Genomic DNA, 56,036 nt, shown 5'->3' on the forward strand with positions numbered 1-56,036 from the left:
ATCAGGAACACCATCCCCGCCTCCGCCAGCACGCGCGGCAGCGCCTCCAGCGGCGTCTCCATCACCGGAATGCCGAGCGCGGACAGCGCATCCGCGGCGCCGGAGCGGGAGGACAGCGCCCGGTTGCCGTGCTTGGCCACCTTCACCCCGCAACCGGCCACCACCAGCGCGGTGGCGGTCGAGATGTTCAGCGTTCCGGCGGCATCGCCCCCGGTGCCGACGATATCCATCGCCCCCGGCGGCACATCCACCGCGATCATCCGCGCCCGCATGGCCCGGACGGCGCCGGTCATTTCCGCCACCGTCTCCCCACGCACCCGCATGGCCATCAGCAGCCCTGCGATCTGCGCCGGCGTCGCCTCGCCGGCCATGATCATGCCGAAGGCGACCTCCGCCTCGCTCTCCGCCAGTTTTTCGCCAGCGGCGAGCCTTGCGAGGATCTTCTTCATGCGGGGACGCTGTTCCGGCGGGTGGCCAGCGCGAGAAAATTGCGCAGCAGGTCGTGGCCGTGTTCGCTGGCGATGCTCTCCGGGTGGAACTGCACGCCCCAGATCGGCAGGTCGCGATGCGCCAGGCCCATCACCAGCCCGTCCGCCGTATGGGCGGTGGGGATCAGCGTTTCCGGCAGATCCTCCACGACCAGGGAATGGTAGCGCGTGGCGCGGAACGGGGAGGGGATTCCGGCGAAGATATCGGTGCCGCCATGGGTCACCTCCCACACCTTGCCATGCACCGGCTCCGGCGCCCGCACGACACGGCCGCCGAAGGCCTGGCCGATCGCCTGGTGGCCGAGGCAGACCCCCAGCAGCGGTAGCCGCGCTTCCGCCGCCGCGCCGATCAGGTCGAGGCAGATGCCCGCCTCATGCGGTGTGCAGGGGCCGGGCGAAAGCACGATTGCCTCCGGCTGCAGGTCCATGGCGGCCTGCACCGAGAGGGAATCATTGCGCCGAACCTCAACCACTGCCCCAAGATCGCCGAGGAAGTGATAGAGATTGAACGTAAAACTGTCGTAGTTGTCGATCAGGAGGATCATGATGCGGTGACTTTTGTCCCGGAACGCCAGGGAATCAAGTCGCACCCACCTCGCCGGGGTCCGCCGGGGTTCCAATGGCCTCTGGGCTGCGCCTAACCTGCCGCAACGCAACGACAAGCTTTGCGGGGGAAACATGCTGATCCAGGACATCACGCGCAGGGTGTTGCCGATGCTGGCGGCCCTGCTTCTGGGCGGAACCGCCCTGGCCGCGGACCTGCCGGACCGACCCATTCGCATTCTGGTGCCCTATGCGCCGGGCGGCACCAGCGACATCGTCGCCCGCGTGCTGGCGGAGGCGGCCTCCGCCCATCTGCCGCGCGGTGCGGTGGTGGAGAACAAGGCAGGCGCGGGCGGCAATATCGGCGCGGCGGAGGTGGCGCGCGGCCCGGCCGATGGCACGCTGCTGCTGCAATGCGCCTTCGGGCCCTGCGGCGCGAACCCGGCGCTGTATCCCAATGCCGGCTATGACCTGCTGAACGATCTCGCCCCGGTCATCCTGACCGGCGCGGTCCGCAACGTCATGGCGGTGCGCCGCGATCTGCCGGCGCAGAATGTCGCGGAATTCCTGGCGCTCGCCCGCAGCCTGCGCGGAGGTGTCAGCTTCGGCTCCTCCGGCGTCGGCGCGTCCAACCATCTCGGGCCGGAATTGCTGCGGGCGGTGACGGGGATCGAGATGGTGCATGTGCCCTATCGTGGCTCGGGCCCCGCCATCACCGACCTGATCGCCGGGCGGATCGACGTGTTCTTCGACAATCTGCCCTCCATCCTGCCGCATATCCGCGCCGGGTCCGTTCGCGCCCTGGCCGCGGTCAGCGAGCAGCGGCTGACGGAGCTGCCGGATGTGCCGACCTTCGCGGAACAGGGCGTGCAGGGCATGGCGATCGATAGCTGGTTCGGCTTCATGGTGCCGGCGCGCACGCCGCCGGCGGCCATCGCCGCGCTGAACGCCGCCTTCAACCAGGCTTTGTCCGACCCGCGCGTGCGGTCCCGCATGGCGGATCTGGCCGTGGCGCCACTCGGCGGGACGCCGGAGGCGATGGGCACGCATGTGCGGGCGGAAGTCGCTCGCTGGGCCGATGTGGTTCGCCGTCAGGGAATCCGCGCCGAATGACCCCCTCCACCATCACCTGCGTCCGCACCCTGCGCGTGCCGGAACGCGCCAACATCCTGTGGGTCGAGATCGAGACGGCCGAGGGCCTCACCGGCCTCGGCGAGAGTTTTCGCGGCGCCGCGGCGGTGGAGGGCCAGATCCACGAACTGGTCGCCCCTTACCTGCTGGGCCAGGATTCGCGGAACATCGAGCGCATCCACCGGCACCTGATGACGCCCTATGTCGGCTTCGGCGCGTCCTCCGCCGAGATGCGCGCGGCCTCCGCGGTTGATATCGCGCTGTGGGACCTGATGGGCCAGCGGCTTGGGGTGCCGGTGCATGAAGCGCTGGGCGGGCTGAGCCGGGACCGCATCCGCGCCTACAACACCTGCGCCGGCTACGACTACAACTCGGCCCGGGACCGCCGCGACGTCCGGGACGGGGAGGCCGCGATCGGCCCCTATGACGATCAGGTCGCCTTCATGCAGCGCGCCGATGAACTGGCGCATTCGCTGCTGGAGGAAGGCTTCACGGCGATGAAGATCTGGCCCTTCGACGTCTATGCGCCGGCCTCCGGCGGCCAGGTGATGAACCTGGATGATCTGAAGAAGGGCATGGAGCCGTTCGAGAAGATCAGGCGCGCGGTGGGCGACCGGATGGAGGTGATGGCGGAGCTGCACTCCATCTTCTCCCTGCCCGCGGCCACCCGCATCTGCCAGGCGCTGGCCCCGATCCGGCCCTTCTGGGTGGAGGACCCGATCTGCAAGATGGACGACACCGCCGCCCTGGTGGAGCTGCGCCGCAGCGTGCCGGGCGTGCCGATCTGCGCCAGTGAGACGCTGGGGGGCAAGGTCGCCTTCCGGGACCTGCTGGTGGCCGGCGCGACCGATGTGGTGATGGTGGACCTGACCTGGTGCGGCGGGCTGACGGAGGCGCGCAAGATCGCGGCGCTGGCGGAGTCCTGGGCGCGGCCGGTCGCACCACATGACTGCACCGGGCCGGTGACGCTGGTGGCCAGCCTGCACTTTGCGCTGCACGCCGCGACGGCGATTTTCCAGGAGGTGGTGCGCGCGACGCTCGCCACCTGGTACCGCGACCTGGTGACGGAACTGCCGCGCGTAGAGAAGGGCTTCTGCTACCCCATGCAGGGGCCGGGGCTGGGCACGAAGCTTCAGCAGGATACCCGCAAGCGCGCGGCGGTGCGGGAAAGCCGCGCCTGAACCTCGATGCCAAGCTCGGCGATGCGGCGCCGGACCGGCTGCTGGTTGCCTGCACCGCCTATCTGCTGGTCCCGGCGCTGATCTTCGCGGCCGGGTTCTTCGCCTGGCCCTGGGCCATCGCCTCCGTCCTCACCGGCGCAGTCGGCCTGGCGATGGTGCCAGGCTGGCGTGGCGCCTGGCCGCTGGCGCGTGGTACCACAATGGCCTGCCTCATCGGCGGGCTTGCCTGGTGCGTCGGCAGCAGCGGCACCCACCATCTTCTTTATGCGCCGATGGATTGGCAGATCCGCGATGCGGTGATGCGCGACCTGGCGCTCGGCCCCTGGCCGGTGGGCTATGTGGTGGGCGATGCCGTCTGGTTGCTGCGCGCGCCGCTCGGCTACTACATGCCCGCCGCACTGGCCGGGCGGATCGGTGGGCTGGGCGTGGCGCAGGCGGCGCTGTTCGTCTGGACGGCGCTTGGCCTGGCGCTGGTGCTCGCGCTGCTGGCGGCGCTGGCGCGGCAGGCGGGGGTGCGGGCGCGCTGGCTGGTGCTGGTCTTCCTGACCTTCGGCGGGCTGGACCTGCTGCCCAACATCTGGCTCGACCTGACGGATGGCACGGGCCTCGCCAGCTATTGGGGCCGTGGCGGGGAATGGTGGGCGCGTATCTTCCAGTATTCGGGGCATGTGACGCTGCTGCTCTGGGTGCCGAACCATGCGCTGGCAGCCTGGATTCCGGCGCTGCTGTTGCTGCGCCATGCGAGGCGGCCGGAATTCCTGCGCGTCGTCGCGGTACCCCTGGCTGCGGCGGCGGCCTGGTCGCCGCTGGGGGCGCTGGGAGCGGGGCTGATGGCCGGGGTAGTGGCGCTGTCCGGCGGGTTCTGGCGCGCAGCGCTCATCGGGCCAGCGAATTGGCTGGGCGTGGCGTTGGCGGTGCCGCTGGCCTGGTTCCTCACCGCCGGGTCCAGCGAAATTCCACATGCCGCGCTGGTTGCGCAGCACGGGCTGGGGGTACTGCCGCGCCTGGCGCTGTTTCTCGCTATCGAATTCGGCGTCATCGCCGCCGCGACGCTGCTGGTGTTGCGGTCCCGCCTTCTGGAGTCGGGGCTGGTGATGCTGGCGCTCCTGCCGCTGTATATGTTCGGACCGGGCAATGAGATGACGATGCGGACCGGCATGGCGCCGCTGGCGGTGCTGGCGGTGGCCGCTGGCTGCGCGGTGCAGCTCGCGGCGGAGTGGCGTCGGCGGCTGTTGGCGGGGTTGCTGCTGGTGGCGGCGGTGGGACAGGGGATGGAGGCGTCCGCACTGTCCCATGCCGCCTGGGCGCCCAGCCGCGACTGCTCACTGCCGGAGGCCGCGGCGCAATCGGTCTTCAATGCCACCAACTGGTCCCACTATGTGGTGCATTGGCCGGAGGCGGCGCTGCGCCGCCTGATCGCCCCTCCGGTGATGCGGAGTATCATACCCGGCGCGATCGGCCGATGCTGGCCGTAGCAGCGCCGAACCCTATCGGATCGGCACGGCGGAGACCGCATTGTAGGGCGAGCCGTCGATCAGCCGCGTGGACCAGGCGAGATAGACCACCGCGTTGCGTTCCTCATCCACGAAGCGATGCACGCGGGTTTCCTTGAAGAACAGGCTGGTGCTGCTTTCGAACACCACCTCGCCCCGGTCCCCGCGGCGGGCGCCGGGCTGCACTTCCACGGGGCCGGTCGCGGTGCAGTTCAGCGCAAAACGGGCCGGATCCTCGGCCACGCCCAGCATGCCGGAGAGGCCGCCCGTGCGGGCCTGGCTGATGTAGCAGGACACGCCCCGCACCTCCGGGTCGTTGAAGCGTTCCACCACCACGCGGTGGCTGCGGGTCAGGCCGAGATTGGTGATGGCCGTGTTCACATGGCCGATCTCCTTGGTCTCATCGGCCCAGGCGGGGGTAGCGGCCAGCAGCAGCAGGCAGGCGAGCAGGCGGTGCATGGGTCGTTTTCCTTTAATCACCAAGGGTTTTGGACTTAATCGCCGATGGCGATGCCCTCGCGCCGTGGGTCGGCTGCCCCCCAGATACCGCGGGGCGTGATGCGGATCGCGGTCAGACCCGAATTGATGTCCCGCACATCCACGCGATGACCGCGTGCCTGAAGCGCCGGAGCCAGGGCGGCGGCTTGCGTGCCGGCTTCCAGTTCCAGCGCCGCTGTGCCGACCACGCCGATGCGCGGCAGGGCCAGCGCGGCGTCCGGCGCGAGGTCCCAATCCAGCATGGCGACCAGGGACTGCGCAACATGGCCGATGATGCGCGCGCCGCCGGCGGAACCCAGCAGCAGCGCGGCGCGCCCCTCCGCATCCACCACGATGGTGGGGGACATGGAGGAACGTGGCCGCTTGCCTGCCTCGACCCGGTTGGCGACGGGGCGGCCCTCCACCTCCGGCAAGAAGCTGAAATCGGTGAGTTCGTTGTTTAGCAGGAAGCCGCCGACGAAGATGCGGCTGCCCATGGCGGATTCGATGGTCGAGGTCATGGAGACGGCATTGCCGGCGCCATCCACCACCGAGAGATGGCTGGTGCCGCTGCCATGTTCCGCCGGCTGCGGCGCCAGCCCGGCCTGCCGCCAGCGCGGATTGCCGGGGCGGGGCGGGGGCATGGCGCGGTCGCGATCCAGAAGCTGGGCACGGCTGGTGAGGTAGGCGGCATCCAGCAGGCCGGCGACCGGCACGCGCTGGAAATCCGCATCGGCCAGGTAGAGATTGCGATCGGCGAAGGCGAGGCGTCCGGCCTCCCCCAGCAGATGCGCCGCATCGGCGCTGTCGGGGGCCAGGGCGGCGAGGTCGAAATGTTCCAGCACGCCGAGGATCTGGCCCACCGCAACGCCGCCGGAGCTTGGCGGGCCGAAGCCGCAGAGGCGCCAGGTGCGGTAGGGGGCGCAGACCGGGGCGCGGCGGGCGGGCGCGTAGCCGGCCAGGTCAGCCGCCGTCATGCCGCCAGGGTTCGCATGGGTCTGCACCGCTGTGGCGATGGTCTCGGCCAGCGTGCCGCGATGCAGCGCATCCGCCCCCTGCTGCGCCACCTGGCGCAGCGTCGCGGCCAGCGCCGGGTTGCGGAGCAGGTGGCCGGCCGGCCAGGGCGCGCCATCGGTACCGAAGAAATAGGCGCGTGCGCCAGGGTCGCGCCGCAGCGAGTCGGCGCTGCCTGCGATGGCGGCGGCGAGGCGTGGGGAGACCTCAAACCCCTGCTCAGCGAGGGCGATGGTGGGTGCCATCAGCCGCGCCCAGGGCAAGCGGCCATGTTCGCGATGCGCCGCCTCCAGCATCCGCAGCAGGCCGGGCACGCCAACGCTGCGGCCGCCTTCCATGGCCTGGGCAAAGGACATCGGTGTGCCATCCGGGTTCAGGAACAGGCGCGGGGTGGCGGCGGCGGGTGCTGTTTCCCGGCCGTCCCAGGCCTGGATTTCCAGGCTCTGGCCATCCTGGTGCAGCAGCAGGGCGCCGCCGCCGATGCCGCTGGCCTGGGGCTCCGTCAGCGTCAGCAGCACGGCGGCGGCGATCGCGGCGTCCAGCGCGGAGCCACCCTCCCGCAGCACCTCCCGCGCCGCGTGGCTGGCGTGCGGATTGGCGGTGGCCGCCATGTGCCGCTGCGCCGGCTGCGCCAAAGCGGGCCAGGCGAGAAGGAGAAGCAGAAGGACTCGAAGCGCCATTGGGACCACCTGCGTGATGCGGCTAGTCTAGGTTATGCCCGAAGCCAGCGTCATGCGCCGTACCGTGAAACAGGCCTCCGAGGCGCGCGGCCGCCAGGCGGAGGCGGCGGCGGAGGCCGCGCTGGCGCAGGACGGCTTTGCCACCCTGGCCCGCCGGGTACGGACCGGGGCCGGCGAGATTGATCTGGTGGTGGAACGCGCCGGGCTGCTGGTGTTCGTCGAGGTGAAGGCGCGCGCCACGCTGACCGATGCCGCCTTCGCCCTCGGCCCACGCCAGCAGGCCCGGCTGATGGCCGCCGCCGAGGCGTGGATGGCGGCCAACCCGGGCCATGGCGCGGAGGGTGTGCGCTTCGACGTGCTGCTGGTGGATGGGCAGGGACGGGTGCGCCGGGTGGCGGACGCTTTTCGGGCGGGCTGAGTTACAGCGCCATATTGTCCAGCAGCCGCACCTCGCCCAGCCGGGCCGCCGCCAGCAGCCGGCCCGGGCCGCCTTCCCAGGGCCGCAGCGTTTCCGGCTGCACCATTGCGAGATAGTCCGGCGTGAAGCCGGCCTCCTGCAATTGCCGCGTTGCCCGGTCCAGCACCGGGCCGGGCGCGGCGCCGGCGCGGATGGTGTCCAGCGCCGTCACCATCAGCCGCGGCAGCAGCGGCGCCAAAGCGCGCTGTTCCGGCGTCAGCCGGATGTTGCGGGAGGAACAGGCCAGGCCATCCGCCTCCCGCACCGTCGGATGCGGCAGGATGCGGATGGGCAGGTCAAGGTCGGCCACGACGCGGGAGACGACCTGCACCTGCTGCCAATCCTTTTCCCCAAACACGGCCACATCCGCCTGGGTCTGGCTGAACAGCTTCGTGCAGACGGTGGCGACGCCGCGGAAATGGTCGGGGCGGGCGGTGCCCTCGAAACCCTCGGCGGGGCCGGCGACCTCGATGCGGGTGGCGCTGCCGGGCGGGTACATGGTGGGGACGTCCGGCATCCAGACGATGTCGCAGCCCACCGCGCGCAGCTTCGCCAGGTCGCCTGCCTCGTCACGCGGGTAGCGGGACAAATCCTCGGTCGGGGAGAACTGCAACGGGTTGACGAAGATCGAGACCGCCACCGTCTCCGCCACCTGCCGCCCGGCGGTGACCATTGCGAGGTGCCCCTGGTGGAGCGCGCCCATGGTGGGCACCAGCGCCAGGCGGCGCCCGTCGCGTCGCGCTTCGGCGCTGGCGGCGCGCAGCGTGGCGAGGTCGCGGATGATCTGCATGACGGTTCCCCTTTGGTGGGGCGGAAGGTTGCGGTTGGTTCACCCGCCGTCCAGCCCGCTACGCGCAGATCAGGCGCCACGTCCCGGCATGCGGTGCCGAAAGGCCAGCGCCTCCGCCACATGGGCGCGGCCGACGCGCGCCACCGCTGCGAGGTCCGCGATCGTCCGCGCCACGCGCAGCGTTCGCACCTGGCCGCGGGTGGACAGGCGCAGGCGGGTGGCGGCGGTCTCCAGCAAAGCCAGCGCATCCGCATCGGCCAGGGGTTGCAGCACGTCCCATTCGGCCTCCGCATTGCAGCGGGCGCCGCCCCTGGCACGCTGGCGTTCGCGTGCGGCGGCGACGCGGGCGGCGACCACCTCCGTCCGCTCGCCAGGCGGGGCGCGGGTGAGTTCGGCGGGGGCCAGCGGCTGCACCTCGACCACCACATCCATGCGGTCCAGCAGCGGGCCGGACAGGCGCTGCTGGTAGTCCTGGCCGCAGACCGGCGCGCGGGCGCATTCGCGGGAAGGTTCGCCCAGATAGCCGCAGCGGCAGGGGTTCATGGCGGCGACGCATTGGAAGCGCGCCGGGTAGGTCACGTGGGCGTTGGCGCGGCTGACGGTGGTGCGGCCGGTCTCCATCGGCTGGCGCAGCGCCTCCAGCGCCGCGCGGGGGAATTCCGGCCATTCATCGAGGAACAGTACGCCGAGATGGGCCAGGCTGATCTCCCCCGGCCGCGCCCGGGCGCCGCCGCCGACCAGCGCGGGGACGGAGGCCGAATGGTGCGGGTCCCGGAAGGGTGGGCGCCTTAGCAGCTTGCCCTCGGTGAGCATGCCGGCGACGGAATGGACCAGGGAGATTTCCAGCGCCTCCGCAGGGGTGAGGTCCGGCAACAGCCCGGCCATGCGGGCGGCGAGCATGGATTTGCCGGCACCGGGCGGGCCGACCATCAGCAGGTTGTGGGCGCCGGCGGCCGCGATCTCCAGCGCCCGCTTGGCGCTTTCCTGGCCGCGCACCTGGCTGAGGCAGGGGCCGGCCCAGGGCGCATCATCCAGCCGCGGCGGCACCGGCTGGGCCAGGGTCTGGATGCCCCGGAAGTGGTTGATCAGGGCGGGCAGATCGGGCGGGGCGAGCACCTGGATGCGTCCGGCCCAGGCCGCCTCCGGCCCCTGCTGCGCCGGGCAGACCAGCCCCAGCTCCCGCGCCGAGGCCGCCATCGCCGCGGGCAGCACGCCGGCCACCGGGGCGAGGCTGCCATCCAGCGCCAATTCGCCGAGGGCGGCGAAATCATGCAGCTCGTCGCGCGGCAGCACATCCATCGCGGCCAAGACGGCCAGCGCGATGGGCAGGTCGAAATGGCTGCCTTCCTTGGCGATGTCGGCGGGCGCCATGTTCACCAACACGCGCTTTGGCGGCAGGGACAGGCCGATGGCGGTCAGCGCGGCGCGGACGCGCTCCTTCGATTCGCCCACGGCCTTGTCGGGCAGGCCGACGATAAGGAAGGCCGGCAGGCCAGGGGCGATCTGCACCTGCACCTCGACGGGCACGGCCTCGATGCCGGCGAAGGCGAAGGTCTGGATGCGGGCGATGGAACTCACGCATCCAGGGTTGAATTAATCTGGGATTAAATCAACCGTTCCAACCGCCCATAAACTGTTCCAGCAGCCGGCCCAGCAGATCGACGTTGTAGCCTCCCTCCTGGATGATCGCCGCCGGCAGCCCCGCCCCGGCGATCAGCGCGCCGGCGCGCGCAAAACCGTCTTCCGTCACGCGCAAGAAACCCAGCGGCTCATGCTCGCTGGCATCGAAGCCGAGCGAGACCACCAGCGCATCCGCGCCGAAATTGCGGATCGCCGTCAGCCCGGTGTCGATCGCCGCCAGCCATTCCGCGTCGCCGCTGCCCTGCGCCAGCGGCAGGTTCAGGTTGCAGCCGGTGCCCGGCCCGGCGCCGCGTTCGCCGGCATGGCCGACATACCAGGGGTAATAGGCGTTGGGGTCGCCATGGATGGAGACGGTCAGCACATCCGCCCGCTTCCAGAAGATGGCCTGGGTGCCGTTGCCGTGGTGGCTGTCGACATCCAGCACCGCCACGCGCCGCGCCCCGGCCGCCACCAGAGTCTCCGCCGCGATGGCGGCGTTGTTGATGTAGCAATGCCCGCCGGCGCGCGCGGCATAGGCGTGGTGGCCAGGCGGGCGGCACAGGGCATAGGCAGTGCGGCCGGCGCTGGCTTCCTCCGCCGCCGCCACTGCGCAGGCGGCCGCGCCGATCGAGGCCGCCCAGGTGCCGGGGCCGATCGGGCAGGCGGTATCCGCCGTGTACCAGCCGACGCGGCCGACCAGGCCCGCAGGCGGCCGCGCGCCCTGGGCGATCATTTCCGGCGTCGGATGGACATTGCCCACCACCTCCGCCCCAGAATCCGGCAATGCGGCCCAGCCCGCCGCCGCATCGCGCAGGAAATCGAGGTAGCCCGCATCATGCGCGCGCAGCAGCGCGACCTGCGGCACAGGGGGCGGCGTGGTGGGCGTGATGCCGAGCCGAGTCAGCCCCTCGGAGAGGGAGGCGGCGCGGGCCGGCACCTCGAAATTCGGGCGGATGCGTCCGCGCATGAGGAAGAAGTTCGGGGCGTGCGCCGCATGGGCGGCATCGGCGAAAGCTTTCATAGCGGCGACGGTAGGGGCGCATGGCCGACACTGTCCATCGGGCGCCGCTGGACAGATCGCCCTCATGGGGGCTGACTGCGCGGACTGCTGCCCAAGGGTTCATGATGACCGACGCCATCCCGCTCGACCCCGGCGCCCGCCGCGCCATCCTCGATGCCTGTGATTCGTTGCGCGGGGAGGGTGAGCAGGCGCTGATGCGCCTGGTGCGCTGCCCCTCGACGCTGGGGAACGAGCAATCCGCGCTGAACGAGATGGCGCGGGTTTATGAAAGCCTCGGCCTCGCCCCGCAGCGCGTGCCGACCGATCCGGCGGCGCTGGCGAACCATCCCGGCTTCTCGCCGCCGCTCGTTTCCTATGAGGGGCGGGACAATGTCGTCGCGGTGCACCGGCCGCGCGCGGCGAGGGGCCGGTCGCTCGCCTTGCAGGGCCATGTCGATGTGGTGCCGGAAGGCGCCGAGGATGAATGGACCACGCCGCCCTATGAGCCCGCCATCCGTGGGGGCCGCATGTATGGCCGCGGCGCGGGCGACATGAAGGCCGGCATTCTGTCGTATGTCACCGCCTTCCGCGCCCTGAAGCTCGCCGGGCTGCAACCGGCGGCGGAGGTGCAGATGCAGTCGGTGATCGAGGAAGAATGCACCGGCAATGGCGCGCTCGCCTGCATGCTGGCGCTGCCACGGACCGACGCCGTCATCATCCCCGAACCCGGCCCCGGCCTGCCCGCGATGTACAGCGCGGAGGTCGGCGTGGTCTGGGCCTGGGTGACGGTCACGGGCCGCCCGGCGCATGTGCGGGACAAGCAGGCGGGGGTGAATGCAGTGGAGGCGGCGATGTCCATCTGGACCCGCTTCGAGGCCTATGAGCGGGACATGAATCGCGGCGAGCTGATCCATGCCAGCTTCCGCGGCGTGAACCATCCGGTGAACGTCAACCTCGGCACCTTCACGGGCGGCGAGTGGAATTCCTCCGTGCCGACACGCGCCACGCTCGGCCTGCGGGTCGGCGTGATGATGGGCAATACGGCGAGCAACGTGCGCGCGGATATCGAGCGCATCGTGCAGGAAGCGCGCGGTGATGCGGCGCTGAAGGGCGCCAAGGTGAAGGTGGAGTTCAAGGGTTTCATGGCGGATCCCTGCGTCTTCGACATGCAGGCGGAGATCGTGCAGACCTCGATGCGCAACTTCGCCGATCTCACCGGGCATCAGCTGCGGAAATACCCGGCGACCGGCCTGACCGACGGGCGCTTCTTCACCCTGTATCAGAACACGCCCGTGGCCTGCTTCGGGCCGGATGCGCAGGATATCCACGGCATCGACGAAAGCGTCGGCATGGACAGCATGCACGACATCACCCGGACCATCGCAATCACCATGGCCGAATGGTGTGGAGTGGAAGCGGCATGAGCAATTTCAGACCCTCCGGCGCCCGTCTCTGGGACAGCCTCATGGAATTTTCTCGAATTGGCGCCACCGCCAAGGGGGGAAACAATCGGCAGACTCTCACCGACCTCGACGGTGAGGCGCGCGCGCTGCTGCAACGCCAGGCGGAGGCGGCGGGTGCGACGCTGGTGCTCGACCGCGTCGGCAACATGGCGCTGACCCGGCCGGGGCGCGACCCGTCCCGCAAGCCGGTCGCCATCGGCAGCCATTTGGATACGCAGCCCACCGGCGGGAAGTTCGACGGCGTGCTGGGCGTGCTGGTTGGCCTCGAAATCCTGCGCGCCTTGGACGAGGCGGGGATCGAGACGGAGGCGCCCGTCATGCTGATCAACTGGACCAATGAGGAAGGCGCGCGCTTCTCCCCGCCCATGATGGGCAGCGGCGCTGCCATGGGAATCTTCCCGGAAGCCGAGGTGCTGGCGAAGACGGACAGTGCCGGTGCGGTCTTTGGCGACGAACTCTCCCGAATTGGCTGGGCGGGGGCTGCCGATCCGGCGGCGTTGCAGGATCTGGAAGCCTATTTCGAGGTGCATATCGAGCAGGGGCCGCAGCTCGAAAAGCGCGGCCTCGACCTGGGCATCGTCACTCACGCCCTGGCCCAGCATTGGTTCGAGGTGACCGTCACCGGCGAGAATGCGCATGGCGGCAGCGTCATGGCCGGGCGGCGGGATGCCATGATGGGCGCGGCGGAAATGATGCTGGCCATTGAGAAAGCCGCGCTGGCGGCCGGCGCACGCGCCACGGTGGGGCGCCTGACCGTGCATCCGGACAGCCGCAATGTGGTGCCGGACCGGGTGTGGTTCAGCCTGGATACGCGCCATGACGATGAGCACATGCTGGCCGACCTGGCCGCCGTGTTGCGCGGGGAGGCAGCGGCGATCGGCGCGCGGCGGAATGTCGCGATCGCGGTGGAGGATTTCTGGATATCCCCCGCCACGCCCTTCGCGACGGCGCTGGTGGACCGGCTGCGTGACTCCGCGGAGACTCGGCAGATCCCATATCAGGAGATGCCAACTGCCATCGGCCATGACGCGGTGTATTGCGCGCGGCGCGTGCCGACGGTGATGGTCTTCACCCCCTGCCATGGCGGCATCAGCCACAACGAGGCCGAAAGCATCACGCCGGAATGGGCGGAGGCCGGGCTGCTGGTGGTGGCGGATGCGGTGTTGGCGACGGCGGGGGTGGCGAAAGGATAGAACGCGGCCTCGCCCCCACCCCGACCCTCCCCCGCAAAAGCGGGGGAGGGAGCAGAAACCCTCTCCCGCATCGCGGGGGGGCGCGGCACTGTCGCGACGCCAAAGGCTGGACGGGGTGCGGGTGGTGCTACCCCCGCCCCAAAAACCCCAGCACCGCCGCATTGAAGGCCTCCGGCTGTTCCCACTGCGCCGCGTGACCGCATTCCGGCAGGATCAGCAATTCACTCCCCGGCAGCGCTCGCTGGAACTGCCGGAACACCGAAGGCGGCGCCCACAGATCGGCGTCGCCGCCGACCAGCAGCACCGGCATCGCCAGCCGCCCGAGCGCCGCGCGGTCCAGCCGGTTCAGCCGGCGCTGTTCCACCCTCGGCCCCTGGATCGCGGCATGTTCCAGCGCCAGCCAGGCCGCCGTGCCTTCGGGGTTCGCAGCACGGTAGCTCGGGCCTACCTCACGAAAGGTCGCCGGCAATTCGGAAAAGCCCTTGGGCCGCAGGCTGGCGCTGAGCGCGGCGTAATCCGCATCCTCCAGTCCCATATGCGTGCAGGCCAGCACCAGCCGCCCGACGCGCTCAGGAAAGCTCAGCGCGAAATCGAAGGCGACGATGGCGCCTGCCGCGCAGCCCAGCAGATGCGCCCGCGCCACGCCCAGCGCCTCCATCAGCGCCGCCAGATCCTCCCCCGCGCAGCCCGGGTCCTGCGTGGCCGGAGACCCGAGATGCCCGCGCCGCGAATAGCCGATGACGCGATAGCCCGCCGCCGCCAGCACCGGCTGCTGATACCCCCAGACCGCATGGCTTCCGGTGCCCGGATGCAGCAGCACTACCGCCGGGCCGTCGCCGCCCGTATCCCAGCAGGCCAGGCTGCCGCCCGGCACCGGCACCTGACGCAAGGCGGCCGGCACGGGCGCGGGCAGAGGGTGGCGCAGTGCGGCGTCGGGCATGGTGGCTCCTCTCGATTCGGCCCCGCATGCTGGCCCGCCTTCCCACCCGCCGCCATGGCTGGCAGCCTTCCGGGCACCGGCTTCGGAGAACCCTGATTCCCATGCGTATCGCCATCGGCGGCTTCCTGCACGAGAGCCATTCCTTCGCGAAGATCCCGACCCGCTGGGCGGATTTCCTGGCGCCTGGCGGCTGGCCCCCGGTGCAGCGCCCGGCGACGCTGCTGAACACGCTGCGCTCTTCCGCGGTGCCCGCCGCCGGCGCCATCCGCGTGGCCGAGGAAGCCGGCGTCACTATCGCCCCGCTATCCTGGGGTTTTGCGAATCCGGCCGGCCCTGTCACCGCGGAAGCGTTCGAGCGCCTCGCTTCGCTGATCTTCCACGACCTGCAGGCGGCGCTGGATGAAGGCCCGATCGATGGCCTGTATCTCGACCTGCACGGCGCCATGGTGGCGGAGCATTTCCCGGATGCGGAGGGTGAATTGCTGCGCCGCGCGCGGGCCATCCTCGGCCCGGATGTCGCGATCACCGCCAGCCTCGACCCGCATTGCAACCTGACGGCCGCGATGGTGCAGCACGCGGACGCGCTGGCGCCCTTCCGCACCTACCCGCATGTGGACATGAAGGAGGCCGGGGCGCGGGCCATGCAGTTGCTGTTCGACCGCATCAAACTCGGCCGCCCCTTCGCCAAGGCGTTCCGGCAGCTCGACTACCTGATCCCGATCACCGGCCAATGCACGCTGGTGCCGCCGATGGCGGATGCCATGGAAGCCCGCGCCGCGATCGCGGCGCGCCACGGTGTGGCTGAGCTCGGCCTCTGCTTCGGTTTCCCCTATGCCGATTTCGCCGATTGCGGCGCCGCCTTCGCGGCCTTCGCCACCGACCAGGCCAGCGCCGATGCGGCGGCGGAGGCGCTGCTGGCCGACCTCGCCGCGCGCGAATCCGCCTTCGCGCCGGACATCCACGATGCCGCGGCCGGCGTCGCCAAGGCCATCCAGATCGCCGCCGGGGCAAGCCGCCCGGTGGTGCTGGCCGATACCCAGGACAACCCCGGCGGCGGCGGCCATGGCGATACCACCGGCCTGCTGGCCGAACTCATCCGCCAAAAGGCGGAAGGCGCGGTGCTGGCGCTGATCAACGATGCCGAAAGCGCCCGCGCCTTCCATGCGGCCGGGGAGGGGGCGGAGGTTTCGCTGAGCCTCGGCGGCAAATCCGATGGCGCGCCGCTCGCCGTCACCGCGCGGGTGCTGAAGCTGACCGATGGGCGATTCGTCTGCACCGGTCCGATGGCCGGCGGCAACGCGGCCGATCTAGGCCCGACTGCGCTGATCAGCCCGGCACCGGGCGTTCGCGTGATCGTGACCTCGCGCAAGATGCAGGCCTATGACCAGGCTCTGTTCCGCCATCTCGGCGTCGAGCCCTCCGCGCAACGCATCCTGGCGCTGAAGTCCAGCGTGCATTTTCGCGCGGATTTCCAGCCGATCGCGGAGGTTGTGCTGGTGGTCGCCGCCCCCGGTCCGGTGGTGGCGGACCCGGCCACGCTGCCCTTCACCAGCCTGCGGCCCGGCCTGCGGCTGCGCCCGGGCGACAACCGCCGCACGGCCTGAGGCGCCCGGGGCTGGTATGGCGGTGGCTGCACGCCTAAGTGGCGAATCTCATCTCCCGAGGCATGCCAGACGTTGCTACGCACCCTGCGCCACGATGGCGGAGCCTCTCCGGCCGCGATCCGCATCGCGCGGATCGACGCCCTGCCGGAGCAATTCGAGGATCTCGCCGCCGACGCCCTGGGCGACGGCCAGCGGATGCTTGAGGTGCTGCGCGAGGATTGGCAGGCCGGCACGCTGCGCTTCGATGGCCTGGGGGATGCGCTGCTGGCGGCGCATGTCGGTAGCGCGCTGGTCGGGGTCTGCGCGCTGACGCGCGATCCCTACCTGTCGCAGGACCGGGTGGGGCGGGTGCGGCGGCTTTATGTGCTGCGCGCTGCCCGCCGCTTCGGCATTGGACGCGCACTGGTACAGGCCGTGGTGGCCCAGGCGGCGAGCTGCCGCTATCCGCGGCTGCGGGTGCGCGCGCCGGTTTCGGCCTTCGGCTTCTACGAAAGCTGCGGCTTCCTGCGTGCGGTGGGGGAGCAGTCGGCAACCCATGTCCATCCGTTGCCGGACCCGGTGCCATCGGCCGCCGGGGACTGACCCTCAGGGGATCCAGCCGGGCAGGGACGCGGCCTGCTGGACCCAGGCCGCCATCTGCGCCTCGGGAAATTCATCGCCCTCGTAGATGTCGATCCAACGGGCATCCTTGCTGCGCTCCGTGCCGCCAGGCGGGATGGGCTGCAGCGAAAGGCCATGGAAGAAGGTCACCTTCACGTAGCGGGTGAGGACATGGAAGCTCAGGAACCAGCCATGACCCTCGATGCCATAGAAGGGGGAATTCCAGCGCACCGCCTTACATCAGGCACCGTGGCGGTGATCAGCCCGTCCAGGCGGCGGCCGAGATCGCTTTTCCAGCCCGGCATGGCGGCGATATAGGCCTGGACCGGGGCGTCCCCATCCGCCTTCGCGATCTGCGGATTGCCGCCCGACAGGAGCACGGGCTTTCCATCGGCCGGCTGAGGTGGAGCCTTTGCCTTGTCGGGCAGCCTCTTCGCCATGTCGCACACGCCAGCATGTGAAGCCGGGTCAGTTCCGGTGCACCTCCAGGAAGGCATGCACCTCCGCCGCCGTCGGAATCGGCGCGACGGCGCCATAGCCGGTGGTGGACAGCGCCGCGGCGGCGTTGGCGTAGCGGGCGGCCTGCCAGATGTCGTCGCCCGCCACGGCGCGGGCCAGGAAGGCGCCGGCCAGCGTATCGCCCGCCCCGGTCGCATCCACCGCCTCCACCGGGAAGCCGGGGACATGGGCGCGGGCCTCGCGGCTGGCCACCATCAGCCCCGCCGCGCCCAGCTTCAGCAGCACCAGCGGGCACAGCTTCAGGTAGAAATCGACAATCGCCTCCGGCTCCACCAGCCCGGTCAGCAGCCGCGCATCATCCAGCGAGGGGAACACCAGGTCGGACATGCCGACAGCGGTGTGGATGCAGGCGGAAGCCCGCCGCAGCGGCCACAGGCGCAGGCGCAGATTGGTGTCGAAGGACACGGTGACGCCCGCCTTGCGCGCCACCTGGATGGCGTGAAAGGCGGCGTCGCAGGCGGTGTCCGAAATGCCGAGGCTGATGCCGGACAGATGCAGGATGCGCGCGCCCTGGATCGCCTCCTCCGGCACATCGGCCGCGCGCATGCGGCTGGCGGCGCTGCCGCGGCGGTAGAAGGTGAAGTCGTGGCCCTGCGGCCCGTGGCTGACGAAATAGATGCCGGTCGGTGCATCCGGGTCCACCCGCACGCTGGTCGCATCCACGCCTTCCAGCGCCCAGAGCTGCGCGAAGCTCTCGCCCGGCCGGTCGCGGCCCATATGGGCGATCATGCCGGCATCGGCACCGCTACGCGCGGCGGCGATGGCGGCGTTGGAGACGTCGCCGCCATGCCCTTCCAGATACAGGGTGCGGCCATCCGCGCCGACGGGCTGCTGGTTGTATTCCAGCATCGGCTCACCGAGGCAGAGAATGTCAGGCATGGGCGGCAATGCTCCGGAACTCAGACGGCGGTCTCCACCCAAGCCTGCGGCAAGTGTTGCACGCAGACAATGAGGCGCGCGGCGTTCAGGCCTGCTTCAGGCCGAGCACATCGCGCGCCGCGGCCTCGATTCCGGCGCGATTGCCGCTTTTCAGCAGCGCCTCATCCACCAGCCGCCCGCCGATGCCGACGAAGGCGGCGCCGGCTGCCAGGTAGTCCGGCGCATTGCGCGCATCGACGCCCCCGGTGGGGCAGAAGGCGACATCCGGGAACACCGAGCGCAGCGCCTTCACATGCGCCGGGCCACCGGCTGAACTCGCCGGGAACAGCTTCACCACATCGGCCCCGGCAGCGAGTGCCGCGCGCACCTCGGTCGGCGTCATGGCGCCGAGCATGGACACCGCGCCGGCAGCGCGCGCGGCCTGCGCCACCGCCGGGTCCACCCAGGGCGCGACCAGGAAGCGCGCCCCAGCCGCCAGGCAGGCCTCCGCCGCCGCCTGGTCCGGCACGGTGCCGGCGCCGATGGTCAGCGCCGGGTCGGCGGACAGGGCGCGGATCAGCCCAGTGGCGTCGGGCACGGTCAGGGTGATCTCGAAGATGGTCAGGCCCGCCCCGCGCAGCCATTCCACAGCCAGCGCCGCCAGCCTCGCATCGCTCGTGCGGACCACCGGGATGACGCGCGCGGCGCGGAGTTGCGGCAGCAGGGGGTGGGTCATCGCAGCGTCTCCCATTTGGCGGCGGCGACCAGTCAGCACGTCCGCCGAACGGGTTCAATCCACCGCGGCGACCGTGTCCGTCTTCAGCGCGGCGCGCCGGCGCAGGTCCCGGCGCAGCGACAGGCCGAGCGAGACGATCATCAGTATGATGATGCCGACCGCGACCGGGTAGTCGAACACGCGCATCGCCTCGCCGCCGGCAAGCTGATAGGCGCGCAGCATCTCCGTCTCGATCAGCTTGCCGAGCAGCAGCCCCACCACGATGGCCGCCACCGGGAAGCCGTAGCGGGACATCAGCCAGCCCAGCACCGCGAAGACGAGCAATGTCAGCGGCCCGGCAATGGAACCCTCGATGGCGAAGGCGCCCATGGTGGACATCACCAGCACGGACGGGATCAGGTAGCGCAACGGCAGGCGGACGATGGTGCTGGCGACGAAGACGAAGGCGCCGCCGATCAGAAGCAGCACGAAGGCCTGGGCGAAGTTGGACAGGATGATCGCGTAGACGATGTCCCGGTTCTGCTCCATGAAGCGCGGGCCGCCGATGACGTTGTGCATGGCGAAAGCCGCCAGCAGGATCGCCGTGGCGCCGCCGCCCGGGATGCCCAGCGCCAGCATGGTCGCCATGGACCCGCCCTCGGAGGAGCTGTTGGCGGACTCCGCGGCGATGACGCCCTCCGGATTGCCCTTGCCGAAGCTTTCGGGGTTCTTCGAAGCGCGCCGGGTTTCGCCATAGGAGATCAGGTTGGCGATGGAGGAGCCGATGCCGGGCACGGCGCCCACGAAGACGCCGATGGCGGTGCCGCGCAGCAGTGTGACCGGATGGCGCAACACCATCACGCCGCCGTCCAGGATGCGGCGCAGGCTGATGGTGCGATGCTCCTCCGACTCCACGATGAACTTCGCATTCACCAGCCCGAACAATTGGCTTGCGGCCAGCAGGCCGACCATGGCCGGAATGGTGGGCACGCCGTCCAGCAGCCACGGGATGCCCATGTCGCCGCGCATGTAGCCCGCGGTGTTCATACCCACGGTGCCGCACAGCACGCCGATGGCGGCCGCAAAGAGACCCTTGGCGACTGTGGACCCACCGATCGAGCCGAGCAGCACCAGGCCCCAGATGCCGATCGCCGCCATTTCATACGGCCCGATGCGCAGCACGATCTCGGCCAGCGGCTGCACCAGCAGGAACAGCACGACGTAGGAGATCAGCACGCCGATGCAGGAGGCAAACAGTGCCGCCCCCAGCGCTTCGCTGTGCTGGCCCTTCCGCGCCATCGGGTAGCCATCGAAGGTGGTGGCGACGGCGGAGGAGGTGCCGGGGATGTTGATCAGCACGGCGGGAATGGACCCGCCGAAGCCCGCCCCGGTGTAGACCGAGGTCAGGAAGATGATCGCCGGAAGGAAATCCATGTAGAGCGAGGCCGGCAGCACCAGCGCCATCGCCATGGATACGGAAATGCCCGGCAGCGCGCCGAAGAGCAGCCCGATCAGCAGGCCAGGTACCACCCAGATCCACGCCGCCGGAGAGCCGAGCAGCATGGCCGTCGCAGAGCCGAGCGCCGGAAAATCAATCATCGCGGCGGCCCTAGAGAAGGCTGGTGGGGAAAGGGTAGGGAACCAGCAGGCGGAAGCCGGTGACGATCGCCAGGCTGAACACCAGCGGGAAGATCGCCAGGGCAATCTTGTTCCGCTCGCCCCCGATGATCAGCGCGATCAGCGTGAAGCCCCAGATGGCGATGTCGTATCCCAGCGGCTCCAGCGCCAGGATGAAGCCACCGAAGGCCGCGACCATGGCGACCACACGGCCGACATCCGGCCAGCTTTCGGCCGGCCCTTCCTCCAGCTGCGCCGGGGTGCGGAGATAGCCGATGGCCAGCACCGCCCACAGGAACAGGACCAGCCAGGCGGTGGGCTGGAGCAGCAGCAGGTTCTGCGGGCTGAGCGAGACGCCGCGCGCCTCGATCAGATAGGCGAACGTCACCCCGGCCAGCAGGGTGACGAGCAGCAGCGGCGCCCAGGAAACGCGGCGTCGCATCACGGTATCCGGCATGGTGCGACGCTCGTCCTGGTGTGGGTGCTGGGGTGGCTCAGGCCTGCTTCAGCAGGTCGGCATACTGCGCCATCAGCGCGGCGGAGGACAGGTAGGCGCGGTTCGACGCCTCCGGCCCGTACCAGGTGGTGGCGAGCTGCTGGTTGCCCAGCGTGCTGACGCATTCCGGGTCCTTGGTCGCACGCTCCACCGCCTGCTCCAGGATGCGGTAGCGCTCCGGCTGCGCGTCGACGAAGCGCTTCAGCACGACGAAGCCGCGCTGCGACCCGTCCACGGATTGCGGCTGGAAGCCGGCGGTGCGGGCGTGGTCGCTCAGCAGCGCCACATCCGGGTAATCCGTGGACTTCTCGTCGGTGAACAGCAGCAACGGCTTGATGCGGTCCTTGATCGGCAGGAAGCCCTCGCCGCCGACAAAGCCGACATCGACATGCCCGCCCGCCGTCGCCGTGCGCGCCGGCCCACCGCCATCATAGGTGACGATGCGCACGCGCGACCGGTCGATGCCATGCGCCTGGAACAGCAGCGCCATGTTGATGAGGTCGGCAGAGGCCGGCTGAATGCCGATGGACAGGCTGCGCGGGTCCGCCTTCAGCCGGGAGATCACCTCGTCGATCGAGTTGATGCCCTTGCTCGTCGCGGAAGCCGCCAGCGTCAGGTCGCGCGAGGGCAGGTTGATCATGTGGAAGTCTTCCGCCTTGTAGCGGGCATTCCGGGTGATGATCGACAGCGGGATGAAGGGGCCGGCCGAATGCACCATCATCATGTAGCCGTCATCCGGCTGCTGCATGTAGAAGGTGTTGCCCAGCACCGTGCCGCCACCCGGCCGGTTCACCACCGTCACTGGCTGGCCGAGCTGCTTCTGCAGGAAGGGCGCCATGGCACGCGCCAGGCGGTCATTGTAGCCGCCGGTCGCAAAGGGAACCAGCAGCGTGACCGGGCGATCCGGGAAGGTCTGCGCGCGGGCGATGCCCGGCGCCGCGAGCGCCGCGCCGGCACCGGCGGCCAGCATCAGCGCCTGACGGCGCGAAACGGCTTGGATGAGCTTTGTCATGGCGGTATCTCCCTGGACGTCGACACTGTGGCCGAACGGCTCTTGGTCTTCTCCAAGTCACCTAGACACCCTACTGCTGACAGTCAACGGCAGACGCATGAGCGCGTGTAAGGCCGGGGACGAAGGAGGTTGAGCGTGGATCTGGGATATCAGGGGCGTCGGGTGCTGGTGATCGGCGCCTCCACCGGCATCGGCTTTGCCACGGCCAGGCTGCTGATGGGGGAAGGGGCGGAGGTGATGATCGCCTCCCGCGATGCCGCCGGCATCACTGCGGCAGCGGCGCGCATCGGCGCGGAAGTGGGCCGCACCCCCGCGACGGCGGTGGCCGACATCACCCAGGAAGGCACCGCCGACCGGCTGCTGGCAGAAGCCGCCGCACGGCTCGGCGGGCTGGATGCACTGGTGGACGCCGTGGGCGGCTCCATCCGTTCACCGTTCGAGGCGCTGACCGATGCGGACTGGCTGGGCAACTACCAGTTCAACGTCTTGTCCGCGGTCCGCGCCGTGCGCGCCGCGCTGCCGCTGCTGCGCCAGGGCGCGGCGCCCGCCATCGTGCTGCTGGGCGCGGCGGCATCGCGCATGCCCTACCCGAACCAGATCGTCTCCAACGTCCACAAGGCCGGGTTGCTGGGGCTGACCAAGACGCTGGCCGGCGAATATGCGGCGGAGGGAATCCGCGTGAACTGCGTCGCCCCCGGCCGCACCCTGACCCGGCTTTGGCAGGACCGGGCGGAGAAGCTGGCGGCGGAACGCGGCGTGGCGGTGGCGGAGGTGATCGCGGAGTTCAGCCACGAAATCCCGCTCGGCCGCTTCGCGACGGCGGAGGAGGTGGCGGTGATGGTGGTCTGGCTGCTCAGCCCGCGTGCCGCCTATGTCACCGGCCAGACGGTGAATGTGGATGGCGGCATCGCCCGCGGGCTGCTGTAGGACCGCGCTGCCTTCGCCCTCAGGCGGAGGCGCGACGTTCCAGCACCGCCTCGGATTCGCGGGGGCTGCTGGCTTCGCCACCCGCCGGGTTGGCGCCGATGATCTGCGCCAGCGCCTTCTCCAGCGTGGCGACGCGGATCGGCTTTTCCACATGCCCATCCATGCCGGCCTCGTGGCAGGCGGCGATATCCTCCCGGAAGGCGCCGGCCGTGACGGCGAGGATCGGCACCCGGCCGATCGGGCCGGGCAGGGCGCGGATACGGCGGGTGGCTTCCAGCCCGTCCATGCCGGGCATCTGCACATCCATCAGCACCGCGTCGAAGCCCGCCGCCTCCCGCGACACCGCCTCCACCGCCGCGGCGCCATCGGCCACCAACTCCACGCTGTGGCCCACCGCCTCCAGCGTCGCACGCAGCAGCAGGCGGTTCGCGGCCACATCATCCGCGGCCAGGATCCGCAGCCGCCGGCCATCGGCCCACGGCGCCGGCGCCACCGCCATGGCGGCGTCGGGCACGGCGGTGTTCGGCACGGCGGTGGCATTGACCACGGTGCCCCGCAGCGGCAGCACCAGCGGCGCGGCCGGGGGCGTCATGCCGGAAACCGGGGCGAGGATGGGCGCAGGTACCGCCGCGCCCGCCGGCTCGCTTGCCACCGCGGCCGGAAGCTCGAACCAGAAGACGCTGCCGTGCCCGCCTGGCCCGGCCTCATACTCGATCTGCCCGCCGAGCAGCGCCGCGAAACGGGCCGAGACGGCAAGCCCGAGGCCGGAGCCGGCGGCGCCGGTGCCGCGCGGGTCATAGCGGACGAAATCCTGGAATAGCCGCCCGTTCAGCATGGGTGAGACGCCAGGGCCGGTATCCGTCACCTCGAAGCGCAGCCTGCCCTCCAGCGGCTTTGACAGGCGCAGCGTGACGCCGCCGTGATCGGTGAACTTCACCGCATTGCCCAGCAGGTTCAGCAGCACCTGCCGCACCCTTGCGCGGTCCAGCAGCACGGCGCGTGGCACATCGGCCGCCACCTCGATCCGCAGCGCCAGGCCCTTCTGGTCCGCGCCGGGCCGCAGCAGGTCGATGCAGGACCGTGCGAGGGCCGCCGCATCGGCAGCCTCCAGCCGCGGCGCCTCGGCGCGCCCTGCCTCGATGGTGCTGATCTCCAGCAGGCGGCCGACGACGCCGGCTAGGTGCTCCCCCGCCTCGACGATGGTCCGGACCTGCTCGCGATGGTCAGGCCCCAGGCTGCGGTCGCGCAGCAGAAGCTGCGCCCAGCCCAGTATGCCATTCAGTGGCGTCCGCAGTTCATGGCTGGCCGCGGACAGGAAGCGGGACTTCACCGCGCTGGCCGCCCGCGCCGTCTCCAGCGCCGCGGCCAGGCGCGCGGCCATGTGGTCCAGACGCTGCGCCAGCGCCGCCAGTTCCGGCGTCGCCACCCGGCGGTCCAGCCCGACCCGGGCCGAGAGGTCGCCATCCGCCAGCCGGTCCACGGTACGGCCAAGCCGGCGGATCGGCCGCAGCACCATGACCTCGCCCAGCCCCAGAATGATCCCGAGCACCGCAAGCCCACCCAGGCCGAGCAGCAGATAGGACAGCAGGCGGCGCTGGCGGACGGGCGCGAGCAGTGCCTCCTCATCCACGCCAAGGATCACCCGCAGGCTGGTCCGGCCAACGGGCGCATGGGCAAAGATTCCGGTGATACCTTCCAGCATCGGTGCGCGCAGCAGCCCTGGGCCAGGGCTGGACAGGGCGGCACGGGCGGCCGGATGGGTGCTGACATCGACCCCGGGCCGCCAGCCGGCCGCCCTTTCGGGCCCGGCGCCCGGCACATGCAGCGCCACTAGCCGGCCGGTGCCGTCGATCACGGCGATGCGAAAATCGCGCGGCGCGGCGGCGATGAGCAGGCCGCGCAGCCAGTCCGGATCCAGCCCCGCGCCCAGCACCGCCGCAACCTGCCCATCCTGGCCCAGCACCGGCACCAGCAGGTGCAGCATCGGCGGCTCGTCCGGCCCAGCCGGCACGAGATCGGATAGCACCTCCGTGCCGGTCTGCAGCACGCGGTGGAACTGCGGAACATCGGCCGACGCCGTCCCGGGCGAATCGCCGCTATGGCAGATCAGTGTGCCGTCGGTGCGGATCACGCTCAGCGAGCGTTGCCACGGCGCGGTTGCGGCAATCGGCTGCAGCACGGCGCGACAGGCGCGGGCGCCGGCCGGGGCATCGACCCGGCCCGCCTCGCCGGCATCGAAGGTACCGGAGACTTCCGGCACGCGGGCCAGGGCGGTCAGCAGGGTGCGGGCCTGGCTGACCAGTGCCTCCACCTCCCGCGCGCCGCGCGCCGCGGCGGTCGCGGCCTCGGTCTCGGCGGTCAGGATGCGGTCATGCGTCTCGGTTTCGAACAGCCAGGCGGAAAAGGCGAGCATCGGCAGCATCGCCAGCACCGCAAAGCTCGCCCAGCGCCGCCTGATGCCAAGGCCCCAGCGCTGAGGCGGCAAGGCGCGGGGCGGGGTGCGCGCGGCCGGGCGGGGGGGCGCGGTGGCGGCGCCGGCCGGGTCGGCGGCGATTGCCGGGCGTGGCGCCAGGGTCCAGGTCGTGCCGGAAGGCGAAGAGCCCTGCGGCAGCGGCGGGTTCGGGTTTGGCCGGCCGATCAGGTAGCCCTGCACTAGGTCGCAGCCCTCGATGCGCAGGAAATCGAGTTGCGACTGCGTCTCCACCCCCTCCGCGCAGGCCTTGATGCCGAGGCCGCGGCACAGTTGCAGCACCGCGCGGATGACGCTGCGGGCGCGTTCGCTGCCATCAATGTCGCGGATGAAGGACCGGTCCAGCTTCACCTTGTCCAGCGGCAGGGCGTGCAGGTAGCCGAGCGAGGAATAGCCGGTGCCGAAGTCATCCAGCGCCACACGCACGCCGAGCACGTGCAGCTCCTCGATCGTCACCGCCGCCGCGGCCTCGTCCTTGATCAGCGTGCCTTCGGTGACCTCCAGCTCCAGCCGGTCCGGCGCCAGGCCGGAATCGCGCAGCATGCTGGACACCAGCCCCGCCAGCCCGCCGAGATGGAAGCGCGAAGCGGAGACGTTCAACGCCACCTTCAGCGGATAGGGCCAGGCGGCGGCCTGGCGGCAGCCCTCCCGCAGCACCCATTCATCCAGCATGCCGCCAAGGCCGCAGGCCTCCGCGATCGGCACGAAGATGGTTGGGGAAACCGGGCCGAAGCCGGGCCGGTCCCAGCGCAACAGCGCCTCGCAGCTCGTCACCTCGCCGGTCACGGTATCGGCCACCGGCTGCCATTCGAACCGGAAGGTGCCCTGCGCCAGCGCCGCGCGCAGATCCCGCTCCAGCGACTGGCGGCTGGCGAGCTGGCCCTCCATCGCCGGGTCGAAGCGCATCTGCCGGCCGCGCCCCTGGTTCTTCGCGGAATACAGCGCATTATCCGCGCGCCGCAGCAGCGCATCCGCATCCAGCCCATCGGCGGGCGCCAGCGCATAGCCGACGGAGGTGCGGATCGGCACCGGCTGGCCCTGGTATTCGAAGGGGGCACTCAGCGCCTCGATCAGCCGCACCGCCAGGGCTTCGGCTTCCGCATGCGTCACCGGGCCGGAGAGGATCACGGCGAATTCGTCGCCGCCGAGGCGCGCCACGGTATCATCGGCGCGCACGCAGCCCACCAGCCGCCGCGCCGCCTCCCGCAGCAGGGCGTCGCCGCCGGCATGGCCGAGCAGGTCGTTCACCGCCTTGAAGCGATCGAGATCGAGGCAGAACACGGCGAAGCCGTGCTGCGCCGGGCCCCGCGCCAGCGTGATCGCGGCCATCAGGCTCTGTTCGAAGAGCGGCCGGTTGCCGAGGCCGGTCAACGGGTCACGCAGCGCCGCAGACTGGGCCGAATCCAGGCTGGTCCGCAATTCGATGGCGGCCGCGACGCCCTGGGCGATGTCCGCCAGAGCGCGCGATGCGGCGGGCGGCATCTGCCGGGGCTCATGGTCCACCACACAAAGCGTGCCGAGCGCGTGGCCATGCTGGTTGATGATCGGCGCGCCGGCATAGAAGCGGATATGCGGGGGGCCGGTGACCAGTGGGTTGTCGGTGAAGCGCGGGTCCAGCCGCGCATCCTCCACCACCATCACCTCGTCCGGGGCGAGGATCGCGTGGGCGCAGAAGGACGTGCTGCGGGGGGTCTCGCGCAGGTCCAGCCCGGCGGCCGCCTTGAACCACTGCCGGTCGGCATCCACCAGGCTGACAAGCCCGATCGGTGCGCCGACGAGATGCGCGGCCAGGCGGGCGAAGCCGTCGAAGCGCGCCTCGGGCGGAGTATCGAGCATGCCCGTGGCACGCAATGCCCGGAGGCGCTCAGTCTCGTTTGCGGGCAATGCGGCGGGCGGCAAAGAGGGGGGCGCTTCCCTATAGGGTGGCAACGATTTACTGAGAGCAACTCCTGGTAGCATCAGACATTAAGGGTCGCTTCATTGGAAGGCAAATTGCCCTTACGCCGGTAGTTCAGACAACGTAGGCGTGTGTAAGGGATTGTGCGGGGCCCCCTTTGGCCCAGCCCGCCGGCTCAGCCCGCCGGCAGCAGCATATGCACCGCGGTGCCTTGGCCGGGCCGGCTATCCGCCAACAGCGCCCCATCGGCGCGGCGCAGGAAGGCCGCCACCATCGCCAGCCCAAGGCCGGTGCCGCGACCCGGCGGCTTGGTCGTGAAGAAGGGCTCGCCGAGCCGGGCCAGCGCCTCCGCCGACATGCCCTGGCCGGAGTCGCGCACCGTGATGCGGAGGTAGCTGCCCGGTGTCAGCGAAGGCGCCCCGGCGGGGCGCGGCGGGACCTGAAAGCGCTGCGCCGTGATCCACACCTCGCCGCCCTGCGGCATGGCATCACGCGCGTTGGCCGCCAGGTTGATCAGCGCCGTCTCCAGCTCCGCCCGGTCCAGCCCGGGCGCGCTGCGCAGCCCGGGCGGCACGTCGCAGCGCACGCGGGTACCGGCGCCGAGTGTCGCGTCCAGGAGGCCGGTCAGTTCGCGCAGCGAGGTGGTGATGTCCACAGCGCCCGCCGACTCCAGCGCCAGGGGGTCGCTGCGCCGCGTGGTGTCCAGCAGGCGGCGGGACAGGGCGGTGGCACGCGTCGCATGGCTTTGCAGCAGGTCGGCCACCTGTCGTACCCGCGCGGCGTCCTCCGCATGGCGTTGCAGTAGCCGGGCCGCGGCAGTCACGGATTGGGTGATGTTGCCGAAATCATGCGCCAACCCGCCCGCGAGCAGGCCGAGCGTGGCCTGGCGTTCCGCGCCGCGGGCGCGCGCTTCGGCCAGGCTGCGGCTTCGCATGCTGCGTTCCGCCTGCCAGATGGCGGCCAGCAGCACCACCATGGACAGCGTCGCGCCGGTCAGCGGGCCCAGCATGCGGCGCCGCCAGTCCCGGAACAGGGCCTGCTGCGACAGGCCGTAGGCAATGCCGACATCATGCCGTGCCAGCCGCCTGATCGCCGTCATCCGCGGTACGCCGTCGAAGGGGGAGGGGCCTTGCAGCACCTCCAGCGGGCCACGACGCAGCGCCCGCAGCATGCCCCCGGCGCTGCGCGGCAGGGCGGCGCCCACCGGCTCCGCCGGCTCCGGCACCGCGGCGAGTACCGCGCCATCCAGGCGGAACAGCGTGACCTGATCCTCCGGCGATTCCAGGATGCTGCGGTAGAAGGTCTGGAAATTGCCGGGCCAGAGCGTGGCCAGGATGGTGCCGCCATCGCTCAGCCCATCGGCGCGGGGCCTGGCGCGGACCACGGGAAACAGCGGCATGCCTCGATCGGAGGCGCGCACGACCTGGCCGATGAAGACCGTCTCGGGGATCGGACTGCCCGCGCGCTGCGCCGCCACATAGTCCCGGTGGGCGACATCGCGCGGCGGCGCACCGAAGGGCTGCGCGCTCGACATCACCATGAGGCCACCCGGGGCGACCAGCGCAAGGCCGCCAGAATTGAGGTTCACCGCATCCAGCGCGCGCAGGAAGCCGTACACACCCACATCCGCGGGCACATCCTGCCACGCCAGACCCCGCATGTGATGGACGATGGCGGCGATGGTGAGTTCCTGGGCATCGAAGGCGCGCAGCGCGTGCTCGTGCAGCATCTCGGCCACGCGCTCCACCCGTCCGCGCGCCGCCTGCTCCACCGTGGCCATCGTGCTGAAACTGATGGCGACCAGGGCCCCCAGCGGCAGCAGCACCGCGGAGGCCCGCAGCAACAGCAGCCCGCGCCAGGGCAGCCGGGTTGCCGCGGCGGCATCGGGTGGCGGGTTCACCACGCCCAGCACCGTGGCCGCGACCGGGTGACCGAATTCGAGACTGTCCACGGCATCGTCATGATGCGGATTCATCACATGCGCCGACCCGTCACGCTACCCTTCGTATAATCTGTAGTGTTGGTTGGCCGGGCCTGCGGGGTCGCCTGCCGGGCTGCATCCTCACCGGCGCCTGGGAATCGCCGGGCGGCGATTCCCAGGCGGGGGAGAGTGCTGTAGAGGCCCCGCGTGCGCTCGCTCCAGCCTGCCCGTCTGGCCATCATCATCCCCGTGTTCCGGGAGGCCGCCAATGTCGCGCCCCTGGTCGCCAGGCTCGATGCCGCGCTGGCAGGCTTGGCTTGGGAGGCGGTGTTCGTCGATGACGACAGCCCCGATGGCACCGCCGCCGCCGCCCGCGCCATCGCGGCGGAGGACCCGCGCGTGCGCTGCATCCGCCGCATCGGCCGCCGCGGACTGGCCTCCGCCTGCATCGAGGGCATGCTTTCGGTCTCCGCCCCCTTCGTCGCGGTGATGGATGGCGACCTCCAGCACGACGAAACCATCCTGCCCGCCATGTTGGCAGCGGTTGAGGCGGGGGCCGATATCGCCATCGGCAGCCGCCATGTGACGGGCGGCGCCGCCTCGGGCGGGTTTTCGGCCGCGCGTGGCGCGCTTTCGGATGGCGGCGCCCGGCTCGCGCGGATGCTGCTGCCGGTGCCGGTGGCGGACCCGATGAGCGGCTTCTTCCTACTGCGGCGGGATGTGGTGGAGGATGTGGCGCCGAGGCTGGCGGCGCGCGGCTTCAAGATCCTGCTCGATATCCTGCTTTCGGCCCGCCGCAAGCTGGTAGTGGCGGAGGTGCCCTATAGTTTCCGCTCCCGCCTCGCCGGCGAAAGCAAGCTGGATGCCACGGTGCTGCTGGAATTCGCCGGGCTGCTGCTGGACAAGGCGACCGGTGGCGCGGTGCCGATGCGTTTCCTGGCCTTCGCCGCGGTCGGCGCGGTGGGGCTGGTGGTGCATATGGCGGCGCTGGCGCTGCTGGTGGGCGCGCTGGGCTTCGGGGCGGCGCAATGGGCCGCGACCTTTGTCGCGATGACGGCGAATTTCGTGCTGAACAACCGCATCACCTATCGGGATGCCAGGCTGCGCGGGCCGGCGCTCTGGCGGGGCCTGGCGCTGTTCTACGTGGTCTGCGGCATCGGCGCCGCGGCCAATGTCGGCATTGCCGGGCTGCTGGTGCGGGACGGACTGCTGGCCTGGGGCGCGGCGGGGGCGGCCGGCGCGTTGATCACGGTGGTGTGGAACTACGCCGTATCCTCCACCCTGGTGTGGCGGGCGCGATGAGCGTGCTCTGGCTTCTCCTGGCCGTCACGGCGCTGCGGCTTGGGGTGGCCGCTCTGGTGCCGCTGGCGCCGGATGAGGCGTATTACTGGGTGTGGTCGCATAGCCTGCAATGGGGCTACCTGGACCATCCGCCGATGGTCGCCTGGTTCATCCGCGCCGGCACGCTGCTGGCGGGCGAGAACGCCCTCGGCATCCGGCTGATCGGGCCGCTCTCCATCGCGGTGGCCACGGTGCTGCTGGCGCGGGCGGCGGATGCGCTGTTCCCGCAACGGCGGCCCGGGCTTTGGGCGGCGGCGCTGTTCAACGCGACGCTGCTGGTCGGCGTCGGCGGCCTGTTGATGACGCCCGACCTGCCGCTGCTGGTGTTCTGGACTGCGGCTCTGTGGGCGCTGGCGCGGCTGCATGCCAGCCAGGATGGGCGCTGGTGGCTGGCCTTCGGGCTGCTGGCGGGGCTGGCGCTGTTCTCCAAATATACGGCCGCGCTGCTTGGCGCCGGAGTGGTACTGTGGCTGCTGGCCAGCCGGGAGGCCTGGCGCTGGTGGCGGGACTGGCGGCTTTACGCCGGCGGTGCGCTGGCCGCGCTGGTGTTCCTGCCGGTGGTCCTGTGGAACGCGCGCAACGAATGGGCCTCCTTCGCCAAGCAGGGCGGCCGCGCGGGCACGGACGAGGCCGGCTTCACATTTCGTTACCTCGGCGAATTGCTGGGCGGGCAGTTCGGGCTGGCGACACCGCTGGTCTTCATCCTGTGCGTGGTGGGGGTGGCGGTGGCGGCGCGGCGCTGGTGGCGGGGCGATGCGGCGGCCGGGCTGCTGGCGGCGCTGGTGCTGCCGGGGGTGGCGCTGTTCACCTGGCAGGCCACCGGCAGCCGAGTGCAGGGCAATTGGCCCGCCATGCTCTACCCCGCCGCCTGCATCGCCGCCGCCGCCTGCATCCCGCCGCGCCTGCTGTCCTGGCGCCGGCCGGCGGTGGGCCTCGGCGCGGTGCTGGCGCTGGCGGTCTATATCCAGGCGGCCTTCGCACCGCTGCCGCTCGGCCGGCGCCAGGATCCGACCTTGGCGCGGCTTGGCGGCTGGCCGGAACTGGCCGCGGCGGTGGAGGCGGAGCGCCGCGCTCAGGGCGCGCTTTTCGTGGCGGCGGAGGAATATGGCCTGGCCGCGCAGCTCGCCCTGAACCTGCCGCCCGGCGTGCCGGTGGTGGCGCTGAATCCGCGATGGGCGCTTTTTAATCTGCCGCGCCCCGTGCCCGGCGTAACCGGCCTGCTGGTGCAGAGCGAAAGACGTGACAGCGCGCCGGATTGGCCGGAAGCCCGGCTTATTCTGCGCGCCGATGGCCCGCTGCTGCGCAGCCGGCGCGGGATCGAGGCGGAGCGCTATCGCGCCTTCCGCATCGAGACGCGGCCGGATCTGCCGCCCACGGCCATCCTGCCGCGTCCTTGACGAAACAGGGTCGCGATCGAAGCTGTAGGCTAACTGAAGGCGGAGATATCCATGCTGATCAAGCGACCGCGCGGCTGGGAAATCCCCGAAAGCCAGGCCACGCCGGAGCATCTGGTGCTGGGGCGCCGCGCCCTGATGGCGGCCGCCGGCGCCGGGGCGATGCTGGCGCCCGGCGCGGCGGAGGCGCAATTCTGGCGCCGCAGCGCGCCGGCCGACCCCTGGACCCGCCTGCCGGAAGACCTGCCGGACCTGCCGCCGGCCATGCGGAACACTCGCTATCCGGCTGGCCGCGAGCTGTCGCCGGAGCGTGATGCGGTCACCTACAATAATTTCTACGAATTCGGCAGCGACAAGGGCATCTGGCCCACCGCGCTGCGGATGCCGACGCGTCCCTGGACCATCAAGGTGGATGGCATGGTCGAAAGCCCCGGCGAATTCGACGTGGACGACATCATCCGCCGCATCGGGCTGGAGGAACGGGTCTACCGCCTGCGCTGCGTCGAGGCCTGGGGCATGACGGTGCCCTGGACCGGCTTCGAGTTGTCGAAGCTGCTGGAGTTCGTGAAGCCGCTGGGCTCCGCCAAATTCGTGCGTTTCGAAACCGCCCAGAAGCCGGAGGTGATGACCGGCCTGCGGCAATCCTGGTATCCCTGGCCGCATATTGAATGCTGCACCATCGAGGAAGCAGGCAACGAACTGACCTTCATGCCGGTCGGCCTGTTCGGCAAGCCGCTGCCGCCGCAGAATGGTGGGCCGTTCCGCGTGGTGTTTCCGTGGAAGTATGGCTTCAAATCCGGCAAGTCGATCGCCCGCATCACGGTGACGGACCAGCGCCCCGTCTCCTTCTGGGAAACGCTGCAGGCCAGCGAATATGGCTTCTGGGCCAATGTGAACCCGGAGGTGCCGCATCCGCGCTGGAGCCAGGCGACGGAACGGCTGATCGGCAGCAACGAACGGGTGCCGACGCGGCTGTTCAACGGCTACGGCGATTTCGTCGCCGGGCTGTACAGCAACCTCCAGGGTGAGAGGCTTTGGGCCTGAAGATCCTCGGCATCCTGCTGCTGGCCGGCGCTGCGGTCCTGGCCGGCTGGTACGGCGCAGGGACGCCGTTGGGCGCGGTGATCTTCGGCATCTGGCCGGAATTCTTGAACACCCTCCAGGCCGGGGTTCAGCGCCGCATTCTGCCGGAGCTATGGGATTGGGTGTTCCTGCCGGTGCTGGAGGCACCGTCCTGGGTGGTGCCGGCGGTGCTCGGCGTGCTGCTGCTACTGAGCGGGCTGGCGCGGCGGCGGCGCTGAAGCGCTACGCCTGCTGGCGTGCCAGGGCGATCACGCGGTGGGCCTCCGGCCACAGGCCGAAGGGCTCCAGCGCATCCAGCCCGGCCCAGGCCACCTCCGTCACGTCGCCGCCGGGGCGGGCGGTACCGGACAGCCAGGCGCCGGCGAAATCGATGATGGTGTAGTGGAAGCGCGGGCCGCGCCCGGCCTCGCCCGGGGTGATGGCATCGACCACGGCGAGCAGGCGCAGCGGGCCGGCTTCGACGCCCGCCTCCTCCAGCAATTCGCGGCGGGCGCAAGTCTCCGCCGTTTCGCCGAGGCGCTGGCCGCCGCCGGGCAGGGACCACTCGCCGAGGCGCGGCGCGCGGCCACGGCGGATCAACAGCACCTCATCGCCACGCAGCAGCACCACGCCGATGCCGACCCAGGGGCGGGTCGGGTACTCGCGCGGGTTGGCCGTCACTGTGGTGCGGCGGGCGCTTCGGGGGCTGCTTCCGGGGGCGCTTCGGGCGCGGCGGGGGCGTTGGCCTCCTGCTTCCGCAGATCCGACAGCCGCGGCACGAAGGCCTTTTCCTTCCACTGGCCGAGCTGATAGGCCCAGCCCTGCCAGCGGGCGTTCAGCCGATCGGCCTCCGCATCGCCTTCCGCCGACATTGTCGCCCACAGCGTCTCGCCATCTTTATGCGCGACGATGGTGATGCGGAGGTTGTCGGTCAGTTCGAAGCGGCCCTCGCCGATGCGCTCGCCGGGGATTTCCGTGGCACGGCGCACATCGAGGAAGGTGAGGAATTCGAAGCCGCGCGCCACCTCGTCCAGGCTGATCTCGTCCAGCTCCGGCGTTTCGGTGGGTTCCAGCACGGCCAGCGCTGCGTCCGTGTCGGCGCCGCGACGCAGGATCAGCGGCGCCTCACCCTGGCGATGGATGTTGGCGCCACGCACGCGATCGCGCGGGATATTGGCGAGGTCGCGGTCGATCCAGAGATTCGGGTCCGAATCCAGCGGCAGCCGGCCCTCGGCCAGCCAAGCCTGGTTTTCGGCCGGGCGACGGACATAGACCGATTCCGGCACATTGCCCTGCACCCGCATGCGCCGGCGCCCCACCACCAGCTCCGCAATCGCGCCACCTTGCGCATCCAGCACGCGGAGCAGGGAGGAGGTGGCGGCGGGGCGGGTGGGGTCATCCAGGCCGAGGCGGTCCAGCATTTCCGGGTTGGCGGTGCGCGGTTCCGTCAGGCGCAGCTCGGTCAGGCCGACCAGCAATTCCCGCACCCGTTCCGGCCGCACCGGATAGTCCGCCTTGGCGGGCAGCACCCAGGCCTCGCCGGCGCGGCGGACCAGCAGCGTGCCATCATGGCGCTGCACCTCGATGGTCGCGGCATTCGCCAGGCGCGGCGCAAGACCCGGGAAGGCGAGGTCGCTGGCCGAGCTTGGCGGCGGGCTGGCGCGATCTGGCGTCAGCAGGATGGCGCCCCCCACGGCCGCCGCCGCGGCGCCGCCGAGGATGAGCAGCGTGCGGCGCTTCATGCCCGTGCCCCCGCGCGACGCCGGTTCCGCATGATGCCAAGACCGATGGCGAACAGCGTCAGCAGTGCCGGCACCAGGGCGATGTTGACCAGCCGCAGCCAGGTTTCCAGCCGCTCGATATCCCGCCGCAGTTCCAACTGCACCTGGCGAAGCTGGCCGCGGGTGCGGACGATCTCGGCGCGGGCCGCGTCGATCTCGGCGCGCTGTTCCGGCGTGATGACGGCGTTCGCCTGGGTGCCCTGGCCGCCGCCCTGGCGGAGTTCGCGCAGGCGGCGCTCGGTCGCTTCCAGCCGTTCCGTCAGGCCGCGCTCCGTCTGGCGGAACTGGGCCTCCGCATCGCGGCGGATGTCATCCACCATGGCGAAGGGGCGCAGCGATTCACCGCGGGACCGCAGCGAGACCAGCGCTTCGCCGCCCGCCATGCTGTCGGCGAGGTTGATCAGCAGGGCGCCGTTGTCGCTGATCGGCGTTGCCACCTGCTGGCCAAAGAAATCCTGGGTGCGGACCCAGAAGCGGTCCTCCAAAATATCGGCGTCGTTGCCGACGATCAGGTTGGCCGGGCCTTCGGTGCGCGGGCGATGCGCCGGGAACTCCGCGGGACGCTCGGCGCCCTCGGGCGGCGGGGGTGCCGCTTCGAAGGCGCTGTTCAGCGGGCCGCGCACGCGGGCGACGATGGTGCGGATGGTGTCGTCCGGGCGGAACTCGGCGAGCAGGCGCGATGGGCTCGGATCGGTCCGCACCGCCGTCGCATCCACCAGCATGGAACGCGTGCTGCTGGTGATCAGCGGGGTGAATTCCACCGTGGACCCCTCGCGCCGGCGCACCTCACCGGCGGAGGCGACGGTGACCTGTTGCAGTTCGGCGGTGGCGACCTCGGTGCGGTTCAGCCCCTCGGTCGGCACATTGTACCAGGCGGCGTAGTCCACCGCCTGCACGCGGTCCCGCGGATCGGCGCGGACGCGCCAGGCGCCGCGCAAATCCAGCACCACCTTGTCCGACGGCGCCTCAACACCCCAGGCATTTAGCAGCCGCGACAGGGAGGAGGAGGTATCGGTCGCTGGCCGCTGGCCCGGGGAGGGGCGGGAGGCCTGGCTTTCGCTGTGCGGGTCGGTGAGTGCGATCAGGCGCCCGCCGCGCATGACGAACTGGTCGATGGCGTAGAGCGTGGCGTCGGACAGGCCCTGGGCATGCGCCACCAGCAGCACCTGCACATCCGGCTCGATCACCTGCGCGTCGATCGCCACGTCCCGCACCGTGTAGAAATTGCGGATCTGGTTCATCACCACGAAGGGCTGCCCGACGCCCGGCTGGCGCATCATCATCGCTCGCGGGTCGCCGTTCAGCGGCAGGGAGGAGATCACGCCGAGCACCGGCCGCGTCGGATTGGAAAGCTCCCACACCATCCGGGTCAAATCGTATTCGAGGAAGCGCTCGCGGTCCGGCTGGAAGAAGGGAATGGTCCGCTCGTCGTCCAGCAGGTTCACGCCGGACAGGCCGAAATAGACCTGCTCGCCGGACTGATCGACCGGCACGCCCTGGATGCCGAGCGCCATGGCGCGGTCCTCGGTCTCGGAGAAGGGCTCCGGGTCGAAGAATTCCAGCCGTACCTTGCCGTCGGAGACGGCGGCATATTCCTCCAGCATCGCCCGCACCCGCTCGGCATAGGCGCCATACAGCGGAATCGCGGCGCCGAGGCGGCGGGAGTAGAAGACGCGGAAGGTCACCGGGTCGGCCAGGCCCTGCAACACCTGACGGGTGCCGTCGGACAGGGTGTAGAGGCGGTTCTGCGTCAGATCGATGCGGGCGCGGGACAGCAGCCGGTCGGCCAGCATGTTCACGCCGACCAGCAGCACGGCGGCCAGCGCCAGCGCCAGCAGCGCGGACAAGCCACGCTTGCCTTGCGGCTTTGCGGGGGAAAGGGTGGTGCTCATGAGCGTCAATCCGCCTTCCGCTGGTTGATCGCGACGGTGTTCGCGAACAGGAAGAAGGCCATGAAGGAGGCGAAGAACACGACATCCCGCGCCGAGATCACGCCACGGGTGAAGCCGCCCAGGCGCTCCGTGATGCTGATGGCGCGCGCTATGTCGGCCAGCTCCGGGACGCGCTGGGACAGGAACTCCGTCACCACCGGGCTGCCGGCGGCGGTCAGGAAGAAGCAGGCGGCGACGGCCAGGACGAAGGCGATGACCTGGTTCTTGGTCAGCGCCGAAATCGCGGCACCGACAGCAAGGAAGGCGCCGGCCACCATCAGGCAGCCCAGATAGCCGGTCAGGATCACGCCGTTATCCGGATTGCCCAGCAGGTTCACCGTGATGACCAGGGGGAAGGTCAGGGCGAGCGCGATGGCGCAGAACGCCCAGGCGGCGAGGAATTTGCCAACCACCGCCTCCCACTGCGCCAGCGGCAGGGTCAGCAGCAATTCGATGGTGCCGAGGCGGCGTTCCTCGGCCCAAAGCCGCATGGTCAGCGCCGGCACCAGGAACAGGAACAGCCAGGGCACGAAGGTGAAGAAGGGCTGCAAATCCGCCTGCCCGCGGGCGAAAAAATTGCCCAGCGTGAAGGTCAGCGCGCCGGCCATCACCAGGAAGATGACGATGAACACATAGGCGACGGGCGTGGCGAAATAGCCCGCCAATTCGCGACGAAAGACGGTGACCAGGCCACCCATCACGCGGCCTCCACGTCAGGCAAGGTCAGGGCGCGGAAGACGGCGTCCATGGTCGGTCCCTTCGCGGCGAGTTCCGCCGGCGTCGCATCCGCCACCACGCGGCCGCGCGCGATGACCACGGCGCGGGTGCAGACGGCGGCCACTTCCTCGAGGATGTGGGTGGAGATGACGATCGCCTTTTCCGGCGCCATGGCGCGGATCAGGTTGCGGACCTCGTGCTTCTGGTTCGGGTCGAGGCCATCGGTCGGCTCGTCCAGCACCAGCACGGCGGGGTCGTGCAACAGGGCGGCGGCCAGGCCGACGCGGCGCTTGAAGCCCTTCGACAATGTCTCCACAGGCTGCAGGCGGACGCCTTCGAGCTGAGTGAGAGACATGGCATGCGCCACGCGGTCACCCAGCGCGGAACCATGGAAGCCCCGCGCACGGCCGCAGAACTGCAAAAAACCGGTGACGGTCATCTCGGGGTAGGTCGGCGCGCCCTCGGGCAGGAAGCCGAGATGGCGCTTCGCCGGCACGGGGCGATCCACCACATCCTCCCCGCAGATGCGGGCGGTGCCGGAGGTGGGCGTCATGAAGCCCGCCAGCATCCGCATGGTGGTGGATTTGCCGGCGCCATTCGGGCCGAGGAAGCCCAGCACCTCACCCTTGGCGACGGAAAACGTCACGTCATCCACGGCCGTGAAGGCCCCGAAGCGTTTCGTCAGGCGCTCGATCTCGATCAGCGCAGTCAAAGCCGGCACCCCCCCGGAATACACAGCGCCGCGATTAAGGAGACGGGGGGAGGGATGCAACCCCCCACCTACCCGGCATCCAGCGTCGTCAGCGTCGTATCATGCCCGAACAGCGCCAGCAGGCCGAGCGCCGCCTGCCCGCGGGGCGTCTCCAGCGGTGGGTCGCGATGCAGCAGCAGGGCCGCATCCTGGTGGGCGAGGTGGGTGAGGCGGGCGATCTCCTCCGCCTCCTCCTTCGGGTCCAGTAGCCGGGCGCCGGGCAAGCCGGATTGGCGGGCGCCAAGCGCCTGGCCGCCGCCGCGGTTGAACAGGTCTTCCTCCGCGATCCGGAAGCCATCCTCCGTATCCCGCAGCACCAGCAGGCGGCGCTTCTCGGCCTCGCCCAAGGCGGGTGAATGGACCAGCAGGCAGGAGGAGGGCTTTGCGCCACGCCCCACCCGGCCGCGCAACTGGTGCAGGGCGGCCAAGCCGAAGCGTTCCGCCTGCTCGATCAGCATGATGGTTGCATCCGGCACATCCACGCCGACCTCGATGACCGTGGTCGCGACCAGAAGCTGGGTGGTGCCGGCGGCGAAATCGGCCAGCGCCGATTCCCGCACCGCGAGGTCCTGCATGCCATGCGCCATGCCGACCTTACCGGGGAAGCGGGCGGCGAGTTCGGCGAAACGGTCCTCGGCGGCCACCGAATCGTCGCGTTCTCCGCCAGAGATGGCGCGCACCACCCAATAGGCGCGCTCGCCACGGGCGATCGCCTCGCCGAGGCGGTCAATGACCTCCGGCAGCCTTTCCTGGCTGGTGATGCGGGTGGCGATAGGCTGGCGGCCGGCGGGTTTGCCTTCCAGGCGGGAGACGGCCATCTCGCCCCATTGCGTCAGCAGCAGGGTGCGCGGGATGGGGGTCGCGGTCATCACCAGCATGTCCGCGTCCTGGCCCTTTTGCGCCAGCATCAGCCGCTGGCCGATGCCGAAGCGGTGCTGTTCGTCCACCACCGAAAGCCCGAGGTTGCGGAACACCACCGCCTCCTGGAACAGGGCATGGGTGCCGACGACGATCTGCACCATGCCATCGGCGAGGCCCCGCAGCACCCGCTTGCGGGCGGCGCCCTTTACGCTGCCGGTCAGCAATTCCACCTGCACGCCGGCGGGGATGCAGAGTTTTTCCAGGGTTCGCAGATGCTGGCGCGCCAGCAGCTCGGTCGGCGCCATCAGCGCGCCCTGGGCGCCGGATTCCACCGCCTGGAGCATGGCCAGCACGGCCACCAGTGTCTTGCCGGAGCCGACATCGCCCTGCACCAGCCGCAGCATCCGGCGGGGGCTGGCCATGTCTGCCGCGATCTCGGTCAGCGCCTGGGTCTGGCCTTCCGTGGGGGTGTGCCCGAAGGCGGCGAGCGCCTTGGCGGCCAGCACACCCGTGCCGGGCATGGCGCGGCCGGGCCGGTCCCGCTGCCGCTGGCGCACCAGGGCGACGGCGACCTGGTGGGCCAGCAGCTCGTCATAGGCCAGGCGGCGGCGGGGCAGGGCCGGGATTGGCCCGGTGGGGCGTTGCAGGGTGCGGATGGCGGCGGCAAAGCCCGGCCAACCTTCCTGCGCCACCAGCGGGGCATCGGCCCATTCGGGAACATCCGGCAGCAAAGCCAGCGCCTGGTCCATGGCATTGGCGATGCGCTTGCCGGTCAGGCCGCGCACCATGGGCCAGACCGGCTCCACCAGCGGCAGGGCCGATTCCTGCTCTGCCACCGTGGGGTTCATCATGGCGAAGCCGTTGGCGCCTTCCGTCTGCACCCGGCCGGCCAGGAAGCGCGGCTCGCGCGGTGGCAGCAGCTTCAGGATCCAGGGCAGGCGGCCATTCATGAAGCGCAGCACCAAAGGCTGCCCACCCGACTCGGCCCGCACCTCCACATAGATGCGCTGGCTGCGGCCGGATCGGGCGGCGCGGTGGGCGGTGGCGACCACTTCCAGAACGCAATCCTGGTCCAGCGGCGCCTCCGCCGGTGTGGCGGCGCGGCGGCGGATCACCACCCGTTCCGGCAGATGCAGCAGCAGGTCCAGCACGCGTGGCCCGCCCGCGGCCTCGGCCAGCAGGGCGGCCATCGTCCGGCCCACGCCCGGCAGTCCCTCCAGCGGCGCCAGCAGGGGCGTCACATAAGCCGGCGCATTTGCCGGACCGCTTGCTGACAGGATTCCCATAGGCCCCTATATGCCACTGTGCGTGCTTTAGCCCGACACCCCCCAGATCGCCGAGACCCTCAAGCTGACCGACATCGATCCGACTTCGCAGCCCGAACCCGAGCTGGACCCCCGACGGCGCCGGCTGAATTTTCGGGCCTGGCACCGCGGCACCAAGGAGACCGACCTGATGGTCGGCGCCTTCGTCGCCCGCCACATCGCGGCCTTTACCGAGGCCGAGTTGGATGAGCTCGAACAGATCCTGGAACTGCCGGATGTGGATCTGGCCGACTGGCTGATGCAGCGCCGCCCAATCCCGGCCGAGGTCGCGTCGCCTTTGCTGTCCCGCATGCTGGTCGAGTGCAACGAATCCGGCGCTGGGCTGCCGCCGCACCTGCGATGAACATCCTCACGGTCCATGGCGCGCCGGAAGGTTTTGACGCGCTGCTGCTGGCCCGCCGCCGCGCCGAATCGACCGGCCCGGTGCTGCATGTCTGCCGCGATGACGCGCGCATGGCCCGGATGGCGGAGGCTCTGGGCTTCTTCGCCCCGCATGTGGAGGTGCTGCGCTTCCCGGCCTGGGACTGCCTGCCTTATGACCGCGTCTCGCCCAACCCCGAGATCGTTTCCGAACGCGTCGCCACCCTGACCCGGTTGGCCGAGCCCAGCCAGGCGCCGCGCATCCTGCTGACCACCATCAACGCCCTGGTCCAGAAGGTGCCGCCCCGCGCGTCCTTCCGGGGCGCGACACTGGCGCTGAAGCGCGGCGGGCGGGCGAAGCCGGAGACGCTGACCGCCTTCCTCGAAGCCAATGGCTACCACCGCACCGGCTCCGTCATGGAGCATGGCGAATACGCGGTGCGCGGCGGCATTATGGATCTGTTCCCCTCCGGCCAGGCCGAGCCGGTTCGCCTCGACTTCTTCGGCGACGAGATCGACGACCTCCGCACTTTCGACACCGCCACCCAGCGCAGCGGCGAGAAGGTGGATGCGCTGGTGTTGCGCCCGGTGGGGGAGGTGTTCCTTGACCAGGCCTCGATCAGCCGCTTCCGGTCCGGCTACCGCGAATTGTTCGGCGCGGCGGCGGGGGAGGACCCGCTTTATGTCAGCGTCTCCGCCGGCCGCCGCCACCCCGGCATGGAGCATTGGGCCGGGCTGTTCCATGAGCAGATGGAAACTCTGATCGACCATATGGGGGAGGGGGTGTCCGTCTCCCTCGACCACCAGACGGAAGATGCGCTCGGCGCTCGCCTGGAAATGGTGGTGGACCATTATGAGGCGCGGCGCATGCCGACGCGCGATGGCGAGGTGCCCTACCGCCCCGCGCCGCCGGATCGCCTGTATATCGACCATGATGGCTGGATCGATATGCTGGAGGAGGCGCGGGTCTTCCGCTTCTCGCCCTTCGACCAGCCGGAACATGCCGCGGGGCTGGATGCCGGCGGGCGGCTCGGGCGCATGTTCAACGATGTGCGCGCCGAGGGCCGCAACGTCTTCCAGGCCTATGGCGAACACGCCGCCGCGCTGGCCAAGCGCAACATGCGCCCGGTGCTGGCGGCCTGGACGCGCGGATCGCGCGAGCGGCTCGGCAATCTGCTGCGCGAGAACAACGTCCCGGCGGAGCCGGTGGACCATTTCCTCGATGTCCAGAAGCTGAAGCTCGGCACCGTCGGGCTGGCCATCGTCGGCATCGAGCGCGGCTTCGTCGCACCATCGGACAAGCACGCGGATGGCTTGGCGCTGGTCTGCGAGCAGGACCTTCTGGGCGAGCGCATCGCCCGCCCGCCGCGCCGCCGCAAACGCGCGGACCAGTTCATCGCCGATGCGACGGAAATCGCGCAGGGCGACCTGGTGGTGCACCAGGACCACGGCATCGGCCGCTACGACGGGCTGGAGACGATCCGCATCAGCGAGGCGCCGCATGAATGCCTGCGGCTGATCTATGACGGCGGCGACAAGCTGTTTCTTCCTGTCGAGAATATCGAGGTGCTTTCGCGCTTCGGCTCGGAGGTTGCGGGTGCGGCGCTCGACAAGCTGGGCGGTTCCACTTGGCAGGCGCGCAAGGCCAAGGCGAAGAACCGCATCCAGGACATGGCGGCGGCGCTGATCCGCATCGCCGCCGAACGCCAGACTCGCGACGCGCCCGCCGCCATCCCGCCCGAAGGCGCCTGGGACGAGTTCTGCGCCCGCTTCCCCTTCGCCGAGACCGAGGACCAGCAGCGCGCCATCGCCGATGTGCTGGAGGACCTCGCCGCCGGTCGCCCGATGGATCGCCTGATCTGCGGCGATGTGGGTTTTGGCAAGACGGAGGTGGCGCTGCGCGCCGCCTTCGCGGTGGCGATGTCCGGCACGCAGGTGGCGGTGGTGGTGCCGACCACGCTGCTCGCCCGCCAGCATTTCCGCATCTTCTCGACGCGCTTTGAGGGGCTGCCGATCAAGGTGGCGCAGCTATCGCGCATGGTGAATGCGAAGGATGCGCAGGCGGTGCGCGACGGGGTGAAGGACGGCACCATCAACATCGTCGTCGGCACCCATGCGCTGCTGGCGAAGAGCATCGAATTCGCCGATCTGGGCATGGTGATCGTCGATGAGGAGCAGCATTTCGGCGTCGCGCACAAGGAACGGCTGAAGCAGTTCAAGGCCGATGTGCATGTGCTGACGCTGACCGCGACGCCCATCCCGCGCACCCTGCAGTTGGCGCTGACCGGCGTGCGGGAGATGAGCGTGATCGCGACGCCGCCGGTGGATCGGCTGGCCGTGCGGACCTTCATCACGCCCTGGGACAGCGTGGTGATCCGCGAGGCGATCCTGCGCGAGCGTTTCCGCGGCGGACAGATTTTCTGCGTCTGCCCGCGGCTAGAGGACCTTCCCCGCCTGCGCGAACGCCTGACGGAAATCGTCCCCGAAGCCCGAATCGCCGAAGCCCATGGCCGCCTGGCGCCGACCGAGCTTGAGCGCGTGATGACCGAGTTCGGGGACCAGAAATACGACATCCTGCTATCGACCAACATCGTGGAAAGCGGGTTGGACATGCCGGCGGTGAACACGCTGCTGATCCATCGCGCGGACATGTTCGGCCTGGCCGGCCTGTACCAGCTTCGTGGCCGCGTCGGCCGCGGCAAGCTGCGCGGCTATGCCTATCTCACCTGGCCGCAGACGCACCGGCTTTCGGCGGCGGCGGAGAAGCGGCTGGAGGTGATGCAGACGCTGGACAATCTCGGCGCCGGCTTCACTCTGGCGAGCCACGACCTGGATATCCGCGGCGCCGGCAATCTGCTGGGCGACGAACAATCCGGCCATATCCGCGAAGTCGGCATCGAGCTGTACCAGCAGATGCTGGAAGACGCTGTGCAATCCCTGAAATCCGGCGAGCGCGATGACGCGCGGGCGGATCGGGACTGGACGCCGCAGATCAATCTTGGCCTGCCGGTGATGCTGCCCGAGGCCTATGTGCGCGACCTGCCTGTCCGCCTCGGCCTGTATCGCCGCATCGGGTCCTTGCAGACCGAGCCCGAGATCGAAGCGATGGCCGCCGAACTGGCGGACCGCTTCGGCAAGCTGCCGCCGGAGGCGGAGACGCTGCTGCAGGTCGTCTGGCTGAAGGCGCTGTGCCGGCAGGTGGGGGTGGAGAAGCTGGATGTCGGGCCGAAGGGCATCGTGCTGGGGTTCCGCGGCAACCGCTTCCCGAACCCGCCCGGGCTGATCGAATGGGTCACCGGCCAGCATGGCGCGGCCCGGCTGCGGCCGGACCACAAGCTCGCCTGGGCGCAGGAGATGCCCTATGAGGCGCGGATGCGTGCCGCGCGGGAATTGCTGAGCGCGCTGGCGGAGGTGGCACAGGGCCGCGTGCCGAAGGCCAGCGCCCCGCCACCGCCGCCCCCCGCTACGGCGAAGCCCGCCGCCAAGGGCGCGCCGGCCTTCAAGAAAACCGTGTTCCGCACGGGCAACGTGCCGCCGGCGCCGAAGGGGGCCTCGACCAAGCCGATCCCGTTCCCGGGGCGGTGGAAGCGGTAGGGCTCAGGGCACTGTTTGACGCATGTTCCGAGTCGCCTTGCGTAGCCGCAAGGCCAGGAAGTGCTCAGCCTTCCACCACCGCCACATCGAGCAGCCGCTCGATCACCTCCGGCTCCTGCGCCCCGGCGATGGCGTGCCGCCCCTGCACCACGAAGCAGGGCACGCCGTTGATGCCGAGGCGATGGGCGCGGAGGTTGTCCGCATGCACGGCCTCCGTCTCCGCATTGCCGGTCAGCAGGCGGCGCGTGGCGCCTGCATCCATGCCGAGGCCGGCGGCGATGGCGACCAGCACGGACAGCTCCCCGATATCCTGGCCCTCACAGAAATAGGCCGAGAACAGCGCATCCACGGCATCCGCCGCCACGCCGTGCCGGTCCGCCAGCCGAACTAGGCGGTGCGCGTCCAGGGATGGCGGGATGCGGCGGATGCGGTCGAACTGGAAGCCCAGGCCTTCGCCACGGCCAAGCTCGGCGATGGTGGCGTGCAGGCGGCGGGCGCGGTCCTCGCCGCCGAATTTGCGGATCACGTAATCCTGCCGCGGCACGCCGCCGGGGGCTATGTCCGGGTTCAGCAGGAAGGGCCGCCAGGCGATATCGGCGGCAATGTCCGGCCGCGCCCGCAGCGTCCGCCGCAGCCGGCGCGTGCCAAGGAAGCACCAGGGGCAGACCAGGTCGAAGACAACCTCGATCTGCAAGCGGGCACGAGGTGGGGCGAGAATGTTCACGGGGGAGATGATAGCACCCCGCGGCCACCGGAGTCAGGCGGCGGCTTGCGGCACCGTGTTGCGTTCCGCTTCGCGCGCAACCCGCGCCTGCCACAGGCAGAGCAGCGGCGTGACGACCAGTTCCATTACCAGAGCCGCCGCCATCGGGCCGCCGGGCCAGCCCTGGCCGGGCAACGCCGCCAGCCGGGCCAGGCCGCCCAGCACGACGATGGCGGTCAGCAGCCGGAACCGCGCCGTGCGCGACGGCAGCGCGGGAATCGTGCTCCAGAAGCCGAGGCCGATGCCCAGAAGCAGGCCCGAGAGGTAGCGGAAATGGCTATCCAGCGCCGCATCCCAGTCTGCGCCAAGCCCGGCGCTGGCCATCTGCGGCCCCAGCACCAGGCCCGCGGTTCCGGCGAAGACCGGCACGCAGCCGCCCAGCGCCACGGCCAGTTGCAGCAGGCGGAGGTTGGCTACCAGCGCGGTAACGGATCGTAGGGTTGCACCCGGGTCGCGGGTTCGAATGCCGCCCGCACGACGTCCCCGGCCCCCAGGCTGGCGGCTGCGATCAGGACCACCGCACCGATCAGCAGGGCTGACCGCAGCAGGCGCTTCCGGCGCTTCGAGGGGAGGGTTGGCTGCATGCGGCGGACCCTATGCCGAGCCGTGCGGACCCGTCTACTCAAGGTTGCGATCTCGAATCGTAGACGCGGCCCGCAGTCCTGCGCCGACCTTTCGCCTGCCTCCGTCCCGCACCTCGCGGCTCGCAACCCTCGATTTACTGAGGGCCGCGATTTGCCTCACTTTCGGTACATTATCCGCATGAATGCCTGGGGCCATCATCCAGTCGCGCGAGATTCAGACCTGCTGGGAGATGCTTTTCCAGGCGCGTGAAACGTGTCCGGGCTGCTTTACCCGGCGTTCACATATTCCGGAGCGCTGGTCTGGAATGCGCTGATGGCCCGCGCCGCGGCGTCCCGGGTTGCCACCAGGGCAGCCAGCATGGCGCCGGCCTGCTTCACGGCGGCCGGCTCGCTCGAATCCAGGTCGGACACCTGTTCCTCGGCATGGCCGACGCCTTCGTTCAGCTGCTCGCGCAGCTCGTCCAGCCATTCGCGGACCTCCGTGCGGTCGAACTCCGCGGTCGCGGTCCATTCGCCCGCGATCGTCTCCACTTCGCGCACCATGCGGCCGGGCGCGGCGCCCTTGCCGGCCAGGGCCAGCAGCCGAGTCAGCGCCGCATCGACAGGACGAACCTGCCTCGGCTTGCGAGCAGCCATGATCATCCACCTTTCAGGGGACTCGCACTGTATCATATTCTGGTTTTGTTCCAAGCCTTGATGACGGCCTCGCGATCACCTCCCGTTCATCAGCGGTTAGCCAAAACAACTTAATGTCATAACGGGATCAAACCGGAGACCTCCAGTTCACATGTCAGTTCGCGCCCCAGCCACGCCCGCCGGCGGCGGTATCCGCACGCGCCTGATCGCCGGCTTTATCGCCGTCCTCGCCTTGATGGTCGTGCTGGCCGCGGTGGCGGTGGAAAGGGTCAATGGCATCAACGCCAGCCTGACCACGATCAACGACATCAACAGTGTCAAGCAGCGCTACGCCATCAACTTCCGGGGCAGCGTGCATGACCGCGCGATCAGCCTGCGCGACGTGGTGCTGGTGACAGTGCCGGCCGAAGGTGCAGCGGCGCTGGCCGATATCGAGAGGCTGGCCAACGATTACGCGCGCAGCGCCTCGCTGCTGGATGCAATGATCGCCAGCGGCGCAGAGGTGACGGCCGCCGAACAGCGCATCCTCGCCTCGATCAAGGAGACGGAGGCGCGGACCATGCCGCTGGTCGCACAGGTCGTGGCGGCCCAGCAGGCGGGTGACGGCACGCGGGCGCACGGCATGCTTCTGGAACAGGCGCGCCCGGCCTTCATCGAATGGCTGGCGCGGATCAACCAGTTCATCGACTTGCAGGAGGAAAAGAACCAAGCCATTGCCCGCCAGGCGCGCGACGTGGCGGAGGGCTTCCAGCTTCTAATGCTCGCCCTGCTGGGCGGCGGGCTGCTGCTTGGCGCCGGCATCGCCTTCTGGTCAATGCGCGCCATCGCCCCGCTGCGGGCGCTGTCGGGCGCGATGCTCCGCATGGCCGATGGTGACCTGGCCGTGCAGGTTCCGGGCCGTGGCCGGCGCGACGAGGTCGGTCGCATGGCGGAATCGGTGGAGGTGTTTCGCACCCAGGGTGAGGATGCCCGCCGCCTGCGTACGGAACAGGATACCGAGCGCAGCGCTGCCCGCACCACGCAGGTCGCCGCGCTGCGTGGCATGGCGGACCGGGTGGAGAGCGAGACGGTGGCGGCAATGGATGGCATCGCCCGCCAAGCTCGCAAGCTGGCTGCGGAATCGGAGGCGATGGCCGGCGCTGTCGCTCGGGTGGACCAGAATGCCGGCGCGGTCGGCAATGCAGCGCAGGAATCGCTGGCCGTGGCGGAGACGGTGGCCTCGGCGGCGGAGGAGTTGACCGCCTCCATCCGCGGCATCACCCAGCAGGTGCGCGAGGCCGCGGATGTCAGCCGCGCCACCGCGGCCGACAGCACGGAGACGGAGACGGTGATCGTCGCGCTTTCTGCCGCCGTCGGGCAGATCGGTGATGTGACGCGGCTGATCCAGGACATTGCCGGCAAGACCAATCTGCTGGCGCTGAACGCGACCATCGAGGCGGCGCGCGCTGGCGATGCCGGCAAGGGCTTCGCCGTGGTGGCTGGGGAGGTGAAGGGGCTGGCGGCGCAAACCGCGAAGGCGACGGAGGAGATCGGGCAGCATATCGCGGCCGTCAGCCAGCGCACCGCGGCGGCGGTGGCGACGGTGCAACGCATCGCCCAATCCGTCGCCCGGCTGGACGCGCTGGCCGCGGGCCTGGCGGATGCGGTCGGCCAGCAGGACAGCGCGACGCGGGAAATTGCCCGCAGCATCGCCTCCTCCACCCAGGCGACGCGAGAGGTGACGCAGCGTATCGGCCAAGTCTCGGCCGATGCCCGCGAGGCCGGCGAACGCGCTGGCCGCAGCCGGGAGGAAACCTCCGCCCTGGCGGCGGAAGCGGAAGGCCTGACGCGCCAGGTGGTCGGCATCCTGCGTACCGCCGTGCCGGAGGTGGATCGCCGCAACCATTCGCGCACGCCGCAGACGGGCCAGGCGGTGTTGGAAATCGGGCAGCAAAGACTGACGGTGCAGATACAGAATATCGGCCAGGGCGGCGTCGGCGTGCAGGGGGAGTTGGAGGTGGAACCCGGCACCCGCGGCACGCTGCATATGGCGGGCCAGCCGCCCCGACCAGTGGAGCTTCGCAATCGCCATGGCGGCCGCGCCGGCTTTGCCTTCCTGGATGCCTCGAAGGCCAGCAGCGCAGCCTGAGCGTCAGCCTTCCAGGCTGTGCTGCGCGAAGAAGCGCAGCATGGCGCGGGAGGCATCGGGGCCGCGCGCATCCGTATAGGTGCCGGCGGCATCACCGCCGGCCCAGGCATGACCGCCGCCATGCACCAGCCATTGCTCCAGCAGCACCCGCCCGGTCGCATCCGCCTGGCAGATGCGGGTGTAGCCATGGCCGCCCGGCACCTCGCCGCGCGTTGTGGTGGTGCGAAGGCCGGCTGCGGCCGCGCGGGCGATCACCTGGTCGCCATTCACCGGATGCACGGTGGCATCGCGGTCGGCGTGGAAGACGATGGTCGGCACCGGGCGCCCCGCCGGAGTCCGCACCGGCCCGCCACCCTTCATTGCGGCGAAGGCGGAGGGCATGTCCCGCGCCGCGCCGCAGGCCAGGCCGGAATGCACGCCGACCGCGGCGAAAATGTCGGGATACGCCTCCCCCATGATGGCGGCTGCCGCGCCGCCGGCGGACAGGCCGGCGGCATAGACGCGTCCTTCATCCACCGCGTGCTCGGCCATGATCTGCCGCACCATGCCGGCGATCAGCGCAGGCTCGCCGCGGTCGCGTGCCTGGTCGCCAGGCTTGAACCAGTTCCAGCAGCGTTGGGCGTTCGCCGCCTTGGTCTGGCCCGGATAGAGCACCAGCCGCGGCGTTTCCTCCGCCAGGGCATTCATCCTTGTGCCGGAGGCGAAATCCTCCGGCGTCTGGGTGCAGCCATGCAGCATCACCAGCAGCGGCACCGGGCCGGCAGGCAGGTTGGCGGGGACATAGAGCCGGTACTTCCGCTCACCCGCCGCGCCGCTGAAGCCGCCGGACAGGAACTGGGCGCCGGCGGGCGTGGGCGGCCCGGCGGGGCGGGGTGCGCGGCGCTTGAGGCCGGGGAAGTGCGTGGTGCCATCCGGATCGACATCGAAGATCCGGCCGCGCGGGGCGGGGCGGGGCTTCGGCGGTGCGTCGGATGGCGGCGGCTCGGCGGCGGGCGCGGGTTGCGCCGCCGCGGCGGGGCGGAGCACGCCCTGCAACAGGGCGGCGGCTTCCTGCAGCCGGCCCTGCCGGGTCAGATTCATGGCCTCTGCCATGCCGGCGGGCATCATGCGGTTCATTGGGTGGGATCTTCCGGGGAAAGCGGGGTCAGGCAATGCGGTCGGCCAGCGCCGCGCGAATGGCGGGGCTGGCCTGCAACGCGCCGAGGACTGAGACAGAAGCGATGGTGGCGCGCGCAAGTTCCGGCGTGACGTCGGCGGCGATGCTGGCCAGGCCGAGAACGCGAATATTTAACATTCGGCCTTCCGCCTGCGCGGCTTCCAGATCCCGCCTGGTGATGTGGCGCAGGCCAAGATCCAGGCTGCGCCGCCGCACGGATTGCTGCGTGGCCTCCGCATGGCGCTCCACCTGGTTGCGGATGGCCGTGCGGATGAAATCGGTGCGGTTTGAATAGAAGCCGTCCTGCACCAGCAGGTCGATATGGCCGAGATCGACATAGCCGAGATTGACGGTGATCTTCTCGCTGTCGCCGGCCGGCCGCAGGGGCCGCTGTGTTTCGTTCATGCCATCCGTGCACCATCCAGGTGGATGGTAGATGGATGGCGCCAGACGCATCTTCAAGCCGAGCAGGGTCACGGGCGCGGCATCTGTGCCGCGCCCGGCCAGGTGGACCCCCTTTGCCGCGGAGATCGCGAGGCCGGGGTGGCGTTCTGTCATCGACCCCAACCTTGATCTGCCGCAACACGCCGCGGCAGATGAAACGCTACGGGCAGACAGGCGCGCGATGGCGCCCAGGATGAGGGCGATGGATCAGGAATTGCTGCGCAACCGAACCTTCGAGGAGATGCAGCCGGGCGAGACCGCCAGCCTGGTCCGCATCGTCGGTCGCGACGATATCGAGCTGTTCGCCAGCGTCTCCGGCGATGTGAACCCGGCGCATCTGGATGCCGCCTTCGCCGCCACCGGGCGGTTCGGCCATATCGTGGCGCATGGCATGTGGACGGCGGCGCTGATCTCCGCCGTGCTCGGCACCCATCTGCCGGGGCCGGGCACCATCTACCTGGACCAGTCGCTGCGCTTCCTGAAGCCGGTCTCGCCGGGCGATACCATCACGGCGACCGTCACGGTGCGGGAGAAGCTGGCGGAACGGCGCATGGTGCGGCTGGCCACCACCTGCACCAACCAGAAGGGCGAGGAGGTTCTGACGGGGGAGGCGCTGGTCCTAGCGCCGGACCGCAGCATCGCCTGGCCGCGCACACGGCTGCCGGATGTCTCGCTGCGGCGGCATGATCGCTACGATGCCTTCCTGCAACGCGCCCAGGCCGGCCCGCCGCTGCGCGCCGCCATCGTGCACCCCTGTTCCGCAGCCGCCATCCTCGCCGCGATCGAGGTGCGGCAGCAGGGGCTGCTCGACCCGATCCTGGTCGGGCCGGAAGCGCGCATTCACGCGGCGGCGGCGGAGGCGCAGGTCTCGCTGGACGGCTTTACCATCGAGCCCGCCCCGCACAGCCACGCCGCGGCGGCGCGTGCGGTGGAACTGGCGGCGAGCGGCCGCGTGGCGGTGCTCGCCAAGGGCAGCCTGCACAGCGATGAGTTGATCGGCGCCGTGGTGGCAAGGGATTCAGGCCTGCGGACGGAACGCCGCATCAGCCATGTCTATGCGATGGAGGTGCCGGCCTATGCCAAGCCGCTGCTGATCACCGATGCCGCCATCAACATCGCGCCCACGCTCGAACACAAGCGGGACATCTGCCAGAACGCCGTCGACATGCTGCGAAAGCTGGGGATGGAGCAGCCGCTGGTCGCCGTGCTGGCGGCGGTGGAGACGGTGCATCCCTCGATGCCCTCCACCCTCGATGCCGCGGCACTCACGGTGATGGCTGCCCGCGGGCAGATCACAGGCGCGCTTGTGGATGGGCCGCTGGCCTTCGACAACGCAATCAGCCCGGATGCGGCGCGCAGCAAGGGCATTGTCTCCCCGGTCGCGGGGCAGGCGGATATTCTGCTGGTGCCGGATCTGGAGGCGGGGAACATGCTGGCGAAGCAGCTCATCTACCTGGCCGGCGCCTCGGCGGCGGGGCTGGTGCTGGGGGCACGGGTGCCGATCATCCTGACCAGCCGGGCGGATTCACTGGCCACGCGCATCGCCTCCGCCGCGCTGGCGAAGCTGGTCGCCAACGCATGACACAGCCATTGCTGCTGACGCTGAATGCCGGCTCATCCTCGGTCAAGATCGGCATCTTCACGGCGGGGGCGGAGCGGCTGGCGAGCGGGGTGATCGACTTCCGCAAGCCCCCGCTGCGGCTGCACCTGCATGAAGGGCCGGCGGTGCTGGACATCAACCTGCGAGCACCCTCCGAGGATGCGGTGGCCGTGGTGGCGGAGACCTTCGACTGGCTGGCGCAGCATTTCGAGATCGATCGCCTGTTGGCCATCGGCCACCGCGTGGTGCATGGCGGCGCCGGCTTTGCCGGGCCGGTGCGGCTGGACGATGCGGCGATCGCGGCGATCGAGGCGCTGACGCCGAACGCGCCGCTGCACCAGCCGCAAAGCCTGCGCCTGATCCGCGCCGTGGCGGCATTGCGGCCGGAGGTGGTGCAGACCGCATCCTTCGACACGGCCTTCCACCGCACGCAATCCGACCTCGTCAGCCGCTTCGCCATCCCGCGCGCGCTGCATGAGGCGGGGATCCGGCGCTACGGCTTCCACGGCCTGTCCTATGCCTCCATCGCCGCGAGCCTGGCACGGGATGCGCCGGAATTGGCGGCGGGGAAGGTGGTGGTGGCGCATCTCGGCAGCGGGGCCAGCCTGTGCGCGCTGGAGGGCGGGCGCAGCCGGGACAGCAGCATGGGGTTTTCCACGCTGGACGGCATCCCGATGGCCACGCGCTGCGGCGCGCTGGATGCGGGCGTGCTGCTGCATCTGCTGGGGCCGGGCGGGCAGAGCCTCGGGCAAGTGGAGGATCTGCTGTATCATCGCAGCGGGTTGCTCGGCGTGTCCGGGATCAGCGCCGATAGCCGCGTGCTGCTGGACAGCGATGCGCCGGAGGCGCGGGAGGCGATCGACCTGTTCACCTTCCGCATCGCCGGCGAAGTGGCGCGGCTGGCGGCGACGCTGGGCGGGCTGGATGCGCTGGTCTTCACCGCCGGCATCGGCGAAAACCAGCCGCGCATCCGGGCCGCGGTCTGCGATCGCCTGGGCTGGCTGGGCTTGGCGCTGGACCCGGCCGCGAACGAGACAAATGCCGCCCGCGTCAGCACGCAGGCCAGCCGCATCGCCGCCCTGGTGATCCGCACGGATGAAGAACGCGTGGTGGCGGAGGAAGCGCTGGCGGTGCTCGCCGCAGAGGGTATGGGCGTGCCATAAGCCGGGCGAAACCGCACCAAGCCAGCAGCATCCATGATTCGTCTAGACAGCATCAGCAAGCAGAACGGCCTCCAGCTTCTGTTCATCGAGGCTTCGGCCGCGCTGCAACGTGGCGAGAAGATCGGCTTGGTCGGGCCGAATGGCGCCGGCAAGACCACCCTGTTCCGCATGATCACCGGCCAGGAGCCGCCCGATGAGGGGCTGGTGCTGGTCGATCGCGGCGTCTCCATCGGCTTCTTCAGCCAGGATGTCGGCGAGATGGCCGGCCGCAGCGCGGTGGCGGAGGTGATGGACGGCGCCGGCGATGTCAGCACCGTGGCCGCCGAGCTGCGCGAGCTGGAAGCCGCCATGGCGGATCCGGACAAGGCCGATGAGCTGGACGCCATCATCGAACGCTTCGGCGAGGTGCAGGCCCGCTTCGACGACCTCGGCGGCTATGCGCTGGACGGCAAGGCGCGTGAGGTTCTGGCCGGCCTGTCCTTCAGCCCGGAGATGATGGATGGCGATGTCGGCGCACTGTCCGGCGGCTGGAAGATGCGCGTGGCGCTCGCGCGCATCCTGCTGATGCGGCCGGACGTCATGCTGCTGGACGAGCCTTCCAACCACCTGGACCTCGAAAGCCTGATCTGGCTGGAGACTTTCCTGCGCGGCTATGACGGCGCGCTGCTGATGACCTCGCACGACCGCGAATTCATGAACCGCATCATCAACAAGGTGATCGAGATCGATGGCGGGTCGCTGACCAGCTATTCCGGCGACTACGAATTCTACGAACAGCAGCGCACCATGGCGGAAAAGCAGCAGCAGGCGCAGTTCGAGCGCCAGCAGGCGATGCTGGCCAAGGAAATCAAGTTCATCGAGCGCTTCAAGGCCCGCGCCTCCCACGCCGCACAGGTGCAGAGCCGGGTGAAGAAGCTCGACAAGATCGAGCGGGTGGAACCGCCGAAGCGGCGCCAGACCGTGTCCTTCGAATTCCTGCCGGCGCCGCGCTCGGGCGATGACGTCGTGCAGATGCGCGGCGTGCACAAGCGCTATGGCAGCCGCGTGATCTATGAGGGGCTGGATTTCCTGCTTCGGCGGCGGGAACGCTGCTGCGTGCTGGGCGTGAACGGCGCCGGCAAATCCACCCTGCTGAAGCTGGCCACGGGTTCCACCACGCCGGATGCCGGCAGCGTCGCGGTCGGCGGCAGCGTGAAGATGGGCTATTTCGCGCAGCATGCGATGGAGCTGCTGGAGGGCGATCGCACCGTGTTCCAGGCGCTGGAGGATGAGTTCCCCCGCGCCAGCCAGGGCCAGCTTCGCTCACTCGCCGGCTGCTTCGGCTTCTCCGGCGACGATGTGGACAAGAAGTGCCGCGTGCTGTCGGGTGGCGAGAAGGCGCGGCTGGTGATGGCGCGCATGTTGTTCGACCCACCCAATCTGCTGGTGCTGGACGAGCCGACCAACCATCTGGATATCGGCACCAAGGAAATGCTCATCACCGCGCTGTCGCAATATGAGGGCACCATGCTGTTCGTCTCGCATGACCGGCACTTCCTCGCCGCGCTATCGAACCGCGTGCTGGAGCTGACGCCGGACGGCGTGCATCTGTATGGCGGCGGCTACACCGAATATGTCGCGCGAACCGGGCAGGAAGCGCCGGGGCTGCACGCATGACCGCGCCGGATGCAGGCCTGGTGGAGGATGCGGCCTGGCTGGCGCGGGAGGTGGCAGGGGACCTGCATTCGGTGCTGCTGACGCTGTACCCCGATGCGGAGACGCTGGACACGCTGCGCCCCGGCGAGACGGATCTGGCCACCGCCAATGCCATCACCCGCGCCGTGGCGGCGGTGATGGCGGAGGAAGGCGTCGAGATATTCCTCCAGCGCGCCGATCGCGGCGCCTTCCGCCGCTGGCTCGCCACGCGCACCGAAACGCCGGAGACGCGCCGCGCCTGGGTGGACCGGGAACGTGTGCTGCGCGGGGCCGATGCCTGGCGTGCGCTCGGCATGCCGATGTCGCCCGATGCGTCGCCGGCTGAATTCCCGGCCGCGCCCGGCCCTGTCGCGGAGGAATTGCTGGTCGCCTATGCGGATCGCGAGAACGGCGAGTTCGAAGGCCTGGTCAATGCTCTGCTGGAAAGTGGCCGCGACGACATCCTCGACCTCGCGCTGCGCAAGATGGAGGATCGCCACAGCGCGGAGAATGCCGCGGAACTGGGTGCGGACCTGCTGGCCATCGCCGGCGGCGGTGCGCTGGGTCCCTCCGGCTGGGCCGAAATGGTCGCACTGCCGGTGGCGCTGACCATCGGCGCCGCGCCGGATGCGCCGGCCCTGGCGGAGGGGTTGATCGCCTCGGGCGGGCTCGCCGCGTCGGAGCAGCTGCGCTTCCTGCCTGGCTGGCGGTCCCCCGCCGATATCGACGCGCTGTCCCCGCCGGCGATACGCCGCATCCTGCTCGACCTGACCGAGGGGCGGGAGCCGCGCGACCTGCCGCCGGGCGACACGGATGACCTGGTCCGAGACGGCTTCGGCGTGCTGGTCGGGCTGCGGATCGACTGGAACCTGGCGATCTGGGACGAGATCGCCGCCGCGGGCGGGCTGCCGGAGGAGGAGGAGACCGAGGCGGAGGAAACCCCCGAAGCCCGCGCCCAGACCAAGGCCATCGAAGCCTGGCGTGGCGTTGTCGCGGCCGAGACCGGTGGCAGCGTGCCGCTCGACCTGGTGCCGCTCGGCGAAACGGGCAATGTCATCGCCATCTTCCTGGATGAGGCCGCAGGCCAGGTGCAGGGCCTCGACCTGATCCGCGACCTCCTCGCCGAGGCGGAAGACAAGGCGGCGGGTGCGGAGGTGGTTTGCCACCCGGCGATCACCGGCGATGCCCTGGAACTGAAGGCCTACACCGCAGCCGGGCGGCCGCTCGGTGTTTTGACGCTGCAGGCGGCGGATCTGCCCGCCCCGCCGGATGCCGTACTCGGCCTCATCGGCGGCTGGGTTCGGCTGGTGCAGGTTCCACCGCGGGGCTGAGCCGGCTGATGCCGGGCGGCAGCACGGAATCGAGCAGCGCCCTGGTGTAGTCATGCGCCGGTGCGTGCAGCACCTGGCGGACCAGTCCACGCTCCACCACCTCCCCCTGGCGCAGCACCGCAATCTCCTCGCACAGCAACTGCACCACGGCGAGGTTGTGCGAGATGAACAGGAAGGCGAGCTGGTGCCGCTGTCGCAGTCGGCGCAGCAGATCGATGATCTGCGCCTGGACCGAGACATCCAGCGCCGAGGTTGGTTCATCCAGCAGCAGCGCGCGCGGCCCGGGCGCCAGCGCGCGGGCGATGCAGACGCGCTGCTTCTGGCCGCCGGACAA

General features: G+C 70.3%; 49 protein-coding genes (2 of these 49 only partly in view). 20 read left to right on the forward strand and 29 right to left on the reverse strand.

Features of this window, described 5'->3' with window-relative positions:
* A protein-coding gene (gene trpD / locus ACFHNC_RS03050; protein WP_437167737.1) for an anthranilate phosphoribosyltransferase crosses the window boundary here: on the reverse strand, positions 1-449 show its beginning. The gene continues 583 nt to the left of window position 1, outside the view; 449 of the gene's 1,032 nt are visible here — the first part of the coding sequence; the start codon lies at positions 447-449; the stop codon falls past the left edge of the window.
* Complete coding sequence (locus tag ACFHNC_RS03055) at positions 446-1,033, reverse strand: anthranilate synthase component II (protein ID WP_437167738.1); 588 nt, start codon at positions 1,031-1,033, stop codon at positions 446-448. The genes trpD and ACFHNC_RS03055 overlap by 4 nt, the downstream gene beginning before the upstream one ends.
* Positions 1,034-1,166: 133 nt before the next feature.
* Between ACFHNC_RS03055 and ACFHNC_RS03060 the strand changes: the two genes are divergently transcribed.
* Both ACFHNC_RS03060 and ACFHNC_RS03065 read left to right on the forward strand, forming a co-directional pair.
* Positions 1,167-2,144, forward strand: a complete 978-nt coding sequence (locus tag ACFHNC_RS03060; protein ID WP_437167739.1) for a Bug family tripartite tricarboxylate transporter substrate binding protein — start codon at positions 1,167-1,169, stop codon at positions 2,142-2,144.
* Positions 2,141-3,343, forward strand: a complete 1,203-nt coding sequence (locus ACFHNC_RS03065) for a mandelate racemase/muconate lactonizing enzyme family protein (RefSeq protein ID WP_437167740.1) — start codon at positions 2,141-2,143, stop codon at positions 3,341-3,343. Before ACFHNC_RS03060 ends, ACFHNC_RS03065 begins: the two co-directional genes overlap by 4 nt.
* A gap of 58 nt (positions 3,344-3,401) precedes the next feature.
* Here ACFHNC_RS03065 and ACFHNC_RS03070 read toward each other — a convergent pair whose 3' ends face one another.
* On the reverse strand, positions 3,402-3,557 hold the full coding sequence (locus ACFHNC_RS03070) for a hypothetical protein (RefSeq protein ID WP_437167741.1): 156 nt from the start codon (positions 3,555-3,557) through the stop codon (positions 3,402-3,404).
* Here ACFHNC_RS03070 and ACFHNC_RS03075 point away from each other — a divergent pair.
* Complete coding sequence (locus ACFHNC_RS03075) at positions 3,544-4,818, forward strand: hypothetical protein (protein ID WP_437167742.1); 1,275 nt, start codon at positions 3,544-3,546, stop codon at positions 4,816-4,818. The two genes, ACFHNC_RS03070 and ACFHNC_RS03075, sit on opposite strands and share 14 nt — an antisense overlap.
* Positions 4,819-4,830: 12 nt before the next feature.
* Here the strand turns inward: ACFHNC_RS03075 and ACFHNC_RS03080 are convergent, their stop codons facing one another.
* Together ACFHNC_RS03080 and ggt are read right to left on the reverse strand one after the other, a co-directional pair.
* Positions 4,831-5,295, reverse strand: a complete 465-nt coding sequence (locus ACFHNC_RS03080; RefSeq protein WP_437167743.1) for a CreA family protein — start codon at positions 5,293-5,295, stop codon at positions 4,831-4,833.
* Between the two features lie 35 nt (positions 5,296-5,330).
* On the reverse strand, positions 5,331-7,007 hold the full coding sequence (ggt, locus tag ACFHNC_RS03085) for a gamma-glutamyltransferase (protein WP_437167744.1): 1,677 nt from the start codon (positions 7,005-7,007) through the stop codon (positions 5,331-5,333).
* A 52-nt stretch (positions 7,008-7,059) separates the two neighbouring features.
* Here ggt and ACFHNC_RS03090 point away from each other — a divergent pair, with 52 nt between their 5' ends.
* Positions 7,060-7,425: a YraN family protein gene (locus ACFHNC_RS03090; protein WP_437167745.1), complete on the forward strand. Its 366-nt coding sequence runs from the start codon at positions 7,060-7,062 to the stop codon at positions 7,423-7,425.
* Between the two features lies 1 nt (position 7,426).
* On the opposite strand, the gene panC is transcribed toward ACFHNC_RS03090, so the two are convergent.
* The 3 genes from panC to ACFHNC_RS03105 all read right to left on the reverse strand — a co-directional run bounded on the left by panC (position 7,427) and on the right by ACFHNC_RS03105 (position 10,841).
* Positions 7,427-8,254: a pantoate--beta-alanine ligase gene (gene panC, locus ACFHNC_RS03095; protein ID WP_437167746.1), complete on the reverse strand. Its 828-nt coding sequence runs from the start codon at positions 8,252-8,254 to the stop codon at positions 7,427-7,429.
* 69 nt (positions 8,255-8,323) lie between these two features.
* Positions 8,324-9,832 carry a YifB family Mg chelatase-like AAA ATPase gene (locus ACFHNC_RS03100; RefSeq protein WP_437167747.1) on the reverse strand — a complete coding sequence of 503 codons (1,509 nt, stop codon included), beginning with the start codon at positions 9,830-9,832 and terminating at the stop codon, positions 8,324-8,326.
* Positions 9,833-9,863: 31 nt separating this feature from the next.
* On the reverse strand, positions 9,864-10,841 hold the full coding sequence (locus ACFHNC_RS03105; RefSeq protein ID WP_437167748.1) for a histone deacetylase family protein: 978 nt from the start codon (positions 10,839-10,841) through the stop codon (positions 9,864-9,866).
* Positions 10,842-10,999: 158 nt separating this feature from the next.
* Here ACFHNC_RS03105 and ACFHNC_RS03110 point away from each other — a divergent pair, with 158 nt between their 5' ends.
* Both ACFHNC_RS03110 and ACFHNC_RS03115 read left to right on the forward strand, forming a co-directional pair.
* Positions 11,000-12,298, forward strand: coding sequence for an ArgE/DapE family deacylase (locus tag ACFHNC_RS03110; RefSeq protein WP_437167749.1), 1,299 nt, complete (start codon positions 11,000-11,002; stop codon positions 12,296-12,298).
* Complete coding sequence (locus ACFHNC_RS03115) at positions 12,295-13,530, forward strand: Zn-dependent hydrolase (protein WP_437167750.1); 1,236 nt, start codon at positions 12,295-12,297, stop codon at positions 13,528-13,530. The genes ACFHNC_RS03110 and ACFHNC_RS03115 overlap by 4 nt, the downstream gene beginning before the upstream one ends.
* 127 nt (positions 13,531-13,657) lie before the next feature.
* Here the strand turns inward: ACFHNC_RS03115 and ACFHNC_RS03120 are convergent, their stop codons facing one another.
* Positions 13,658-14,470 (reverse strand): alpha/beta fold hydrolase, encoded by an 813-nt coding sequence (locus ACFHNC_RS03120; protein ID WP_437167751.1) that lies wholly within the window; start codon positions 14,468-14,470, stop codon positions 13,658-13,660.
* Between the two features lie 101 nt (positions 14,471-14,571).
* On the opposite strand from ACFHNC_RS03120, the gene ACFHNC_RS03125 reads away from it, so the two are divergent.
* Both ACFHNC_RS03125 and ACFHNC_RS03130 read left to right on the forward strand, forming a co-directional pair.
* A complete protein-coding gene (locus ACFHNC_RS03125; RefSeq protein ID WP_437167752.1) occupies positions 14,572-16,074 on the forward strand; it encodes a M81 family metallopeptidase in 1,503 nt (500 codons plus the stop codon).
* 72 nt (positions 16,075-16,146) lie between these two features.
* Positions 16,147-16,656, forward strand: coding sequence for a GNAT family N-acetyltransferase (locus ACFHNC_RS03130; RefSeq protein WP_437167753.1), 510 nt, complete (start codon positions 16,147-16,149; stop codon positions 16,654-16,656).
* A gap of 3 nt (positions 16,657-16,659) precedes the next feature.
* Here ACFHNC_RS03130 and ACFHNC_RS03135 read toward each other — a convergent pair whose 3' ends face one another.
* From ACFHNC_RS03135 to ACFHNC_RS03160, 6 genes are all read right to left on the reverse strand, one after another.
* The gene (locus tag ACFHNC_RS03135) at positions 16,660-16,905 is read right to left on the reverse strand and encodes a DUF1801 domain-containing protein (RefSeq protein WP_437167754.1); all 246 of its coding nucleotides are present in this window, start codon (positions 16,903-16,905) and stop codon (positions 16,660-16,662) included.
* A 237-nt stretch (positions 16,906-17,142) separates the two neighbouring features.
* The gene (locus ACFHNC_RS03140) at positions 17,143-18,072 is read right to left on the reverse strand and encodes a sugar kinase (protein ID WP_437167755.1); all 930 of its coding nucleotides are present in this window, start codon (positions 18,070-18,072) and stop codon (positions 17,143-17,145) included.
* 85 nt (positions 18,073-18,157) lie between these two features.
* Complete coding sequence (locus ACFHNC_RS03145; RefSeq protein ID WP_437167756.1) at positions 18,158-18,787, reverse strand: bifunctional 4-hydroxy-2-oxoglutarate aldolase/2-dehydro-3-deoxy-phosphogluconate aldolase; 630 nt, start codon at positions 18,785-18,787, stop codon at positions 18,158-18,160.
* A gap of 54 nt (positions 18,788-18,841) precedes the next feature.
* Positions 18,842-20,365, reverse strand: coding sequence for a tripartite tricarboxylate transporter permease (locus ACFHNC_RS03150; RefSeq protein WP_437167757.1), 1,524 nt, complete (start codon positions 20,363-20,365; stop codon positions 18,842-18,844).
* A gap of 10 nt (positions 20,366-20,375) precedes the next feature.
* Positions 20,376-20,825 carry a tripartite tricarboxylate transporter TctB family protein gene (locus tag ACFHNC_RS03155; protein WP_437167758.1) on the reverse strand — a complete coding sequence of 150 codons (450 nt, stop codon included), beginning with the start codon at positions 20,823-20,825 and terminating at the stop codon, positions 20,376-20,378.
* Positions 20,826-20,877: 52 nt separating this feature from the next.
* Positions 20,878-21,891 (reverse strand): Bug family tripartite tricarboxylate transporter substrate binding protein, encoded by a 1,014-nt coding sequence (locus ACFHNC_RS03160; RefSeq protein WP_437167759.1) that lies wholly within the window; start codon positions 21,889-21,891, stop codon positions 20,878-20,880.
* 135 nt (positions 21,892-22,026) lie between these two features.
* Between ACFHNC_RS03160 and ACFHNC_RS03165 the strand changes: the two genes are divergently transcribed.
* Positions 22,027-22,818: an SDR family NAD(P)-dependent oxidoreductase gene (locus ACFHNC_RS03165; RefSeq protein WP_437167760.1), complete on the forward strand. Its 792-nt coding sequence runs from the start codon at positions 22,027-22,029 to the stop codon at positions 22,816-22,818.
* A gap of 19 nt (positions 22,819-22,837) precedes the next feature.
* Here ACFHNC_RS03165 and ACFHNC_RS03170 read toward each other — a convergent pair whose 3' ends face one another.
* On the reverse strand, positions 22,838-27,124 hold the full coding sequence (locus ACFHNC_RS03170) for an EAL domain-containing protein (protein ID WP_437167761.1): 4,287 nt from the start codon (positions 27,122-27,124) through the stop codon (positions 22,838-22,840).
* 236 nt (positions 27,125-27,360) lie between these two features.
* Positions 27,361-29,160 (reverse strand): ATP-binding protein, encoded by a 1,800-nt coding sequence (locus tag ACFHNC_RS03175; RefSeq protein WP_437167762.1) that lies wholly within the window; start codon positions 29,158-29,160, stop codon positions 27,361-27,363.
* Positions 29,161-29,313: 153 nt separating this feature from the next.
* Here ACFHNC_RS03175 and ACFHNC_RS03180 point away from each other — a divergent pair, with 153 nt between their 5' ends.
* The 4 genes from ACFHNC_RS03180 to ACFHNC_RS03195 are packed head-to-tail and all read left to right on the forward strand — an operon-like array spanning position 29,314 to position 33,142.
* Positions 29,314-30,408, forward strand: coding sequence for a glycosyltransferase (locus ACFHNC_RS03180; RefSeq protein WP_437167763.1), 1,095 nt, complete (start codon positions 29,314-29,316; stop codon positions 30,406-30,408).
* A complete protein-coding gene (locus ACFHNC_RS03185; RefSeq protein ID WP_437167764.1) occupies positions 30,405-31,844 on the forward strand; it encodes a glycosyltransferase family 39 protein in 1,440 nt (479 codons plus the stop codon). The genes ACFHNC_RS03180 and ACFHNC_RS03185 overlap by 4 nt, the downstream gene beginning before the upstream one ends.
* Positions 31,845-31,895: 51 nt before the next feature.
* Positions 31,896-32,885 (forward strand): protein-methionine-sulfoxide reductase catalytic subunit MsrP, encoded by a 990-nt coding sequence (gene msrP / locus ACFHNC_RS03190; RefSeq protein ID WP_437167765.1) that lies wholly within the window; start codon positions 31,896-31,898, stop codon positions 32,883-32,885.
* Positions 32,876-33,142: a hypothetical protein gene (locus ACFHNC_RS03195; protein WP_437167766.1), complete on the forward strand. Its 267-nt coding sequence runs from the start codon at positions 32,876-32,878 to the stop codon at positions 33,140-33,142. The genes msrP and ACFHNC_RS03195 overlap by 10 nt, the downstream gene beginning before the upstream one ends.
* Before the next feature lie 4 nt (positions 33,143-33,146).
* On the opposite strand, the gene ACFHNC_RS03200 is transcribed toward ACFHNC_RS03195, so the two are convergent.
* Genes ACFHNC_RS03200 through recG form a run of 6 tightly spaced genes read right to left on the reverse strand, consistent with a single transcriptional unit; the run spans position 33,147 to position 40,185 of the window.
* Positions 33,147-33,584: an NUDIX hydrolase gene (locus ACFHNC_RS03200; RefSeq protein WP_437167767.1), complete on the reverse strand. Its 438-nt coding sequence runs from the start codon at positions 33,582-33,584 to the stop codon at positions 33,147-33,149.
* Positions 33,581-34,645 carry a DUF4340 domain-containing protein gene (locus ACFHNC_RS03205; RefSeq protein ID WP_437167768.1) on the reverse strand — a complete coding sequence of 355 codons (1,065 nt, stop codon included), beginning with the start codon at positions 34,643-34,645 and terminating at the stop codon, positions 33,581-33,583. The genes ACFHNC_RS03200 and ACFHNC_RS03205 overlap by 4 nt, the downstream gene beginning before the upstream one ends.
* Positions 34,642-36,576, reverse strand: a complete 1,935-nt coding sequence (locus ACFHNC_RS03210) for a GldG family protein (RefSeq protein WP_437167769.1) — start codon at positions 36,574-36,576, stop codon at positions 34,642-34,644. Before ACFHNC_RS03210 ends, ACFHNC_RS03205 begins: the two co-directional genes overlap by 4 nt.
* Positions 36,577-36,581: 5 nt before the next feature.
* Positions 36,582-37,313: an ABC transporter permease subunit gene (locus ACFHNC_RS03215; RefSeq protein WP_437167770.1), complete on the reverse strand. Its 732-nt coding sequence runs from the start codon at positions 37,311-37,313 to the stop codon at positions 36,582-36,584.
* Complete coding sequence (locus ACFHNC_RS03220) at positions 37,313-38,053, reverse strand: ABC transporter ATP-binding protein (RefSeq protein WP_437167771.1); 741 nt, start codon at positions 38,051-38,053, stop codon at positions 37,313-37,315. The genes ACFHNC_RS03215 and ACFHNC_RS03220 overlap by 1 nt, the downstream gene beginning before the upstream one ends.
* A gap of 59 nt (positions 38,054-38,112) precedes the next feature.
* Positions 38,113-40,185 carry an ATP-dependent DNA helicase RecG gene (gene recG, locus ACFHNC_RS03225; RefSeq protein WP_437167772.1) on the reverse strand — a complete coding sequence of 691 codons (2,073 nt, stop codon included), beginning with the start codon at positions 40,183-40,185 and terminating at the stop codon, positions 38,113-38,115.
* 169 nt (positions 40,186-40,354) lie between these two features.
* Here recG and ACFHNC_RS03230 point away from each other — a divergent pair, with 169 nt between their 5' ends.
* Complete coding sequence (locus ACFHNC_RS03230) at positions 40,355-40,612, forward strand: succinate dehydrogenase assembly factor 2 (RefSeq protein ID WP_437167970.1); 258 nt, start codon at positions 40,355-40,357, stop codon at positions 40,610-40,612.
* On the forward strand, positions 40,609-44,223 hold the full coding sequence (mfd, locus tag ACFHNC_RS03235) for a transcription-repair coupling factor (protein ID WP_437167773.1): 3,615 nt from the start codon (positions 40,609-40,611) through the stop codon (positions 44,221-44,223). Before ACFHNC_RS03230 ends, mfd begins: the two co-directional genes overlap by 4 nt.
* A 64-nt stretch (positions 44,224-44,287) precedes the next feature.
* Here the strand turns inward: mfd and ACFHNC_RS03240 are convergent, their stop codons facing one another.
* The 3 genes from ACFHNC_RS03240 to ACFHNC_RS03250 all read right to left on the reverse strand — a co-directional run bounded on the left by ACFHNC_RS03240 (position 44,288) and on the right by ACFHNC_RS03250 (position 46,206).
* On the reverse strand, positions 44,288-44,947 hold the full coding sequence (locus ACFHNC_RS03240; protein WP_437167774.1) for a DsbA family oxidoreductase: 660 nt from the start codon (positions 44,945-44,947) through the stop codon (positions 44,288-44,290).
* 33 nt (positions 44,948-44,980) lie between these two features.
* The gene (locus ACFHNC_RS03245; RefSeq protein WP_437167775.1) at positions 44,981-45,373 is read right to left on the reverse strand and encodes a DUF4345 domain-containing protein; all 393 of its coding nucleotides are present in this window, start codon (positions 45,371-45,373) and stop codon (positions 44,981-44,983) included.
* A gap of 464 nt (positions 45,374-45,837) precedes the next feature.
* On the reverse strand, positions 45,838-46,206 hold the full coding sequence (locus tag ACFHNC_RS03250) for a hypothetical protein (protein ID WP_437167776.1): 369 nt from the start codon (positions 46,204-46,206) through the stop codon (positions 45,838-45,840).
* A 151-nt stretch (positions 46,207-46,357) separates the two neighbouring features.
* Between ACFHNC_RS03250 and ACFHNC_RS03255 the strand changes: the two genes are divergently transcribed.
* Entirely contained in the window at positions 46,358-48,334 is a 1,977-nt protein-coding gene (locus tag ACFHNC_RS03255) for a methyl-accepting chemotaxis protein (protein WP_437167777.1), read from the forward strand.
* 3 nt (positions 48,335-48,337) lie between these two features.
* On the opposite strand, the gene ACFHNC_RS03260 is transcribed toward ACFHNC_RS03255, so the two are convergent.
* Together ACFHNC_RS03260 and ACFHNC_RS03265 are read right to left on the reverse strand one after the other, a co-directional pair.
* Complete coding sequence (locus ACFHNC_RS03260; protein ID WP_437167778.1) at positions 48,338-49,450, reverse strand: extracellular catalytic domain type 1 short-chain-length polyhydroxyalkanoate depolymerase; 1,113 nt, start codon at positions 49,448-49,450, stop codon at positions 48,338-48,340.
* A 28-nt stretch (positions 49,451-49,478) separates the two neighbouring features.
* Positions 49,479-49,895 carry a CopG family transcriptional regulator gene (locus ACFHNC_RS03265; RefSeq protein WP_437167779.1) on the reverse strand — a complete coding sequence of 139 codons (417 nt, stop codon included), beginning with the start codon at positions 49,893-49,895 and terminating at the stop codon, positions 49,479-49,481.
* Between the two features lie 241 nt (positions 49,896-50,136).
* On the opposite strand from ACFHNC_RS03265, the gene ACFHNC_RS03270 reads away from it, so the two are divergent.
* Genes ACFHNC_RS03270 through ACFHNC_RS03285 form a run of 4 tightly spaced genes read left to right on the forward strand, consistent with a single transcriptional unit; the run spans position 50,137 to position 55,702 of the window.
* Positions 50,137-51,516, forward strand: a complete 1,380-nt coding sequence (locus ACFHNC_RS03270) for a bifunctional enoyl-CoA hydratase/phosphate acetyltransferase (RefSeq protein ID WP_437167780.1) — start codon at positions 50,137-50,139, stop codon at positions 51,514-51,516.
* Positions 51,513-52,697, forward strand: a complete 1,185-nt coding sequence (locus tag ACFHNC_RS03275; protein WP_437167781.1) for an acetate/propionate family kinase — start codon at positions 51,513-51,515, stop codon at positions 52,695-52,697. Before ACFHNC_RS03270 ends, ACFHNC_RS03275 begins: the two co-directional genes overlap by 4 nt.
* A 33-nt stretch (positions 52,698-52,730) precedes the next feature.
* Positions 52,731-54,353, forward strand: a complete 1,623-nt coding sequence (locus ACFHNC_RS03280; RefSeq protein ID WP_437167782.1) for an ABC-F family ATP-binding cassette domain-containing protein — start codon at positions 52,731-52,733, stop codon at positions 54,351-54,353.
* The gene (locus ACFHNC_RS03285) at positions 54,350-55,702 is read left to right on the forward strand and encodes a hypothetical protein (protein ID WP_437167783.1); all 1,353 of its coding nucleotides are present in this window, start codon (positions 54,350-54,352) and stop codon (positions 55,700-55,702) included. The genes ACFHNC_RS03280 and ACFHNC_RS03285 overlap by 4 nt, the downstream gene beginning before the upstream one ends.
* On the opposite strand, the gene ACFHNC_RS03290 is transcribed toward ACFHNC_RS03285, so the two are convergent.
* On the reverse strand, positions 55,656-56,036 hold the 3' portion of the coding sequence (locus tag ACFHNC_RS03290; RefSeq protein ID WP_437167784.1) for an ABC transporter ATP-binding protein. The gene runs 429 nt beyond the window's last position; only the last 381 of its 810 coding nucleotides appear in the window; the start codon falls outside the window, past its right edge; it ends in the stop codon at positions 55,656-55,658. The two genes, ACFHNC_RS03285 and ACFHNC_RS03290, sit on opposite strands and share 47 nt — an antisense overlap.

Source organism: Falsiroseomonas sp. E2-1-a4, assembly GCF_051433165.1.
In the GTDB taxonomy this organism is placed as follows: Bacteria; Pseudomonadota; Alphaproteobacteria; order Acetobacterales; family Acetobacteraceae; genus Falsiroseomonas.

Bases quoted from the DNA above. Each gene is read 5' to 3' on its own strand.
- ACFHNC_RS03055 (WP_437167738.1), bottom strand. From the start codon at position 1,033: ATGATCCTCCTGATCGACAACTACGACAGTTTTACGTTCAATCTCTAT.
- ACFHNC_RS03060 (WP_437167739.1), top strand. From the start codon at position 1,167: ATGCTGATCCAGGACATCACGCGCAGGGTGTTGCCGATGCTGGCGGCC.
- ACFHNC_RS03065 (WP_437167740.1), top strand. From the start codon at position 2,141: ATGACCCCCTCCACCATCACCTGCGTCCGCACCCTGCGCGTGCCGGAA.
- ACFHNC_RS03075 (WP_437167742.1), top strand. From the start codon at position 3,544: ATGGCCTGCCTCATCGGCGGGCTTGCCTGGTGCGTCGGCAGCAGCGGC.
- ACFHNC_RS03070 (WP_437167741.1), bottom strand. From the start codon at position 3,557: ATGAGGCAGGCCATTGTGGTACCACGCGCCAGCGGCCAGGCGCCACGC.
- ACFHNC_RS03080 (WP_437167743.1), bottom strand. From the start codon at position 5,295: ATGCACCGCCTGCTCGCCTGCCTGCTGCTGCTGGCCGCTACCCCCGCC.
- ggt (WP_437167744.1), bottom strand. From the start codon at position 7,007: ATGGCGCTTCGAGTCCTTCTGCTTCTCCTTCTCGCCTGGCCCGCTTTG.
- ACFHNC_RS03090 (WP_437167745.1), top strand. From the start codon at position 7,060: ATGCGCCGTACCGTGAAACAGGCCTCCGAGGCGCGCGGCCGCCAGGCG.
- panC (WP_437167746.1), bottom strand. From the start codon at position 8,254: ATGCAGATCATCCGCGACCTCGCCACGCTGCGCGCCGCCAGCGCCGAA.
- ACFHNC_RS03105 (WP_437167748.1), bottom strand. From the start codon at position 10,841: ATGCGCGGACGCATCCGCCCGAATTTCGAGGTGCCGGCCCGCGCCGCC.
- ACFHNC_RS03110 (WP_437167749.1), top strand. From the start codon at position 11,000: ATGACCGACGCCATCCCGCTCGACCCCGGCGCCCGCCGCGCCATCCTC.
- ACFHNC_RS03115 (WP_437167750.1), top strand. From the start codon at position 12,295: ATGAGCAATTTCAGACCCTCCGGCGCCCGTCTCTGGGACAGCCTCATG.
- ACFHNC_RS03120 (WP_437167751.1), bottom strand. From the start codon at position 14,470: ATGCCCGACGCCGCACTGCGCCACCCTCTGCCCGCGCCCGTGCCGGCC.
- ACFHNC_RS03125 (WP_437167752.1), top strand. From the start codon at position 14,572: ATGCGTATCGCCATCGGCGGCTTCCTGCACGAGAGCCATTCCTTCGCG.
- ACFHNC_RS03140 (WP_437167755.1), bottom strand. From the start codon at position 18,072: ATGCCTGACATTCTCTGCCTCGGTGAGCCGATGCTGGAATACAACCAG.
- ACFHNC_RS03145 (WP_437167756.1), bottom strand. From the start codon at position 18,787: ATGACCCACCCCCTGCTGCCGCAACTCCGCGCCGCGCGCGTCATCCCG.
- ACFHNC_RS03150 (WP_437167757.1), bottom strand. From the start codon at position 20,365: ATGATTGATTTTCCGGCGCTCGGCTCTGCGACGGCCATGCTGCTCGGC.
- ACFHNC_RS03155 (WP_437167758.1), bottom strand. From the start codon at position 20,825: ATGCGACGCCGCGTTTCCTGGGCGCCGCTGCTGCTCGTCACCCTGCTG.
- ACFHNC_RS03160 (WP_437167759.1), bottom strand. From the start codon at position 21,891: ATGACAAAGCTCATCCAAGCCGTTTCGCGCCGTCAGGCGCTGATGCTG.
- ACFHNC_RS03170 (WP_437167761.1), bottom strand. From the start codon at position 27,124: ATGCTCGATACTCCGCCCGAGGCGCGCTTCGACGGCTTCGCCCGCCTG.
- ACFHNC_RS03175 (WP_437167762.1), bottom strand. From the start codon at position 29,160: ATGAATCCGCATCATGACGATGCCGTGGACAGTCTCGAATTCGGTCAC.
- ACFHNC_RS03185 (WP_437167764.1), top strand. From the start codon at position 30,405: ATGAGCGTGCTCTGGCTTCTCCTGGCCGTCACGGCGCTGCGGCTTGGG.
- msrP (WP_437167765.1), top strand. From the start codon at position 31,896: ATGCTGATCAAGCGACCGCGCGGCTGGGAAATCCCCGAAAGCCAGGCC.
- ACFHNC_RS03205 (WP_437167768.1), bottom strand. From the start codon at position 34,645: ATGAAGCGCCGCACGCTGCTCATCCTCGGCGGCGCCGCGGCGGCGGCC.
- ACFHNC_RS03210 (WP_437167769.1), bottom strand. From the start codon at position 36,576: ATGAGCACCACCCTTTCCCCCGCAAAGCCGCAAGGCAAGCGTGGCTTG.
- ACFHNC_RS03215 (WP_437167770.1), bottom strand. From the start codon at position 37,313: ATGGGTGGCCTGGTCACCGTCTTTCGTCGCGAATTGGCGGGCTATTTC.
- mfd (WP_437167773.1), top strand. From the start codon at position 40,609: ATGAACATCCTCACGGTCCATGGCGCGCCGGAAGGTTTTGACGCGCTG.
- ACFHNC_RS03250 (WP_437167776.1), bottom strand. From the start codon at position 46,206: ATGGCTGCTCGCAAGCCGAGGCAGGTTCGTCCTGTCGATGCGGCGCTG.
- ACFHNC_RS03255 (WP_437167777.1), top strand. From the start codon at position 46,358: ATGTCAGTTCGCGCCCCAGCCACGCCCGCCGGCGGCGGTATCCGCACG.
- ACFHNC_RS03260 (WP_437167778.1), bottom strand. From the start codon at position 49,450: ATGAACCGCATGATGCCCGCCGGCATGGCAGAGGCCATGAATCTGACC.
- ACFHNC_RS03265 (WP_437167779.1), bottom strand. From the start codon at position 49,895: ATGAACGAAACACAGCGGCCCCTGCGGCCGGCCGGCGACAGCGAGAAG.
- ACFHNC_RS03270 (WP_437167780.1), top strand. From the start codon at position 50,137: ATGGATCAGGAATTGCTGCGCAACCGAACCTTCGAGGAGATGCAGCCG.
- ACFHNC_RS03275 (WP_437167781.1), top strand. From the start codon at position 51,513: ATGACACAGCCATTGCTGCTGACGCTGAATGCCGGCTCATCCTCGGTC.
- ACFHNC_RS03280 (WP_437167782.1), top strand. From the start codon at position 52,731: ATGATTCGTCTAGACAGCATCAGCAAGCAGAACGGCCTCCAGCTTCTG.
- ACFHNC_RS03285 (WP_437167783.1), top strand. From the start codon at position 54,350: ATGACCGCGCCGGATGCAGGCCTGGTGGAGGATGCGGCCTGGCTGGCG.